The sequence below is a fragment of the Baekduia sp. genome (genome assembly GCF_035318805.1).
Classification (GTDB): domain Bacteria; phylum Actinomycetota; class Thermoleophilia; order Solirubrobacterales; family Solirubrobacteraceae; genus Baekduia.
The window spans coordinates 1-47,038 of record NZ_DATHDY010000058.1 but is presented as its reverse complement, the minus strand read 5'-3'; the positions used below and the strand labels follow the sequence as shown (position 1 = coordinate 47,038).

At 71.8% G+C, this 47,038-nt stretch carries 51 protein-coding genes, 4 pseudogenes and 1 riboswitch; of the genes and pseudogenes, 31 read left to right on the top strand and 24 right to left on the bottom strand.

What is annotated here, in order from left to right; genetic code table 11:
- Window positions 1-234: pseudogene (locus VK501_RS13550) on the top strand (hypothetical protein); the annotation flags it as partial.
- Window positions 221-631 carry a VOC family protein gene (locus tag VK501_RS13545; RefSeq protein WP_324338120.1) on the top strand — a complete coding sequence of 137 codons (411 nt, stop codon included), beginning with the start codon at window positions 221-223 and terminating at the stop codon, window positions 629-631. The pseudogene VK501_RS13550 and the gene VK501_RS13545, both read left to right, overlap by 14 nt.
- A 422-nt stretch (window positions 632-1,053) precedes the next feature.
- Here the strand turns inward: VK501_RS13545 and VK501_RS13540 are convergent, their stop codons facing one another.
- Complete coding sequence (locus VK501_RS13540; protein WP_324338118.1) at window positions 1,054-1,668, bottom strand: hypothetical protein; 615 nt, start codon at window positions 1,666-1,668, stop codon at window positions 1,054-1,056.
- 32 nt (window positions 1,669-1,700) lie between these two features.
- A riboswitch (cyclic di-GMP riboswitch) is annotated at window positions 1,701-1,783 on the bottom strand.
- A 120-nt stretch (window positions 1,784-1,903) separates the two neighbouring features.
- Between VK501_RS13540 and VK501_RS13535 the strand changes: the two genes are divergently transcribed.
- Window positions 1,904-3,211 (top strand): HD-GYP domain-containing protein, encoded by a 1,308-nt coding sequence (locus tag VK501_RS13535; protein WP_324338116.1) that lies wholly within the window; start codon window positions 1,904-1,906, stop codon window positions 3,209-3,211.
- A gap of 46 nt (window positions 3,212-3,257) precedes the next feature.
- On the opposite strand, the pseudogene VK501_RS28760 reads toward VK501_RS13535, so the two are convergent.
- Window positions 3,258-3,395 (bottom strand): annotated as a pseudogene (locus VK501_RS28760) (alpha/beta hydrolase); the annotation flags it as partial.
- 54 nt (window positions 3,396-3,449) lie between these two features.
- Between VK501_RS28760 and VK501_RS13530 the strand changes: the two are divergent.
- Both VK501_RS13530 and VK501_RS13525 read left to right on the top strand, forming a co-directional pair.
- Entirely contained in the window at window positions 3,450-3,803 is a 354-nt protein-coding gene (locus VK501_RS13530) for a metalloregulator ArsR/SmtB family transcription factor (RefSeq protein WP_324338114.1), read from the top strand.
- Window positions 3,800-6,052 carry a cation-translocating P-type ATPase gene (locus tag VK501_RS13525; RefSeq protein WP_324338112.1) on the top strand — a complete coding sequence of 751 codons (2,253 nt, stop codon included), beginning with the start codon at window positions 3,800-3,802 and terminating at the stop codon, window positions 6,050-6,052. Before VK501_RS13530 ends, VK501_RS13525 begins: the two co-directional genes overlap by 4 nt.
- 101 nt (window positions 6,053-6,153) lie before the next feature.
- Here the strand turns inward: VK501_RS13525 and VK501_RS13520 are convergent, their stop codons facing one another.
- The gene (locus VK501_RS13520) at window positions 6,154-6,261 is read right to left on the bottom strand and encodes a TOBE domain-containing protein (RefSeq protein ID WP_324338110.1); all 108 of its coding nucleotides are present in this window, start codon (window positions 6,259-6,261) and stop codon (window positions 6,154-6,156) included.
- A gap of 1 nt (window position 6,262) precedes the next feature.
- Window positions 6,263-6,382: pseudogene (locus VK501_RS28945) on the bottom strand (hypothetical protein); the annotation flags it as partial.
- Between the two features lie 74 nt (window positions 6,383-6,456).
- Here VK501_RS28945 and VK501_RS13515 point away from each other — a divergent pair.
- Complete coding sequence (locus VK501_RS13515; protein ID WP_324338109.1) at window positions 6,457-7,227, top strand: class I SAM-dependent methyltransferase; 771 nt, start codon at window positions 6,457-6,459, stop codon at window positions 7,225-7,227.
- Between the two features lie 255 nt (window positions 7,228-7,482).
- The gene (gene rph / locus VK501_RS13510; protein ID WP_324338107.1) at window positions 7,483-10,065 is read left to right on the top strand and encodes a rifamycin-inactivating phosphotransferase; all 2,583 of its coding nucleotides are present in this window, start codon (window positions 7,483-7,485) and stop codon (window positions 10,063-10,065) included.
- A 171-nt stretch (window positions 10,066-10,236) separates the two neighbouring features.
- Here the strand turns inward: rph and VK501_RS13505 are convergent, their stop codons facing one another.
- Window positions 10,237-11,721 (bottom strand): FAD-dependent monooxygenase, encoded by a 1,485-nt coding sequence (locus VK501_RS13505; RefSeq protein WP_324338106.1) that lies wholly within the window; start codon window positions 11,719-11,721, stop codon window positions 10,237-10,239.
- A 406-nt stretch (window positions 11,722-12,127) separates the two neighbouring features.
- Here VK501_RS13505 and VK501_RS13500 point away from each other — a divergent pair, with 406 nt between their 5' ends.
- Complete coding sequence (locus tag VK501_RS13500; RefSeq protein ID WP_324338105.1) at window positions 12,128-12,331, top strand: hypothetical protein; 204 nt, start codon at window positions 12,128-12,130, stop codon at window positions 12,329-12,331.
- A 496-nt stretch (window positions 12,332-12,827) separates the two neighbouring features.
- Here the strand turns inward: VK501_RS13500 and VK501_RS13495 are convergent, their stop codons facing one another.
- Both VK501_RS13495 and VK501_RS13490 read right to left on the bottom strand, forming a co-directional pair.
- Entirely contained in the window at window positions 12,828-13,079 is a 252-nt protein-coding gene (locus VK501_RS13495; protein ID WP_324338104.1) for a hypothetical protein, read from the bottom strand.
- Between the two features lie 13 nt (window positions 13,080-13,092).
- Window positions 13,093-13,383: a hypothetical protein gene (locus VK501_RS13490; protein WP_324338103.1), complete on the bottom strand. Its 291-nt coding sequence runs from the start codon at window positions 13,381-13,383 to the stop codon at window positions 13,093-13,095.
- Window positions 13,384-13,891: 508 nt separating this feature from the next.
- On the opposite strand from VK501_RS13490, the gene VK501_RS13485 reads away from it, so the two are divergent.
- Window positions 13,892-15,418: a nuclear transport factor 2 family protein gene (locus VK501_RS13485; protein ID WP_324338101.1), complete on the top strand. Its 1,527-nt coding sequence runs from the start codon at window positions 13,892-13,894 to the stop codon at window positions 15,416-15,418.
- Window positions 15,419-15,534: 116 nt separating this feature from the next.
- Here VK501_RS13485 and VK501_RS13480 read toward each other — a convergent pair whose 3' ends face one another.
- The 5 genes from VK501_RS13480 to VK501_RS13460 form a co-directional block, all read right to left on the bottom strand.
- Window positions 15,535-15,753 carry a hypothetical protein gene (locus VK501_RS13480; protein WP_324338100.1) on the bottom strand — a complete coding sequence of 73 codons (219 nt, stop codon included), beginning with the start codon at window positions 15,751-15,753 and terminating at the stop codon, window positions 15,535-15,537.
- Window positions 15,750-16,514, bottom strand: coding sequence for an SDR family oxidoreductase (locus tag VK501_RS13475; RefSeq protein ID WP_324338098.1), 765 nt, complete (start codon window positions 16,512-16,514; stop codon window positions 15,750-15,752). The genes VK501_RS13480 and VK501_RS13475 overlap by 4 nt, the downstream gene beginning before the upstream one ends.
- Complete coding sequence (locus tag VK501_RS13470; protein ID WP_324338097.1) at window positions 16,511-17,770, bottom strand: low temperature requirement protein A; 1,260 nt, start codon at window positions 17,768-17,770, stop codon at window positions 16,511-16,513. The genes VK501_RS13475 and VK501_RS13470 overlap by 4 nt, the downstream gene beginning before the upstream one ends.
- Window positions 17,770-18,066 carry a hypothetical protein gene (locus VK501_RS13465; protein WP_324338095.1) on the bottom strand — a complete coding sequence of 99 codons (297 nt, stop codon included), beginning with the start codon at window positions 18,064-18,066 and terminating at the stop codon, window positions 17,770-17,772. Before VK501_RS13465 ends, VK501_RS13470 begins: the two co-directional genes overlap by 1 nt.
- 127 nt (window positions 18,067-18,193) lie before the next feature.
- Window positions 18,194-20,962, bottom strand: coding sequence for a helix-turn-helix transcriptional regulator (locus tag VK501_RS13460; protein WP_324338094.1), 2,769 nt, complete (start codon window positions 20,960-20,962; stop codon window positions 18,194-18,196).
- A 216-nt stretch (window positions 20,963-21,178) separates the two neighbouring features.
- Here VK501_RS13460 and VK501_RS13455 point away from each other — a divergent pair, with 216 nt between their 5' ends.
- The 6 genes from VK501_RS13455 (at window position 21,179) to VK501_RS13430 (ending at window position 29,420) form a co-directional block, all read left to right on the top strand.
- Entirely contained in the window at window positions 21,179-21,892 is a 714-nt protein-coding gene (locus VK501_RS13455; RefSeq protein ID WP_324338093.1) for an alpha/beta hydrolase, read from the top strand.
- 115 nt (window positions 21,893-22,007) lie between these two features.
- Window positions 22,008-22,211 carry a hypothetical protein gene (locus VK501_RS13450; protein ID WP_324338092.1) on the top strand — a complete coding sequence of 68 codons (204 nt, stop codon included), beginning with the start codon at window positions 22,008-22,010 and terminating at the stop codon, window positions 22,209-22,211.
- 143 nt (window positions 22,212-22,354) lie between these two features.
- Entirely contained in the window at window positions 22,355-22,705 is a 351-nt protein-coding gene (locus VK501_RS13445; protein ID WP_324338091.1) for a hypothetical protein, read from the top strand.
- A 107-nt stretch (window positions 22,706-22,812) separates the two neighbouring features.
- Window positions 22,813-25,623 carry a helix-turn-helix transcriptional regulator gene (locus VK501_RS13440; protein ID WP_324338090.1) on the top strand — a complete coding sequence of 937 codons (2,811 nt, stop codon included), beginning with the start codon at window positions 22,813-22,815 and terminating at the stop codon, window positions 25,621-25,623.
- Window positions 25,624-25,708: 85 nt separating this feature from the next.
- Entirely contained in the window at window positions 25,709-28,468 is a 2,760-nt protein-coding gene (locus tag VK501_RS13435) for a helix-turn-helix transcriptional regulator (protein WP_324338089.1), read from the top strand.
- A gap of 28 nt (window positions 28,469-28,496) precedes the next feature.
- The gene (locus VK501_RS13430; protein ID WP_324338086.1) at window positions 28,497-29,420 is read left to right on the top strand and encodes a polysaccharide deacetylase; all 924 of its coding nucleotides are present in this window, start codon (window positions 28,497-28,499) and stop codon (window positions 29,418-29,420) included.
- On the opposite strand, the gene VK501_RS13425 is transcribed toward VK501_RS13430, so the two are convergent.
- Window positions 29,395-30,165, bottom strand: a complete 771-nt coding sequence (locus tag VK501_RS13425) for an SDR family oxidoreductase (RefSeq protein WP_324338085.1) — start codon at window positions 30,163-30,165, stop codon at window positions 29,395-29,397. The two genes, VK501_RS13430 and VK501_RS13425, sit on opposite strands and share 26 nt — an antisense overlap.
- Window positions 30,162-30,611, bottom strand: coding sequence for a DoxX family protein (locus VK501_RS13420; RefSeq protein WP_324338084.1), 450 nt, complete (start codon window positions 30,609-30,611; stop codon window positions 30,162-30,164). The genes VK501_RS13425 and VK501_RS13420 overlap by 4 nt, the downstream gene beginning before the upstream one ends.
- Window positions 30,612-30,736: 125 nt before the next feature.
- Between VK501_RS13420 and VK501_RS13415 the strand changes: the two genes are divergently transcribed.
- Complete coding sequence (locus tag VK501_RS13415; protein WP_324338083.1) at window positions 30,737-31,405, top strand: sigma-70 family RNA polymerase sigma factor; 669 nt, start codon at window positions 30,737-30,739, stop codon at window positions 31,403-31,405.
- Window positions 31,406-31,433: 28 nt separating this feature from the next.
- Here VK501_RS13415 and VK501_RS13410 read toward each other — a convergent pair whose 3' ends face one another.
- The 4 genes from VK501_RS13410 to VK501_RS13395 form a co-directional block, all read right to left on the bottom strand.
- Entirely contained in the window at window positions 31,434-32,015 is a 582-nt protein-coding gene (locus tag VK501_RS13410) for a dihydrofolate reductase family protein (RefSeq protein WP_324338082.1), read from the bottom strand.
- Window positions 32,016-32,271: 256 nt separating this feature from the next.
- Window positions 32,272-32,442, bottom strand: coding sequence for a hypothetical protein (locus VK501_RS13405; protein WP_324338081.1), 171 nt, complete (start codon window positions 32,440-32,442; stop codon window positions 32,272-32,274).
- A gap of 188 nt (window positions 32,443-32,630) precedes the next feature.
- The gene (locus VK501_RS13400) at window positions 32,631-33,038 is read right to left on the bottom strand and encodes a nitroreductase family deazaflavin-dependent oxidoreductase (protein ID WP_324338080.1); all 408 of its coding nucleotides are present in this window, start codon (window positions 33,036-33,038) and stop codon (window positions 32,631-32,633) included.
- On the bottom strand, window positions 33,038-33,475 hold the full coding sequence (locus VK501_RS13395; protein WP_324338079.1) for a VOC family protein: 438 nt from the start codon (window positions 33,473-33,475) through the stop codon (window positions 33,038-33,040). The genes VK501_RS13400 and VK501_RS13395 overlap by 1 nt, the downstream gene beginning before the upstream one ends.
- Before the next feature lie 307 nt (window positions 33,476-33,782).
- Between VK501_RS13395 and VK501_RS13390 the strand changes: the two genes are divergently transcribed.
- The gene (locus VK501_RS13390) at window positions 33,783-34,961 is read left to right on the top strand and encodes an NAD(P)/FAD-dependent oxidoreductase (RefSeq protein WP_324338077.1); all 1,179 of its coding nucleotides are present in this window, start codon (window positions 33,783-33,785) and stop codon (window positions 34,959-34,961) included.
- A 10-nt stretch (window positions 34,962-34,971) separates the two neighbouring features.
- Here the strand turns inward: VK501_RS13390 and VK501_RS13385 are convergent, their stop codons facing one another.
- Window positions 34,972-35,451, bottom strand: coding sequence for a DUF456 domain-containing protein (locus VK501_RS13385; RefSeq protein WP_324338076.1), 480 nt, complete (start codon window positions 35,449-35,451; stop codon window positions 34,972-34,974).
- Between the two features lie 18 nt (window positions 35,452-35,469).
- Between VK501_RS13385 and VK501_RS13380 the strand changes: the two genes are divergently transcribed.
- The 3 genes from VK501_RS13380 (at window position 35,470) to VK501_RS13370 (ending at window position 36,702) form a co-directional block, all read left to right on the top strand.
- The gene (locus tag VK501_RS13380) at window positions 35,470-35,658 is read left to right on the top strand and encodes a hypothetical protein (RefSeq protein ID WP_324338075.1); all 189 of its coding nucleotides are present in this window, start codon (window positions 35,470-35,472) and stop codon (window positions 35,656-35,658) included.
- Between the two features lie 73 nt (window positions 35,659-35,731).
- Window positions 35,732-35,950 (top strand): hypothetical protein, encoded by a 219-nt coding sequence (locus VK501_RS13375; protein WP_324338074.1) that lies wholly within the window; start codon window positions 35,732-35,734, stop codon window positions 35,948-35,950.
- Window positions 35,944-36,702 (top strand): MBL fold metallo-hydrolase, encoded by a 759-nt coding sequence (locus tag VK501_RS13370; RefSeq protein WP_324338073.1) that lies wholly within the window; start codon window positions 35,944-35,946, stop codon window positions 36,700-36,702. The genes VK501_RS13375 and VK501_RS13370 overlap by 7 nt, the downstream gene beginning before the upstream one ends.
- A gap of 395 nt (window positions 36,703-37,097) precedes the next feature.
- On the opposite strand, the gene VK501_RS13365 is transcribed toward VK501_RS13370, so the two are convergent.
- From VK501_RS13365 to VK501_RS13345, 4 genes and pseudogenes are all read right to left on the bottom strand, one after another.
- Entirely contained in the window at window positions 37,098-37,262 is a 165-nt protein-coding gene (locus VK501_RS13365; protein WP_324338072.1) for a hypothetical protein, read from the bottom strand.
- Window positions 37,263-37,419: 157 nt separating this feature from the next.
- The gene (locus tag VK501_RS13360; protein WP_324338071.1) at window positions 37,420-38,241 is read right to left on the bottom strand and encodes an alpha/beta hydrolase; all 822 of its coding nucleotides are present in this window, start codon (window positions 38,239-38,241) and stop codon (window positions 37,420-37,422) included.
- 89 nt (window positions 38,242-38,330) lie between these two features.
- Window positions 38,331-39,291, bottom strand: a pseudogene (locus VK501_RS13350) (alpha/beta hydrolase).
- Between the two features lie 39 nt (window positions 39,292-39,330).
- On the bottom strand, window positions 39,331-40,044 hold the full coding sequence (locus VK501_RS13345; protein WP_324338067.1) for an alpha/beta hydrolase: 714 nt from the start codon (window positions 40,042-40,044) through the stop codon (window positions 39,331-39,333).
- A 250-nt stretch (window positions 40,045-40,294) separates the two neighbouring features.
- On the opposite strand from VK501_RS13345, the gene VK501_RS13340 reads away from it, so the two are divergent.
- From VK501_RS13340 to VK501_RS13290, 11 genes are read left to right on the top strand one after another with little or no spacing between them, the layout of a single operon-like run.
- Window positions 40,295-40,594, top strand: coding sequence for a hypothetical protein (locus tag VK501_RS13340; protein WP_324338066.1), 300 nt, complete (start codon window positions 40,295-40,297; stop codon window positions 40,592-40,594).
- Window positions 40,591-41,826 (top strand): low temperature requirement protein A, encoded by a 1,236-nt coding sequence (locus tag VK501_RS13335; RefSeq protein WP_324338064.1) that lies wholly within the window; start codon window positions 40,591-40,593, stop codon window positions 41,824-41,826. The genes VK501_RS13340 and VK501_RS13335 overlap by 4 nt, the downstream gene beginning before the upstream one ends.
- Window positions 41,823-42,584 (top strand): SDR family oxidoreductase, encoded by a 762-nt coding sequence (locus tag VK501_RS13330; protein WP_324338062.1) that lies wholly within the window; start codon window positions 41,823-41,825, stop codon window positions 42,582-42,584. The genes VK501_RS13335 and VK501_RS13330 overlap by 4 nt, the downstream gene beginning before the upstream one ends.
- On the top strand, window positions 42,581-42,799 hold the full coding sequence (locus VK501_RS13325; RefSeq protein WP_324338060.1) for a hypothetical protein: 219 nt from the start codon (window positions 42,581-42,583) through the stop codon (window positions 42,797-42,799). Before VK501_RS13330 ends, VK501_RS13325 begins: the two co-directional genes overlap by 4 nt.
- Window positions 42,800-42,811: 12 nt before the next feature.
- Window positions 42,812-42,961, top strand: a complete 150-nt coding sequence (locus tag VK501_RS13320) for a hypothetical protein (protein ID WP_324338058.1) — start codon at window positions 42,812-42,814, stop codon at window positions 42,959-42,961.
- Window positions 42,962-42,966: 5 nt separating this feature from the next.
- Window positions 42,967-43,539 carry a LysR family transcriptional regulator gene (locus VK501_RS13315; protein WP_324338056.1) on the top strand — a complete coding sequence of 191 codons (573 nt, stop codon included), beginning with the start codon at window positions 42,967-42,969 and terminating at the stop codon, window positions 43,537-43,539.
- 5 nt (window positions 43,540-43,544) lie between these two features.
- Window positions 43,545-43,943 (top strand): plastocyanin/azurin family copper-binding protein, encoded by a 399-nt coding sequence (locus VK501_RS13310; RefSeq protein WP_324338054.1) that lies wholly within the window; start codon window positions 43,545-43,547, stop codon window positions 43,941-43,943.
- Window positions 43,940-44,377 (top strand): hypothetical protein, encoded by a 438-nt coding sequence (locus VK501_RS13305; RefSeq protein ID WP_324338053.1) that lies wholly within the window; start codon window positions 43,940-43,942, stop codon window positions 44,375-44,377. The genes VK501_RS13310 and VK501_RS13305 overlap by 4 nt, the downstream gene beginning before the upstream one ends.
- Before the next feature lie 56 nt (window positions 44,378-44,433).
- Window positions 44,434-44,739 (top strand): hypothetical protein, encoded by a 306-nt coding sequence (locus VK501_RS13300; protein ID WP_324338051.1) that lies wholly within the window; start codon window positions 44,434-44,436, stop codon window positions 44,737-44,739.
- A gap of 34 nt (window positions 44,740-44,773) precedes the next feature.
- The gene (locus tag VK501_RS13295; protein ID WP_324338050.1) at window positions 44,774-46,147 is read left to right on the top strand and encodes a peroxidase family protein; all 1,374 of its coding nucleotides are present in this window, start codon (window positions 44,774-44,776) and stop codon (window positions 46,145-46,147) included.
- On the top strand, window positions 46,144-46,602 hold the full coding sequence (locus VK501_RS13290; RefSeq protein WP_324338048.1) for a VOC family protein: 459 nt from the start codon (window positions 46,144-46,146) through the stop codon (window positions 46,600-46,602). The genes VK501_RS13295 and VK501_RS13290 overlap by 4 nt, the downstream gene beginning before the upstream one ends.
- A 328-nt stretch (window positions 46,603-46,930) precedes the next feature.
- Here VK501_RS13290 and VK501_RS28940 read toward each other — a convergent pair.
- Window positions 46,931-47,038: IS3 family transposase (locus VK501_RS28940; protein ID WP_414641175.1), on the bottom strand; the 108-nt coding region annotated here is incomplete at its 5' end.

The window sequence follows — 47,038 nt, the reverse complement described above, 5'->3', positions numbered from 1 at the left end:
GACTACGTGATCAGCCTCTGCGACCGCGTGCGCGAGGTGTGCCCCGAGTTCCCCGGCCACCCGAGCGTCGCGCACTGGAGCATGCCCGACCCAGCGCGCGCGGCCGACGACGACGAGGCCGGCTACGCCGCCTTCCAGCGCATCGCGACCGAAGTCGCGGAGCGCGTCTCGCTCCTGCTCGAGTCCCTCGACCACACCCCGATCGGAACCGGAGCTGAACATGCCCGACGATGATCTCGTCAACGTCCGCTACATCGTCGACGACGTCGACGCCGCGATCGACTTCTACACCAACAAGCTCGGCTTCGCGCTGCTGACCCACCCCGCTCCGCCGTTCGCCGACGTCGTGCGCGGCCGGCTGCGGCTGCTGCTCAGCGGCCCGACCAGCTCCGCCGGACGACCGCTGCCCGACGGCACCACGCCGACCCCAGGCGGATGGAACCGCATCCACCTCATCGTCGAGGACATCGCCGCCGAGGTGGCGCGCCTACGTGCGGCCGGCCTGACGTTCCGCAGCGAGATCATCTCGGGCCCGGGTGGCCAGCAGATCCTCACCGAGGATCCGTCGGGCAACCCGATCGAGCTCTTCCAGCCCGCCGCTCGCGCGGACCCGGCTCAGCGCCGCGGCTGAGCTTGACCGCTCACGCGGCCCTCACTGCGCTCGCGCGTATGCGGCGACACGCGGCTCCGGCACACGGGCGCCTGACGCGCGACGCTGTCGCCGAGCGCAGGCACCGCCGACACCGCGGCCCGACACCGCCCACCGATGCGCGGTCGGTCGCGGCATCTCGCAGGCGGCGGCGCAACCCCGTCGCGCCACGTGCCCGGTACCGTGCCTATCAATCAACGACCTACATCGCCGAGCTCGTCCTGCCGTCCGGCCGGCGCGTGCCGCTGCCGGCGCTTCGTCTCGGCCGAGGGACCCCAAGCGCAGGCCGGACGATCGCCATCGACGCGCGCCTCGTCGCGAGCGTCCGCCTCGTCGGCGCCACGCCCGCATCTGGGACAGCGTCGAGCATCCGCCGGCACGATCCAGATGCGCGGGCCCGAGGATCAGCGCATGCGCGGATCGACGTAGATGTCGTCGATCGCGGTGGTACCGGTGAGCGCAGTGAAGCGCAGGGACAGTTTCGCAGTGCCATTCGACAGCAGGCCGGCGGCAATGGAGCCGGTCAGCATCGGCAGCGTCGGAGACCACGTGCTGTTGAGCGTGATGACGCCGACGGGCAGCGGGACCGACAGGTTCAGCGGCGGCAGCTTGTAGACCGCCTGCACCAGAACGGTGCCGAGGCCCTGGGTGTTCTTCGCGAAGAGGCGGAACGTCGGGTAGCTCGTGTTCACGCAGGTCGAAGGCGTCTGGATGCTCTCGCCGGGCGAGAGCGCCAGCGCATGGCCGGCGCCGCCGGCGCCACCGACGACAGCGGCGCCACGGCTGACCGACCAGCCCGCGAGCGAGCTCTCGAAGTCGCCGCCGGAGATGAGCTTGTAGCTCGCGCTGTCGCCAAAGGACGCGAACGGCTGCGACAGGGTGGCGTTGTCACACGCCCCCGTGGCGACGAGCGCAGCCTGCGCAGAGGCAGACCCGAGCAGGGTGAAGCCGAAGCCGGACAAGACGGCGGCCGCGGCGATCAGCGGCCTCGACGTGTCGACGCGGACGGGCAGATTCAAGCGCAAGGCAGATCCTCCGGGAAACGGTGACCCTTGGCGGCCGAGCCATCTCGCAGCGGTTGCGAGACCTCTAGCTTTGCGCCCCCGCCTCGCGACGGGTTTGCCCTGAGCTGGGATGTCCCGATGGTCGTCGGCGGGAGCTTTGCGCAGCATTCGCGCGCTTCGGATTTCTGGACACCTGTTCGATCAAATCCATCAAGTGGGGCTCCGCAGCGTCGATCACCCCGGGAGATCCATGTCCGACGCGACCCTTGCCACCGAACGCACCCGGGCGTACTTCACGCAGCGCACGCAGCGGTTGGCGGCTCGCGAGCTGCGCGCTGAGCTGCTCATGGGCCTGGCCTTCCTGTCGGCCGGGCTGCTGCTGGCCGTCACGGGCGGCCCGCACGGCACTGGCTCGACGCCGGTCGTCCTGGCCTACGTCGTCAGCCTGGCCGCGGTGAGCCGTGTGCAGTTCGACATCGGCGCCGGCTTCACCGTCCCGACGCAGGTCGTGTTCCTCCCGCTGCTGTTCCTCGTGCGGCCGGGGCTCGTCCCGCTGCTCGTCGCCGGCGCCCTCGTGCTGGCGCAGCTGCCCGAACTCGTGCGCGGCCGCGTGCCCGCGTCGCGCGTGCTCAGCGCGCCCGCCAACGCATGGTTCGCCATCGGCCCCGCGGCCGTCTTCGTCTGGCTCGACCACGGGGACGACGTGTTCTCCCGGCCAGCCGTCCTGCTGGCCGCGATCGCCGCGCAGATCGTGTGCGACTTCGGCGCGAGCGCGACGCGCGAGCAACTCCTCGAGGGTGTCACGCTCCGAGAGCTCGTCGAGGAGTCGCGCGACGTCTGGATGATCGACCTCGCCCTGACGCCCCTCGGGCTCCTCCTCGCGCAGGCGACGGCACAGGAATGGTGGGCGATCCTCCTGGTCGCGCCGCTGTTCGGGTTGTTGAAGCGGTTCTCCGCCGAGCGACGCGTGCGCCTCGAGCAGCTGATCGAGCTCAACGACGCCTACCGCGGCACGGCGCTGGTCCTCGGCGACATCGTCGAGGCCGACGACACCTACACCGGCGAGCACACGCGCGGCGTCGTCCAGCTCGCCCTCGAGGTCGCGCGCGAGCTCGGCCTCGACTCCGTGCGCTGCCGGACCGTCGAATTCGGCGCGCTCCTGCACGACGTCGGCAAGATCGCGGTGCCGAAGGAGATCATCAACAAGGCCGGCCCGCTGGACGACGGCGAGTGGGCGATCATCCGGACGCACACCATCGAGGGCCAGCGGCTGCTGGACCGCGTCGGCGGGATCATGCGCGAGGTCGGCCAAGTGGTGCGCGGCTCGCACGAGCGCTGGGACGGCAATGGCTATCCGGATGGGCTCGTGGGCGAGCAGATCCCGCTGGAGTCGCGGATCGTCTCGACCTGCGACGCGTTCAACGCCATGACGACGACGCGCTCCTACCGCCAAGCGATGCCGACCGCCGAGGCGATCGCCGAACTGCAGCGCTGCAGCGGCGCGCAGTTCGACCCCCAAGTCGTCGACGCCGTCCTGCGCGTCGTCGCGCGCGGCTGACGCACGACGCACCGCGCGCGCTGAGTCCGGGCAGGGCGGTCTGCTAGGAATGGCCGACCAGCAGAGTCGGGCCCCCCATCCATTCGGCCGGCTTCCGGGTGTTTGCGACGTCGTCAGCCAACGACATCAGCGGATTTTGCGCCGCCATCACGCGATGACCCGCTTGGTGCAGCCTCGGGATTATGACCTACCAACCGCGCGCTCCGGCTAACGCCCCAACGCGTGTTAGATTGTCGCGATGGCCGATGATCGCTGTGACCTCCTCTGCCTCGATCTCGAAAAGGCCGAGGCGCTGCGCGCCCAGGTCCTTCCTCTCGAAGCCGCCGAGCGGGCCGCCCGCGACGCCAAGGCCCTGGCCGACCCGACGCGCGTGATGCTCGCCGCCGCCCTGGCCGCCACCGATGAGCTGTGCGTGTGCGATCTCGCGTGGATCTCAGGGCGCGCGGAGAACCTCGTCTCCCACCATGTGCGCGCGCTGCGCACCGCGGGCATGGCCACTTCGCGGCGCGACGGCAAGATGGTCATGTACTCGATGACCGAGCGGGGCAAGGCGTTGCTGGCGACGATCTCCGATGTCGAGATGGCGTCATGACGCCGCCGATCGATCTACCGATGCTCCCGGCCGCCGCCGAGCCCGAGGCCGTCGCGCCGGCGGTGCCGGAGTCCGACGAGGTTCGCCGCTTCCGGGTCGACGGCATGGACTGCGCGGCGTGTGCCAAGACGGTGCAGAAGACCGTCGCAGCCCTCGACGGCGTAGCCACCGCCGAGGTCTCGTTCGGGACGGCGACGATGTTCGTCGCCGGCGACGCGCCCGACGCCGACGTCCTGCGTGCCGTCAGCCGCGCCGGCTACCGCGCGCAGGCCGCCGATCGTGCTACGGCTCACGCCGCGGCGCCGTTCTGGCGCCGCGACGTGCGCGCCCTATCGACCACCGCCTCGGTGGCACTGCTGGTCGCCGCTGTCATCGCGAGCCTGGCCTCGGCCCCACGCGCCGTCGCCGAGCCTTTGTACTTGGTGTCGATGATCGTGGGCGGCCGGCCGATCGCCCGCGCAGCCTGGGCCGCGCTGCTGCGCCGCTCGCTGGACATGAACGTGTTGATGACGCTCGCCGCCGTCGGCGCGGTCGGCATCGGCGCCTACGCCGAGGGCGCGTGGGTCCTGGTCCTCTTCGCGGTCGGGACCGGGCTTGAGGCCATGGCCCTGGAGCGCAGCCGCCGCTCGGTCCGCGCCCTGATGGACCTCGCGCCCGCCCAGGCGCGTGTGCTCGTCGACGGCCGCGAGCAAGTTGTAGGGGTCGACGCGGTCGCGGTCGGCGACGACGTCGTGGTGCGCCCGGGCGAGCGCCTGCCCCTGGACGGCACGGTGGCCGACGGATCATCGAGCGTGGATCAGGCGCCGATCACCGGCGAGTCGGTGCCCGTCGACAAGCAGCCGGGCGACAGCGTCTTCGCCGGCACGCTGAACACCACCGGCGCGCTGACCATCAAAGTCTCGCGCACCTCGGCCGACTCGACGCTCTCGCGCGTCGCCGCACTGGTCGAGGACGCCCAGGGCAGCCGCGCGCCGGCCGAGCGCTTCATCGACCAGTTCGCCCGCATCTACACGCCGCTGGTCTTCCTCGCCGCGCTGCTGCTCGCCAGCGTCCCGCTGGCCTTCGGCGGCGAGCTGGACACCTGGCTCTACCGCGCGCTCGCGCTGCTGATCGTCGCCTGCCCCTGCTCGCTGGTGATCTCGGTTCCTGTCGCGGTCGTCTCGGCGATCGGCGCCGCCGCCCACCGAGGCATCCTCATCAAGGGCGGCGCCGCGCTCGAGGAGCTGGCTCGCGTCGACCTCGTCGTGCTCGACAAGACCGGGACCCTCACCCTCGGGCTGCCGCAGCTGCGCACCATCGCCCCGGCCGGCGCCGTGACCGAGGACGAGGCACTGGCCCTGATGGCCGCCGTCGAGGCCCGCTCCGAGCACCCGCTCGCCGCCGCCATCCGCCGCGCCGCCCGCGAGCGCGACCTGCACGTCGACCCGGTCGAGGACTTCGAGTCACTGCCTGGTCGCGGCGCCCAGGCGCGCGTCGGTGGCCGCGAGCTGTGGGCCGGCGGCCCTCGCTTGGCGACCGAGAGGACCGGTGACGACGTGGCGCAGCTCGCCGAGCTCCACGAGGCCGGACAGACCGCGCTCGCGCTCGGAGAGGGCGACCGGCTGCTCGCGACCTTCGGCCTGGCCGACCAGCAGCGTGCCGAAGCGGTGGAGCTCGTCGCGCAGCTCCGCGAGGCCGGCGTGCCGCGCGTGGTCATGCTCACCGGCGACGCCGAGCCCGTCGCCCGCGCCGTCGCACACGAGGCAGGCGTGGGCGCGTGGCGCGCCGGGCTGCTGCCCGAGGACAAGCTGACCACCGTCACCGAGCTGCAGAACCAAGGCAATGTCGTTGCCATGGTCGGCGACGGCGTCAACGACGCCCCCGCCCTCGCCGCCGCGCGCGTCGGCGTCGCGATGGGGGCCGCCGGCTCCGACGTCGCGTTGCAGAGCGCCGACCTCGCGCTGATGTCCGACCGCCTCGACCGGCTCCCCGAGGCCATCGACCTCGCCCACAAGGCCCGGTCGATCATGCGCGTCAACGTCGTCGCCTCGCTGGCGGTCAAAGGCGCGTTCGTCCTGCTCGCGCCCTTCGGGCTCGTCACCCTCGTGCTCGCCGTCGCCGCGGACATGGGGATGTCGCTCGCGGTAACCCTCAACGCCATGCGGCTCTTGCGCGGCACACGCCGGCCGGTCGCGGTGGCGGAGCCAATCGCCGAGCCTGCCGAGGTCTGCGACGACGCGTGTTGTGCGAAGCCATCAGCCGCCAGCTGATCAGGCCTGCCGCGCCGCGGGTCTGGGACGACGAGGCTGACCGGACAGCGACCCACATCGCCGACGTCGTCGTCCACACCGAGCCGTAGCCGTGCGTCAGCTCACTCCTTGACGCCCAGCAGCACGTCAGACGCCTTGATGATCGCTGTCACCTCCGTGCGCTCCGCGATGCCGAGCTCGGCCGCCGCCTCGGTGGTGATCGAGGCCACCCTAGGCCCCGCAGAAGCCGCGCAGGTCGCGCGTGATCGCGACGACGCCGATCAGCGTGCCCGCGTCGTCGACGACGGGGACCCGGCGGCTGCTGTGCTCGAGCGCGACGTCGCGAGCGTCGTGCGCCGGCGCCTGTCGCCTTGTCCGTCACTCGGCATGCAAGCCCAGCCACCCGCTGTGCTTTGATCGACGACATGAGCGACGTGCGAGAAGCACCGGCGGGCGACTTCGACTACGAGACGCACGGCGGCGGCTATGCCGCGCGTCGCCAACCCGACGCGCGAATCGCTGCGCTCGTCCACTCGGTCCTCGGCGAGGCGCAGACCGTCATCAACGTGGGCGCCGGCGCGGGCTCTTACGAGCCGACCGACCGCCATGTGGTCGCGGTCGAGCCGTCGGCGGCGATGCGCACCCAGCGACCGCTACATCTTGCTCCCGCACTCGACGGGACCGCCGAACGCCTGCCCTTCGACGACGACAGCTTCGACGCGGCGATGGCCACGGTGACCATCCACCAGTGGCGCGACCTCGACGGCGGCCTGCGCGAGCTGCGTCGCGTCAGCCGCGGCCCGGTCGCGATCCTCACCTTCGACGCCGACGCGCTGCTCGGCTTCTGGCTCAACGAGTACGTCCCCGAAGTCATCGCCACCGAGCGCGATCGCTTCCCGGCCATCGACCACGTCGTCACCGTCCTCGGTGGCGACGTCGAGGTCATCGCCGTCCCCGTCCCGAGCGACTGCACCGACGGCTTCGGCGAGGCCTACTACGCCCGACCTGAGGCGTTCCTGGACGACGAGGTCCGTGCAGCGCAATCGGGCTGGGTCCTCACCGACCCGGACGCGGTCGCACGCGGCATCGCCCGTCTCGCCGACGACCTCGCCGCCGGACGCTGGGACGAGCGCCACGGCCACTTGCGCAGCCAGCCTGAGCGGATCGGCGCGGTCCGGCTGATCGTCGCGCGCTGAAGCGCCGGCGCTGAGGCCCGAGCGGCTGCGCCGACCACCCCGTGCTCGCATCAAGCTGACCGACGCCCGGCAGGAGACCGCCCCGCCACATCCATAGTATGGCCACCAGGGGGGCTTGTTTCAAGCCCCCGGGTCTGCTGCATACTCGCTCGCCGCAAACGACGAACGGAGCAGCGCGATGGTACCGACGAGCATGCAGCGGCGATCGCTGGAGGCGGTCCGACGGGGATCGACACCTCCCAGCCCGATCGCTACGTGGTCGGTTTCCCCGAGATCGGCGGGACGCAGGTCTCGGTCGTCGGCGGCAAGGGCGCGCATCTGGCAGAGCTCTCGCACATCGAAGGCATCCGGGTGCCGCCTGGCTTCTGTGTGACGACGAGCGCCTTCCGGCGGATCATGGCGGAGGCCCCGTCGATCGACGATCGGCTCGATCGGCTGTCGCGTCATGACCCCGGCGACCGGGAAGCCATTCGCGGGCTCAGCGCGGAGATCCGCCGGACCCTCGAAGGGATCGCCATCCCCGACGACGTGGCGGCGGCGATCACCCGCGCGCTCGCCCGTCTTGACGAGCAGGCCGCCTACGCCGTCCGATCGAGTGCGACGGCCGAGGACTTGCCGACGGCCTCCTTCGCCGGCCAGCAGGACACGTACCTGAACGTCGTGGGGCCGGCCGCGATCCTCCAGCACGTCAGCCGGTGCTGGGCCTCGCTGTTCACCGAGCGGGCCGTGACCTACCGCCTGCGCAACGGCTTCGACCACCGCAAGGTCCACATGGCCGTCGTCGTGCAGCAGATGGTCTTCCCGCACGCAGCCGGCGTCCTCTTCACGGCCGACCCCGTCACGTCCAACCGGAAGGTCGCCTCAGTGGAGGCCGGCTTCGGCCTCGGCGAGGCCCTGGTCTCCGGCCTGGTGAAGGCGGACCTCCACAAGGTGCGGGACGGCGAAGTCGTCGCCAAGGCGGTCGCCACCAAGCGGCTGGCCATCCACGCCTCGCCGGCCGGCGGGACGCAGGAGCAGGCGATCGAGCCGGAGCGTCAGGAGCAGCCGGCATTGACGGATGCGCAGGTCATCCGGCTTGCGCAGCTCGGCCGGCGGATCGAAGCGCGTCTCGGCCGCCCCCAGGACATCGAGTGGTGCCTGGTCGACGACGGCTTCCAGATCGTCCAGAGCCGGCCGATCACCACGCTGTTCCCCATCCCCGCGGCCGACGACGGAGAGAACCACGTCTACGTCTCCGTCGGCCATCAGCAGATGATGACCGACCCCATGAAGCCGCTGGGGCTCTCCCTCTTCCAGCTGACGGCCCTCCCACGCATGCACGAGGCCGGCGGGAGGCTGTTCGTCGACGTCGCCGAGCGCCTGGCGTCGCCGACGAGCCGCGCCGCCGTCCTGGAGGCCCTGGGGAAGTCCGATCCGCTGATCGGCGACGCGCTGCAGACCATCCTCGACCGCGGCGACTTCATCCCGTCGCTCCCGGACGAGGGTCCCGGCGGGCCGCCGGCGGCCGGCGCGCCGGCCCCGATCGAGACCGATCCGGCCATCGCCGCCGAGCTGATCGAGGCCAACGAAGCTTCCGTCGCCGCGTTGCAGCGTGACATCCGGACGACGTCCGGATCGGCGCTGCTCGACTTCATCCTGGCGGACATCCAGGAGCTGAAGCGGATCCTGTTCGATCCGCGGAGCATGCAGGCGGTCATGGCCGGCATGGAGGCCACGTGGTGGCTCAACGAGCGACTGGAGGCGTGGCTGGGCGAGAAGAACACGGCCGACACGCTGACGCAGTCCGCCCCCAACAACATCACGTCCGAGATGGGGCTGGCGCTCCTGGACGTCGCCGACGTGATCCGCCCGCACCCGGACGTGGTGGCCTTCCTGCACGACTTCAAGGACGAGGACTTCCTGGACGAGCTGGCCGAGCTGCCCGGCGGGCGGGAGGCGCGCGACGCCATCCGGGCCTACCTCGACAAGTACGGCATGCGCTGCGTCGGCGAGATCGACATCACGAGGCCGCGCTGGAGCGAGCGTCCCACCACGCTCGTGCCGTTGATCCTCAGCAACATCAAGAACTTCGAGCCGGGCGCCGGCGAGCGGCGCTTCGAGCAGGGGCGGCAGGAGGCGTGGAACAAGGAGCGGGAGCTGCTGGAGCGCTTGCGCGCCTTGCCGGGCGGAGAGGGGAAGGCCGAAGAGGCCAAGCGGATGATCGACCGCGTCCGGACCTTCGTCGGGTACCGGGAGTATCCGAAGTACGGCATCGTCAGCCGCTACTTCGTGTACAAGCAGGCCTTGCTGGAAGAGGCCGAGCGCCTCGTCCAGGCCGGCGTGCTTCGTGAGCGGGAAGCGATCTTCTCCCTCACGTTCCAGGAGCTCCACGACGTCGTGCGCACGAACCACGTGGATGAGCGCCTCATCGCCCAGCGCAAGGATGCGTTCCGGTCGTATCAAGCGCTCACACCGCCCCGGGTGCTCACGTCGGAAGGCGAGGTCATCGCCGGGGCCTACAAGCGCGACAACTTGCCGAGCGGCGCGCTGATCGGCCTGCCGGTCTCCGCCGGGACCATCGAGGGGCGGGCCCGCGTCATCCTGGACATGGCGGAGGCCGAGCTCGAACCGGGCGACATCCTGGTCACGGCCTACACGGACCCCAGCTGGTCTCCCCTGTTCGTCGCGATCACGGGTCTCGTGACGGAGGTGGGGGGCCTGATGACCCACGGCGCAGTCATCGCACGGGAGTACGGCTTGCCGGCCGTCGTGGGGCTGGAGCATGCCACCCGGCTGATCCGGGATGGGCAGCGGATCCGCGTGCATGGAACGGACGGGTACGTCGAGATCCTGCCCTAGGCACCCCTGCCGCGACTCCGCATCGTGGTCGCTGACGCTGTTCGCCGACAGCGGATGGCTTGGCGGCCCGGGGTCAAAGGACGGCTTGCTTGAGATGCTCGCGCAGGCGGAGTAGGGACGACTGGCCGCCGCGCCGGATGATGTGAAAGGCATCCTGAAGCCAGCGGACTGTCACTGTCGGACTTCCTCGGGATCACCACTAGGCGGTCCGAACCAGGTCATGAGAGCGTCAGGGAGCTCGGCATGGCCGAGGTCCCCCACCCAGGCGACATATCCGTCGGGCCGGATCAACACGGCAGTGGGGGCGGTGACCTCGCCAAGGACCGGGAGTTCCCACCTACCGGTATATGTGGCGTCGATCATCTGAACCCGGTCCGCCCACGGCGTGATGTCGAAGCCGCCGAGCTCACCGAGGTTGAGGAGCACGGGCCGGGCATCGTGGAGCAGGGTGTACACCCGCAGCGGGCCGTCCGCGGTGACCAGGTCGAGATCGGGCATGCGCCGCCCGAGCAGCGGGTGCCCCGCGCCGAGGTCGTAGTGGATGTCCAGTCCGGACAGCCTCGCGGCGACCCGCTTGCGGGCGTCGTCGATGCTCAGCAGGTCGCCGATGACGTCGCGCAAGGCGTCGATACGGGCGTCCTCGCGAGCGAGCGCGGTCAGCGCCATCGTGGTCTTCACCACCCGCGCGCCGACCGGATGCCGCTCGGCGTGGTAGGTGTCAAGCAGGCTTTCCGGTGATGTCCGCTTGACCACCTGGGCGAGCTTCCATCCCAGGTTCACCGCATCCTGCACGCCGGTGCCGAGCCCCTGTCCACCCATAGGCGTATGTACGTGTGCGGCGTCGCCGGCCAGCAGCACTCGTCCTTCCCGATAGGACGCCGCCTGCCGGCTCATATCGGTGAACCTCGAGATCGACGTGGCACTGCGCAGCCCGTAATCGGTCCCCCGCACGGCGACGAGCAGCCGGCTGAGATCACGCAGGGTCGGCTCACCGGTCAGCCCGAGCTGCTCTTCTCTCACCACGACCCCCACGCGTCCGTCGTCGAGCGGGCCGAGGGCATGGATGCCCTCGTCGTCGCGGCGGATGCCCAGCTCCGGTTCTCCGTCCATCTCGACCTCGGCGATCAACGAGCTGGTCGACGGATCCCACCCCGGGAACTCGATGCCGGCCGCCTTGCGGATCAGACTGCGTCCTCCGTCGCACCCGACGAGATACTCGGCCCGCAGCGACTCGCCGTCGGACAGCCCGACGTCGACACCGGTGTCGTCCTGCGCGAACCCCGTCACCTCGCGGCCGCGGTAGATCGTCACCGGCAGCTCGTCGACCCAGCCGGCGAGTATGCGCTCGATGTGGTTCTGCAACAGCGCGAGCACGTAGTTGTGCCGGGTGGGGAAGTCGCTGATCCCCATCTGGACGCCGGCGAACTCCCCCCAGACCTGAACCACCTGCCCCTCCGAGAGGAACCGATCAGCGACTCCACGCTGATCGAGAACCTCGATCGTGCGTGAGAGCAGGCCGCGCGAGCGCGAGGCGGCGAGCTCATGGCCCGCGCGCCGCTCCACGATCGCGACGTCGACCTTCGCCAGCGCCAACTCGGCCCCCAACATCATCCCCGTCGGACCGCCTCCGGCGATCACCACCGCGTGCTCAGTCATCGCCACACTCCGGCCGCATACGTCAACAACAACACACACATCTCGCGCCTCGCATTTCCGTACGTCCTGCCTTGCGGCCGGCGATTATGCAGCACACCCCGGGGCTTGAATCAAGCCCCCCCGTCGGATATAAAGTGGAAGTGGAGAGGAGCGGGAACGTCCTTTCCCATGTCGTCCGGTGCGGACGGATACCCCTCGCGAAGCAGCGTGGCGCTGCTCAACGCTCGCCAGGCTGGAGAGACCGGCCCGCCGACTGCGGGCGCATGAAGTGGCGCACGCCCGTGTGGACAGCCGCCTGTCGTCCGATGTAGTAGCGGATGCGGCAGGGCCAAGACTGCTTCCTGCCGCCAACCTGGCGTCAACGGTGAGATAGCCTGCCCGGACCTTGAGCACGCTTGGGTTTATCGTGGCGGTCTCCACCCTTGTCGCCGTGGCGGCCGTGATCGGCTCGTCGCGTTTCGTCGTGCCGGTGACACTGGCTCTCGTCGCTCTTCTGACCGGCAGTCTCATCGCCGTCGCGTTTGGCGTGGGCCTCGTGGGCTACGTGGCCTTGATCGCCCTCACCCTGATCGCCTTCATCTACTTCCCGTGGTGGCCCGGCGCAGACTAGGCGCGTGCGCCGACCGCATGCACATCGCTGGTGGCGCGTCGCGGCCACGGAGTCCGGCTGCTCCCTTCCACGGGCGGCGAGAACAGACCGCTCGCGCGCTTCGCCCGAAGCGGCAGTGGCGCGGTCGGCCTGACCGCTGGAACTCCGGGTCAAGAGAAGGGACAGACAGACACGCGGGGGCGCCACCCAAATCGAGAAAGCGGGAACGGTTCGCCTGGGGCTCGTTCTGACGGTCTCAAGCGACAGCTAGAGGGTGGGCGCGTGTTCGCGGTCGAGGGTCTGTAGAACGGCTCCCGAGCAGTTGCAGCCGCCTGCCGTAACGGCCGACACACCCGCTCTCTAATCAACACGTTCACGTGCGACCAGCGCCAGTGCGCCCGGCCAGCGCCGGACTTCGCTGGCCGTCCTTCGGTGGAAACCAGCGGCAGGGGAGGCCGCCGAGCGGCGACTTGGCCCGACAGCCTCGCGGGAAGCGCCGGCGTGCGCCGCGGAGCGTCTACACGCGGTAGAGGAACGTGTACACCGCGGACGGACCGCTCTGGGCCCACTCCGCGAGGCAGTAGCGGCACGTGCTGCCGTCGTCGGCCGGCACGTTGACCGTGCTCGGCGGGCGGCCCTCGACCACCTGAACCTCGATACGTGTTCCTCGCAGAGGGCCGTCGTCCAGCGCCGCCGTGATCGTCGGCCAGACCTCTTGGCCCGAGGCGCGCGGCTCGGACATCACGCGGTGGCTGAGGGTGTGCGCCATGGCTATCGGCCGCCTAACCCGTACTGATGTCGCCGGCCCTGACGATGTTCGACCGCTCGGCGGCGATCGTGCCGCGGTTGACGTTCAATCGCTTGGCGATGTCGCCGATCGTGCTGTCCGGGTGGTCCTGCACGTATTCGTCGATGCGCCCCTCGACGTCGTCCTTGCGCTGACGCGCGGTGGCGCGACGGCTGCTGGCGCGACGCGCGGTCGCTCGACGCGCCGAGCGCTGCGGCACCACGGTCGACGTGCCGAACGTCGGATCTAGCATCGACGCTTCATCGACGCTGCGCTGCGTTTGCATTGCGGAAACCTCCCAACCCTCTGGAGGTGCCGCGCGACAGGAGAGGGAACGAGACCCAACGCGTGGATCAGCGGCTCGGCCCCGCGGGTCTCGATCATGCCGCAAGCTCCGCGCCTCAGCGCATCTGCGCATCGGTTGCTTTCGGGTTTGAGGCTGAAGTCCTGCCCGCAGGGTCAGCTCACGTATGACGGTACTCCTTTTCCGGGCCGGTACCAACAACGGACACCGAGACCTCGTAACCCCGCCGGACGGCACCCGGCCGCGATCCTGAACGCGGTCATCGTTGCCACCATGGGCGCGTGCGCGAGGTGCGGATCGCGGCCGAGCTGGTGATGGACCGGGCCGGTGTCGGCGCGTGAGCGAGACGGTGACCGAGCAGCCTGGCGCTCGGCCCCCGGTGGGACTGCCGCTCGTCGCCATGCTCGCGTTCTGGTGGGAAGATTGGTCAGGATCCCGGCTGCGCCCCGGGGTGGTCGGGACTCACCGCCCCCGTGCCGATAGGAACCCGTTGACCGGTCAGCCCGCCGTGAACCTCAGATCGCTCGTCGCCCGCTTCCACAAGAGTCACAACGACCACGACCTCGACGCCTTGAGAGAGGTGTTCGACGAGGACGTCGAGTGCGTGGTGGACGGCGGCGCGCTGCACGGGGTCGCCGCGGTCCTCGGGTACGTCACCGCCGTCTTCCGCGAGTTCCCCCGCCTGCGCATCCAGGAGACGCGCATCGTGGCCGAGAGCGGCGACACGATCGTCGTCGAGCACCAGATCCTCAACGGCGATCCGTCAGGCGGGCCGCTGCGCCCGCAGGGCTCGGTGTGCGCGATCTACCGCGCGCGCGGCGGGCGCATCGTCGCCCACACGTCCTACTACGCGGCCGAGGGCGCGGACCGCGAGGACGTCGTGAACGTGCCCTCGCGGGCCGAGGGCACGAAGATGGCAGAGGAGCAGGCGGCGCTGCGACGCGTGGCGACGCTCGTCGCGCGCGGCGTGTCGCAGGACGAGCTGTTCGCGGCGGTCAACGAGGAGGTCGGCTGGCTCGTCGGCGCGGATCCGACGTCGCTGATGCGGTTCGAGGCCGACGACACGGTGACGCTCCTGGCCGCCTGGAGCGCGGGGGACGCACGCCTTCCGATCGGCGCCCGACGGCCGCTGGACGACGAGCTGCGCTCGATGCGCGACGACGGGCGCGCGGTGCGGTTCGGGCCAATGGAGCTCCCGCATGAGGCACCGTTCGTCGAGGAGGCGCGGCGGCTCGCGATCCGGTCCGCAGTCGGCGTGCCGATCGTGGTCGACGGCCGCGTGTGGGGCGGGGCGTTCGCCGCCTCGACCCGAGACGAGCCGTTCTCGCACGTCACCGAGACGCGCCTGGCCCAGTTCACGGAGCTCATCGCGACGGCGATCGCGAACTCCGAAGCGCGGACGGAGGTCGCGGCATCGCGGGCGCGGATCGTGGCGGCGACCGACGAGGAGCGCCGGCGCGTCGTCCGCGATCTGCACGACGGCGCGCAGCAGCGCCTGGTCCACACGATCGTCACGCTGAAGATGGCACGGCGCGCCATGCAGAACGACGAGGATGATGCCCCGGCCCTGCTGTCCGAGGCGCTCGACAACGCCGAACGCGCCACGGACGAGTTGCGCGAGCTCGCGCACGGCATCCTCCCAGAGGCCCTCACCCACCGCGGGCTGCGGGCGGGAGTCGACGCGCTGGCGTCCCGGATGTCGCTGCCGGTCGAGAACGCCGTGTCCGTGGGCCGGCTCCCTGCACCCATCGCGGCGACCGCGTACTTCGTCGTCGCCGAGGCGCTGACCAACGTCACCAAACACGCCCGCGCCGAACGCGCGACGGTCAGAGCGACCGTCGAGGACCAGACCCTCCGAATCCAGGTGCGCGACGACGGCATCGGCGGCGCCCGGCCCGAGGGCAGCGGGCTGCTCGGGCTCGCGGACCGCGTCGCCGCTCTCGACGGCGAGCTCCAGGTCGAGAGCCCGGCCGACGGCGGCACCCTCGTCACGGCCGCCATCCCCCTCCCGGGATAGCCGTGCAGGAGCAGCGGCGGCCCGGCCCCGCCCAACTTGGCGAGGACCGGACCGCCCGGCGTGGGGATCCGCACCTCCCTGAAGCCGCTGAAGAGCGAACCCATCATGTCGGTGCCTCAGTAGGCCGCGAGCCGCTGCTCGGCCTCGGCCAGGGACTGCGCGAGGCTGGTGGCGTCCGCCAGCCACGGCGCCCCATCGGCCCGCGGGTCGATCCGCAGGTGCAGCCGACCCTCGTGCAAGACGGTCACCGCCATCAGCTCGTTCGCGCACCAGAACTCGGCCTCGTTGTCATAGGCCTCCTCCGGGCCCGTGACGACCACCTTGATCTCGGTCATCGCTGGGTGTCCATGTGCGCGGCCCACCACGTCTCGAAGTCGGTAGCCCCGATCCGCGCGCCCTCGCCGGGCGTCAGCTCGCCGCCCGTCACCTCCGTGCCGAAGTAGCGCGCGCGCGGGTCGCCGACGACCTCGCGCTGATCCCCGGTGGTCTTGAACAGCCGCCGCGCCCACGCGTCGACGCCCAGCGCCTCGGGTCCGCCGAGCTCCACGCGGCCGCCGACCGGCGCGCCGGTCGCCAGCTCGGCCACGGTCGCGGCGACGTCGTCGGCGGCGACCAGCTGCATCAGCCCGGTCGGGAGCCGCACGCGGTCGCCCTCGGCGCCGGCCTCGGTGATCTGGCCGAGGAACTCGAAGAACTGCGTCGCGCGCAGGATCGTGAACGGCACCGGCCCGCCCCCGGCCTCGATCTCGGCCTCCTGGGCGACCTTGGCGCGCAGGTAGCCGCTGTCGGGCAGGCGGTCGGCCCCAACGATCGACACCGCGAGGTGGTGGCCGACGCCGGCCTCGCGCTCGGCCGCCAGGAGGTTACGCGTTGAGGTGGTGAAGAACTCCCGCACCGCGTCGTCGTCCCAGACCGGCGCGTTGGAGACGTCGACGACGACGTCGGCGCCCGCCATCACCTCGGCGAGGCCCTCGCCGGTGATGGTGTCGACGCCCGTGGAGGGGGAGGCCGGCACCGGGTCGTGCCCGTGCGCGACCAGCCGGCGGACGACGTTGGCGCCGACGCGCCCGCTCCCACCGATGACCACGATTTTCATGATGTTGTTCCTTCCTGTTGTTGTTGAAGATGTCGAAGATCGCCGACGGACGCCAGCGGCGCGTCCGTCGGAGACCCCGGTCGCGGCCCTAGCGGGTGCGCGGGCGCCCGCAGCTCCCACAGCGCGAGCGCGGCCAGCAGCGCGGCGACCATCGCGCTGAGCGCCAGCGCGCTGACCTGGGCGCCGACCGGCGCGAGCAGGACGAGCACCCCCGCCACGGCCAGCCGCTTGGGGTTCACGGCACCCGTCACGCGCATCCGGAACAGGCTCTCGCCCACGAGGTAGAGCACCGGCCCGCCGAGCGCCACCGCCAGGCCGACGCCGTGCAGCGCCTGCCGCGGCTCGGCGATGAGCAGGTCGTCCCCCACCGCCGTGGCGATGATGCCGGCCACGATCGGGACGTGCAGGTAGGTGTAGGCGTCGCGCGCCAGCCGGCCCGGGTCCTCGCTGGTGCGCATCACCAGGCGCGAGCGCTCGGCCATCGCGCCGAAGTACAGCCACCACAAGGCGGCGGTCTCGAGGAACGCCACGCCCAGGCACACGACGACCGTGGAGGTCAGGCCAGCGTCCGCCGCCGTCGCGCCCGTCACGACGATCGACTCGCCCAGGGCGATGATGATGAAGCCCTCGCAGCGCTCGGTGAAGTGGCCGCCCTCGATGTCGTAGTCGGTCGTCGCGGCGCGCCCGCGGCGCGGCAGCCAGTAGCCGGCGACCGGGGCGCACAGGTCGAGCGCCACCGCGGGGATCCACAGGAGCAGCCGCCGGTCGCCCTCCAGCGCCGAGCCCGCCAGCCAGAGCACGCCCGACGCGGCGCTCCAGCCCACGAGCCGCTCGAACACGTCGCGCAGCGGCTGGTCGCGCCGCAGCAGGCTCGCCGCCGCGACGTTGCGCCCCACCTGCAGCGTGACGTAGCTGACGGCGAACAGCACGCCGTCGTCGCCGAACGCCCCGGGCAGCGCCGCCGCCATCAGCAGGCTCGCGAGCATCACGCCGGTGAGCACCGAGCGGACCGCCGGCGACGTCGGGTCGAACCAATTGACCATCCACGTCGTGTAGATCCAGGCCCACCACACGATCAGCAGCAGGAACGCCGCACCGGCCACCCCGGCGACCGAGAGGTCGTCGACGATCAGGTGCGAGAGCTGCGTGATAGCGAAGACGTAGACCAGGTCGAAGAACAGCTCGACCGTCGTCGTGGGCTGCTGGACGCCACCGCCCCGCGGGCGCAGACGGCGCGCCTGGGCGCGCTCGGCCATCACCGCCGGAGCCTATGCAGGAACAGCGTGGACCCGTGCGCCCGGTGGTGGGCGCGCACGCGGCGCACCAGCCAGGTCGGCACGGCGACGGCGGCGACGACGGCCGCGACGAGCGCGGAGATGGCGATGATCGGCACGGCGACGACGACCGCGAGGATCAACAGCGGCGGGCACACCAGCAGCCCGAGCAGGACGGCCACCCCCACCTCGATGACGCGCAGGCCGCCGCCGGTCGCCTCGATCAGCTCCTCGCTCACCTCGACGCCGCCCGGATGGATGTTGTTGGTGGTGTTCATGACGGCAAGGCTGGCGGCGCGCGTCGCCGATCTCCTCCGGGTGCGTCCCCAGTCCGATGCCCAGTCCGCAGCGGCGTGGACAGCGCGGCGGCTCGCCCCCGTCGAGTCCTGGGCCCGGCCGCCGGGCTCAGTCGAGCTCGGCGAGCGCCGTCTTGAGCTCCGCGCGCGAGCTGATGCCGAGCTTCACGAAGACCTTGCGCAGGTGGTACTCGGCGGTGCGCGCGCTGATGAACAGGCGCCCGCCGATGTCGCGGTTGGTGAGCCCCTCCCGCGCGAGACGGGCGACGGTGCATTCCTGATCGGTGAGCTGGTCGATGGACTCGGGCGTGCGCACGCGCACGGTCTCGCCGGTCGCGTTCAGTTCACGCGCGGCACGCTCCGCGAAGCCGGCCGCGCCGCAGCGCGACAGCAGCTCATGGGCCTTGCGGAGCTGCGCGCGGGCATCGACGCGCCGGTGCTGCCGGCGCAGCGCCTCCCCGTACAACAACCGGGCGCGCCCCTCCAGCAACGGCATCCGCCCCCGCTCGAAGCGTTCGATGGCCTCGCGGTGCAGCCCCTCGGCCTCGTCGCCGTCGCGCAGCTGCGCCCCGGCGAGCGCGAGGACGCCGAGCGCCCAGTCACCGCCCGCGGGCCGCGTGACGCGCGCGAGGTGCTCGAACGCCTCCTCGGCGAGCGCACGGTCGCCGGTGCGCACGGCCGCCTCCACGAGCTCGGGCAGCGAGCGCATCGCGAAGCTCAGCTCGTGGGTGTACGCCAGCTCCGGGCGCGCGGCGGCCAGGGCCTCGGCGTAGCGCCCGGCGCCGTTGTAGGCGATCGCCGCCGAGGAGTTGATCGCGCTGAGCGCGTTCCCCTCCCCGCGGGCCTCGGCGTCCGCGCGGAGCTGCGGGGCCTGGCGCTCGACTTCCTCCACCCGCCCACGGTACGCCGCGAGGATGATCCGCCCGTACCGCGGCAGCGGGTTGTCGGTGACGTTCTTGATGGCATCGACCTCGTCGCAGGCGGCGGCGAACGCGTCGAGCCGGCCGTCGAGCAGGCGCGCGGCCATGACGAAGGTCAGGGCGATCGGCAGGATGGTCAGGACGCCCTGGGCGCGCGCCAACTCGACCTGCCGGTCGGCGAGCCGCCGCAGCGCGTCATGGTCCCAGAGGTCGATCGCGGCACGGCAGCCGAACCACATCCAGCGCAACTCGAGCGCGTCCGGATCCTGGTCGAGGAACGCGCGCAGCGCCCGGCGCAGGGTCGGGATCGCGGCCACCTGCCCCTCGGCGGCAAGCAGCGCCTGCCCCCGCAGGATCAGGTCCCGCGCGCGCCCGGACTCATCGGCGGCGGTCGCCTGCAGGATCGCGCGCGCGACGACGTCCGCCTCGGCGGCGTCGCCGAGCCGGCCGCCGTAGAACCCGGCCGCCAGCGCCTCCATGTAGGTGTCGCGGGCGAGTGCCGGATCCAGCCCTTCGAGGCGCTGCGCGGCGGCGAGCAGGAGCCGCGGCCCGTTGCGGTCGCGGCGCAGCGCGTATCCGGCGCGGGCGCGCAGCCGGGCGATGAGCGCCTCGTGCAACGCGGTGAGCGGAATGTCCCGCGCGCTGTCGAGCAGCCGCAGCGCTGCCTCGGGCGCGCCCGCGTCGTGCTTGGCCTCGGCGGCGGCGATGAGCCGCTGGGCCCGGCGCACCGGCGCGAGCGTCAGCTCCGCCGAGCGCTCCAGGAACGCGGCCGCGGCCGCGACGCCGCCGCGCGTCCGCGCGCGCGCCGCCGAGCGTTCGAGGTCGGCGGCGACGTTCTCGTCCGGGCGCAGCGTCGCGCTGGCCCGGTGCCAGGCCCGGCGGTCCGGGTCGCGCTCGACGCTGGTGGCTGCGGCCAGCGCGGAGTGGACCCGCCGCCGATCCTCCGGCGACGCCGCCCGGTAGATCGCCGACCGCACCAGCGGATGTCGGAAGCCGACGCGCGTCCCGACGACGAGGGCGTCGGCCTTCTCGGCGATGTCGATGTTCTCGGGCCCCAGGCCCAACACCGCGCAGGCGCGCCAGAGCAGGGCGGGGTCACCGGTCGGGTCGGCGGCGGCCAGCAGCAGCAGCCGGCGCGTCGGCTCGGGCAGGGGCTCGAGCTGCGCGACGAGGCTCCGCTCGATGCGGCTCGCCAGCGGCATCGAGACGACGAGGGCGAAACCACCGGCGATCTCGGCCGGGGTCAGCGCCCGGGGCAGCTCCTGCAAGGCCAAGGGGTTGCCGCGCGACTCCGCGATGAGCTGGTCGCGTACGCGCCGGTCGATGGCGCCGGGGACCGCGAGGCGGAACAGCTCGCGCGCGTCGTCGTCCCCGAGCCCCTCGACCACGAGCTGGGGCAGGTCGGCAAAGTCTCTGTCCACGACACGCGTCGCGAGCACGATCGCGACGCCCTCGGCGTCGAGGCGGCGGGCGACGAGCGCGACAGCTCGCGCGGACGCCTCGTCCAGCCAGTGCGCGTCGTCGACGACGCAGAGCAGCGCGCGGTCGCCGGCGGCCTCCGTGAGCAGCCCGAGCACGGCCAGCCCGACGAGCAACGGGCTGGGCGCGGCGGCCTCACGCAGACCGAACGCCCCCTCGAGCGCCTCGCGTTGCGGGGCCGGCAGCACGTGCCCGACCGAGCCCATCATGTGCCCGCACAACTGCTGCAGCCCGGCATAGGCCAGCTCCATCTCGGACTCCGACGCAACCATGCGCTCGACCCGGAGGCGCGCCGCTGCCCGCGCGGCCGTGCGGTCCAGCAGCGCGGTCTTGCCCACGCCCGCCTCGCCGGACACCACGAGCGCGCCGCTGCGACCCGTACGAGCACGGGCGACCAGCGCGTCCAGCTCGGCCAGCTCTCGCTGGCGTCCCCGCAGCGGCGGGGTCTCGGTCGGGGTAGCGGTAGGGGTCACGGTCACGGTGTCACCTTCACGGGGAGCGGGGCGGGAAGCATCGGTGTCTCGTTGGCGGACCCTCGTGGCGGCGAGTGGGCACCGCGTCCGTCAGTGCCCGAGTGAAGTCCCCAGTCCCGCGTGCCCCAGGGCTCTGCCTGGTGATGACGACCGAGGCGATCCGCGACGGGACGCGCGACGGTGGGCCACCTGGTGATTGCACCCAACCGAAAGGACCGCCCCATGCATCCCACCGTCGTCCTCGTCCACGGCGCCTTCGCCGAGTCCGCGAGCTGGAACGGCGTCGTCGGCCGGCTGCTCGCCGCCGGCCACCCGGCCGTCGCCGCCGCCAACCCCCTGCGCGGCGTCGCCGGCGACGCGGCCGCGATCTCCGACCTCGTCCGCACGATCGAGGGCCCGGTCGTCCTCGTCGGCCACTCGTACGGCGGCGCGGTGATCTCCAACGTCGCGCCCGACGCCGGCGACATCAGCGCGCTGGTCTACGTCGGCGCCTTCGCGCCCGCGGCGGGCGAGAGCTGCATCGAGCTCTCGCTGCGCTTCCCCGGCAGCACGCTCGCCGACGCGCTGCAGCCGGTCCCGCACGGCGACGGGACGGCCGACCTGCTCATCGCCCGCGACCGCTTCCACGCGCAGTTCTGCGCCGACGTCCCCGAGGCCGAGGCCGCGCTGATGGCCGCCGCACAGCGGCCGGTCGCGCAGGCGGCGCTCGAGGAGCAGGCGGGCCCACGGCCGCTCTGGGAGCACGTCCCGTCGTACTTCGTCATCGGCACCGAGGACCGCAACATCCCGGCGGCGCTGCAGCGCTCGCTTGCCGAGCGCTGCAACGCGCGGCGCACGGTCGAGCTCGCCGGCGCGTCCCACGCCGTCGCCGTCTCGTGCCCGGAGGAGACGGCCGGGCTGATCCTCGAGGCCGCCCAGCTCGGCGCGGCCGTCTGACCGAGCCCATCACCGCCCGTGATCCTGTCCGTCGGGGGCCGCGCCGCGCCCTCGTTCCCGGGCGCGGCGCGGCGCGACGGCGCTCCCGTACCCCGTTCCCAAGGAGTTGTTCATCATGTCGCTTGCCCAACTGACGCTCGGCGCCGAGCTCGAGCGCGATCGGCTCGAGGAGCGCGCGGCGCGGCTCGACCGCGTGGTCGCCGCTTTGCGCGCGCGGGCGCGCGCGTACGACGCCGCGACCGTCCCGCGTCCGCTCCGCCACTCGCTGGGGGACTTCCAGCGCGAGCTCGACACGGTGCGTGAGCGCCTCTCGGGCTGATCCGCGCGCGTTCGCCAACCCGGATGGCCCGTATCCTCATTGGGATGTCCGGCGGCGTCGAGTGCCCGTCCACTGCCGACTAGGGGACAGACGCGGCACTGGCCCGGATGTGATCACCCCGGGTTCCCGCCAGGCTCGGGGCCATGCCCGTCACCGAATCGCCCCGCCTCAGCGATGCCCTCGAGCTCGTGCGCCGCGTCCGCATGTGGCCGTTCGTCCGCGTCGATCTGGAGGCCGATGGCGCGGCGCTGCACAGCGGGGTCCGCGACACGTTCATCGCCCGGCTCGACCTCCTGACCGGTGGGCTGACGGCCTTCGTCGCCGCCGACATGGCGCGCTCGGTCGTCGCCACGGAGCCGCTGGTGCGCCTCACGCGCCACGGCGTGCGCATCGACGTCGTCGACGTGGACAGCCGCCAGGCCGGCGAACGGCTGATCCGCTGGCGGATCGACCTCGAGCGCTTCGGCGTCCAGTTCCGCGAAGCGTCGCCGTAGCCGCCCGCCCTCCCGCCCACCCCCCGACGACAGGCGCCGCTGCGCATCGACGAGGGCGGTCGACCCATGACCCGGGGGCGTCGTGCCAGTAGCCTCACGCCTCCGCGATGGTGTCTCACGCTCTCCACGGCCGCACCTCCGAGCTCGCGGCGCTGGACCGGTTGGTCCGCCAGGCGAAGCACGGGCACAGCTCGGTGCAGGTGCTCCGCGGCGAGACGGGCATCGGCAAGACGGCGCTGCTGGAGCACGTGGCCGAGCAGGCGTCCGATTGCCAGCTCATGCGCTTGGCCGGCGTGGAATCCGAGATGGAGCTGGCGTTCGCAGCGCTGCACCAGCTGTGTGCGCCGGTCCTCGGCGCGCTCGACGCGTTGCCAGAACCCCAGGGCGACGCCCTGCGGGTCGCGTTCGGGCTGCGGGCCGGCCCTCCCCCTGATCGCTTCGTCGTTGCGCTGGCGGCCCTGAGCCTGCTGTCCACGATGGCCGAGCGCCGCACGGTGGTGTGCCTGATCGACGATGCGCAGTGGCTGGACCGGTCGTCCGCGCAGGCGCTGGCGTTCGTGGCGCGACGCCTGCAGGTCGAGCGCGTCGCGATGGTGTTCGCCATCAGCGAGCCCAGCAGCGCCACCGAGTTCGCCGGGCTTCCGGAGCTGGTCGTTCGGGGGATCGCCGACGAGGACGCACGTCGCCTGCTCGCGTCCGAGATCCGCGGTGTCCTGGACGAGGGGGTCCGCGATCGCATCGTCGCCGAGACCCGCGGCAATCCGCTGGCCCTGCTGGAGCTGCCCAGAGGCCGGACTCCGGCGGGGCTCGCCGGTGGGTTCGCGCTGCCCGACCCGGGCCGCCGTCAGCCGCCTCGTCGGGCGGGCGCCGGCGCGCACGGATACAGCATCGACCTCCTGCTCATGTCCGACCGCATCGAGCAGCGCTTCCTCCAGCGCATCGCCGCGCTTCCCCGGGAGGCCCAGCAGCTGCTGCTGGTCGCCGCTGCTGAACCGGTCGGCGACGTTCCCCTCATCTGGCGTGCGTTCGCGCAGCTGGGCTTCGGTGCCGAGGCGGCCGAGACGGCCCAAGCCGCCGGGTTCGTCGAGTTCGGCGCGCGCGCCCGCTTCCGCCATCCGCTCGTACGGTCGGCGGTGTACCGAGGAGCCACCCGCCCCGACCGCCATGCAGCGCATCGGGCGCTGGCCGAGGCGACCGATCCCGCGACCGACCCCGACCGACGCGCCTGGCACCGCGCTCATGCGGCAAGCGGCCCGGATGAGGCCGTCGCCAGCGAGCTGGAGCACTCGGCCAGCCGCGCGCAGCGTCGCGGCGGGGCCGCGGCCAGCGCCGCGTTCCTTGAGCGAGCCGCGGCCCTGACGCCGGACCCGTCGCGTCGCGGATCGCGCGCGCTGGCCGCGGCCCAGGCCAAGCTGGAGGCCGGCGCTCCCGACGCCGCGCACGCGCTGCTAACGACGGCCGCCCTGCTGCCGCTCGACGACCTGCAGCTGGCGCGGGTGCAGCGCCTGCGCGCGCAGATCGCCTTCGCCGAGCGGCGCGGGAGCGATGCCGCGCCGCTGCTCATGGACGCGGCCCGGCGCCTCGTCCCGCTCGACGCGCCGCTCGCGCGCGAGACCTGCCTGGAGGCGCTGGCGGCAACGATCTTCTCCGGGCGCGCCGAGGACGCGACCGGCGTGCTCGAGGTGGTTCGCGACGCCCCGGCCGGATCTCCACCGGGGGCCAGTGACCTGCTGCTGGACAGCATGGCCATCCGCGTGACGGACGGCTACCCGGCGTCCGTCCCGGCGTCCCGCGCCGCGCTGGAGGCCTTCCAGCGCGACGGCGGCACCGACCCGCAGAGCAACCGGTGGCTGTGGCTGGCCTGCCGTGTGGCCGCCGACCTGTGGGACGACGCGACGTGGCACGAGCTCGCCGTGCGCGGCGTCCGGCTCGCGCGCGAGGCCGGTGCGCTGGACGTCCTACCGATCGCAGCCAACTACCTCGCCGGGGCGTACATCCACGCCGGCGAGTTCGACGGCGCGCGGACGCTGCTGGAGGAGTCCTCGGCGATCGTCGAGCTGACCGGCACCGCGCCGCTGATCATCGGGTCGGAGATGCTTGCCGCGTGGCAGGGCGACGAGCACGGGGCACGGGAGCTGGTCGCCGCGCGGCGCCAGCTCGCGGACGCGAGCGGGCAGGGCGTGGCGATGAGCATGGCCGAGGGCGCGAGCGCGATCCTCTACAACGGCCTCGGGCGCTACGAGGAGGCCATGGCCGCCGCTGAGCGATCCTGCGCACAGGGGGAGCTGAGTCTCTTCGCCCACGGGCTCGTCGAGCTCGTCGAGGCGGCCACGCGCTGCGATCGCCCCGACCTGGCCGACGCCGCGCTGGACCGACTGAGCGAGCGCACGCGGGCGAGCGGCTCGGACTGGGCCGTCGGCCTGGAGGCGCGGTCGCGCGCGTTGCGGACGCCGGGCCCCGACGCGGAGGCGCTCTACGCCGAGTCCGTGCGACGACTGACCGCCGCGTGTGCCGCGCCGCATCTCGCGCGCGCGCAGCTGATCTACGGCGAGTGGCTGCGCCGTGAGCACCGCCGCCTCGACGCGCGCGTGCAGCTGCGCGCCGCCCACGACACCTTCACGCGCATCGGGGCCGACGGCTTCGCCGAGCGAGCGCGGCGCGAGCTGCTGGCCACCGGTGAGACCACGCGCAAGCGCTCCGCCGCGTCGCGCGACGTGCTCACGCCGCAGGAGGAGCAGATCGCGCGGCTGGCCAGCGAGGGGCACACCAACCCCGAGATCGGCGCCCGGCTGTTCATCAGCCCGCGCACCGTCGAGTACCACCTGCGCAAGGTCTTCCCCAAGCTCGAGATCAGCTCGCGCAAGGAGCTTCGCGCCGCGCTCGGCGTGACGGCGCGCCGCGCCGACGCGCCCGGCTGAGCCGTCGCGCCGCTCGGCGACGGACGCGACCGAGCGCAGCGTGTTCGTTCTTGCCTGCGCGTCCCGGCCCAATATCCTCGACGCCATGGAGCACAGCCCGTGGCGAACGACGGGCTTGTTGGGTCGGCACGGTGAGTGCGAAGCGCTGGACGGCGTGCTGGCGACCGTACGCGCCGACCAGAGCCAGGTGCTCGTCCTGCGCGGCGAAGCAGGCGTCGGCAAGACGGTGCTCTTGGACTACCTCGTCGAGCGGGCGTCGGGTTGTCGCGTCGCGCGCGCGACGGGCGTCGAGTCCGAGATGGAGCTCGCCCACTCCGGCCTGCATCAGCTGTGCGCGCCGATGCTCGACCGCCTGGAGCGACTGCCCGGCCCGCAGCGCGATGCTCTCAGCGCCGCGTTGGGGCGCAGCGCCGGTCCCGCGCCCGATCGCTTCCTTGTGGGCCTCGCCGTGCTCGGGCTGCTGTCCGAGGTCGCCGAGGAGCGCCCGCTCATCTGCGTGATCGACGACGCGCAGTGGCTGGATCGCGCCTCGGCGCAGACGCTGGCGTTCGTCGCCCGCCGACTGCTGGCCGAGCCGGTCGGCATGGTCTTCGCCGTGCGCGAGCCCAGCGACGGGCTCGACGTGACGGGGCTCGCGCACCTGGAGGTCGGCGGGCTGCGCGACGACGACGCTCGCACGCTGCTGGACTCCGCGGCCCGCGGCCGCCTCGACGAGCGGCTGCGCGACCGCATCGTCGCCGAGGCCCGCGGCAACCCACTGGCGTTGCTCGAACTACCCCGAGGCATGACGCCCGCCGAGCTCGCGGGCGGCTACGGGCTGCCCGACGTGATGCCGCTGGCGAGTCGCATCGAGCAGAGCCTCATGCGTCAGCTCGACGCGCTTCCCGACCAGACCCGGCTGCTGCTGCTGACGGCCGCGGCCGACCCGGTCGGCGACGTCGCCCTGCTGCGCCGCACGACCGACCGGCTCGGACTCGCCGCCGACGCGGCGGCCCCGGCCGAGGCGGCCGGCCTGATCGAGATCGACGTCAGCGTCCGGTTCCGCCATCCGCTCATGCGCTCCGCCGCCTACCGAGCTGCCACCGTCGCCGACCACCAGCGCGTCCACCGCGCGCTGGCCGAGGAGACCGATCCCGACGCCGATCCGGACCGTCGCGCGTGGCACCGCGCGCACGCCGCGGTGGCGCCCGACGAGCCCTTGGCGCTCGAGCTCGAGCGCTCCGCCGGCCGAGCGCAGGCCCGCGGCGGCATGGCGGCGGCCGCGGCGTTCCTGACCCGCGCCGCCGAGCTGACCCCCGACCCGGCCCTGCGTGGCAGACGGGTACTGGTCGCCGCACAGGCCAAGCTCGACGTCGGAGCGCCGGAGACAGCACTGGAGCTCCTCGCGAGCGTCGAGCCCGGTGCACTCGATGCGCTGCAGCACGCGCGCATGGCGCGCGTGCGCGCGCAGATCGCGTTCACGGTCAGGCGCGGTAGCGACGCCCCGTCGCTCCTGCTCGACGCCGCCCGGCGCCTGGGCCCGCTTGACGCCGCGGCGGCGCGCGAGAGCCATCTCGAGGCGATGGCCGCTGCGATGTTCGCGGGCCGCCTCGGCGACCGGCCCGACGCGCGCGAGACGGCCGAGGCCGCCCGTGCCGCCCCACCGGCGCCGAATCCGCCAGGCGCGGTCGACCTCCTCCTGGACGGCCTCGCGACACGCTTCACCGAGGGCTACGCGGCCGGCGTCCCGCCGATCCGGCGCGCGCTCGGCGCGTTCATGGCCGGAGACGCGCCCGCGCCGGACGACATGCGGTGGCTCTGGCTGGCGTGCCGGCTCGCGCAGGATGTCTGGGACGACGAGCTGTGGCACGAGCTCGCGACGCGTGGGATCCGCGTCGCACGGGACACCGGCGCGCTGACCCTGCTCCCCATCGCCGACACCTACCGCGCCTCGCTCCACGTCCACGAGGGCGCGTTCGACGCCGCGGAGGCGCTGATCGACGAAGCCAACGCGATCATCGAGGCGACCCACATCGCGCCGCTGAAGTACGCCTCCCTGATGCTCGCCGCATGGCGCGGGAACGAGGCGACGATGCTCGAACTGGTCGAGGACGGGCGCCGCGAGGCGACCGCCAGGGGCGAAGGCATGGGGTTGGGCGTGATCGAATGGGCGACCGCGCTGATGTACAACGGCCGCGGTCGCCACGCCGAGGCGCTGGCGGCCGCGCAGCGAGGCTGCGAGCACGACGACGTGGGCCTGCTCGCCTGGTCGCTGGTGGAGACCGTCGAGGCGGGCGCCCGCGCCGACGCGCCGGACGCGGCCGCGGCGGCCCTCGAGCGCCTCAGCGCACGGACGCGCGCCAGCGGCACCCAATGGGCGCTCGGGATCGAGGCCGGCTCACGCGCGCTGCTGAGCGACGGCCGCTCCGCCGAGCCCCTCCACCGCGAGGCCATCGAGCGGCTTGCCGACAGCCGCGGCGCCGTCCACCTCGCCCGCGCGCAGCTGCGCTACGGCGAGTGGCTGCGTCGTGAGGGTCGCCGGGTGGACGCGCGCGAGCAGCTGCGCGCCGCCCACGCGACGTTCAGCCGGATCGGGGCCGAGGCCTTCGCCGAGCGCGCCGCCGGCGAGCTGCTGGCCACAGGCGAGACCGTGCGCAAGCGCGTGGCCGGGGCTCGCCACGAGCTCACCGCGCAGGAGGCGCAGATCGCCCGGCTCGCGCTGGACGGCAACACGAACCCCGAGATCGGCGCTCAGCTCTTCATCAGCCCACGCACCGTCGAGTACCACCTGCACAACACCTTCGCCAAGCTCGGCATCAGTTCGCGCAAGGAGCTGCGCGACACGCTTCCCGTCGGCGCCGAGTGATGCCACGCCACGCACCGAGGAGCCTCGCATGACCCCACCCACGCATTCCGCGTGCCTGACGTTCGACTTCGACGCGATGTCGTCGTGGATCACGAGCGTCCAGTCCAACAATCCGAGCATGATCTCACGCGGGGAGTTCGCCATCGTCGGCCTTGCGCGCGTGCTCGACATGCTCGGGCGCCACGACGTGCGCGCGACGTTCTTCGTGCCCGGACACACGATCCTGGCGTATCCCGCGCTGGTCGAGCGCATCGCCGCGGAGGGACACGAGCTCGGCCATCACGGTTGGGCACACGAGAACCCCGCGCAGCTCGACCGCGCCCGCGAGGAGCGGGTCCTCGAGCTGGGCCTCGACGCGTTCGACCGCGTGGTCGGCCAGCGCCCCACCGGGTACCGCTCGCCGGCCTGGGACCTCAGCCCGCACTCGATCGGCCTGCTGCTCGCCGCCGGCTTCACCTACGAGTCGAGCTGCATGGCCAACGACTTCAGCCCTTACTACCTGCGCTCCGGCGACCGCTGGAGCAGCGAGGACCCCTACGTCTTCGGCGAAACGACGAGCCTCGTCGAGATGCCGGTCAGCTGGGCACTGGACGACTTCCCGCAGTTCGAGATGGTCCCGGGCCTGTTCACCGGGTTCGGCGACCCGGACAAGGTCTTCGGCGTCTGGCGCGAGGAGTTCGACTACATGATCGCGCACGCGCCGGGCGGGATCCTCAACGTGACGATGCATCCTGAGGTCATCGGGCGCGGGCACCGCATCGCACACCTCGAGCAGCTCATCGGGCACATCGCCGCGAGCGGAGCCACGTTCGAGTCGCTCTCCGACGTGGCGCTGCGGTGGGCGCGGGGCAACCCGCTGGAGGCCTGGAAGCAGGCCAATCCCATGCGGACGGGGCGCGACGCGATCCAGTCGCTGGACGCGGTCCCTACGTCGCGTGCGGCGGCGCCATGAGGCTCGCGCTCAGCCAGGCCTCGAACGTGGTCGCGCCGATCGTCGCGCCGTCGCCGGGCAGCAGGGTGCGCTCGCCCAACTCCGCCCCGAAGTAGCGCGTGTGGGGATCGACGAGCACCGTGCGGGGGTCGCCGTGAGCGCTCAGCCCTCGGCGGATGAGCTCGTCGAGCCGGAACTGCGCCGGCCCGGCGACCTCGAGAATGCCGTTGACCGGCGCGCCGACGGCGACCTTTCCGAGGGCGGCCGCGACGTCGTCGGCCGCGATCGGCTGGATCAGGACGTGCGACAAGCGCACCGTGTCGCCGTCGGTCGCCGCGTCGGCGATGCTCTCGACGAACTCGAAGAACTGGGTCGCGTGCACGATCGAGTACGGGATCGGTGAGTCCTGGATCAGCCGCTCCTGCGCGATCTTGGCTCGCATGTAGCCGCTCTCCGCCAGGCGCTGGGTCCCGACGACCGAGAGCGCGACATGGTGGCCGACGCCGGCCTGCTGCTCGGCGGCGAGCTGGTTGCGGGTCGAGGTCTCGAAGAACTCCAGCGCCGCGGCAGCCTCGAACGAGGGCGAGTTGGACACGTCCACGACGACCGACGCCTCCACGAACGCCTCGGGCAGGCCCTCGCCGGTGATCGTGTCCACGCCGCCGGGCCCGCGCGACGGGGCGATGACCTCGTGTCCGTGTTCTCGCAACTTGGACACCAACTTGGAACCGATGAGCCCGCCGGCTCCGATGACGACGACCTTCATGACGGCTCCCTTCGTGGTTGGTCGCCGAGTGCGGCGTCGATGCTGAAGCGCCCCGCGCCCGCCAGCGCGATCGCGAGGCAGGCCGCGATCAGCAGGAGCTCCAGCTCGTAGCCCCCGTCGGAGGCGAAGAAGCCATGCCCGAGCTTGGCGGTGAGGAGGGCGACGACCATGTTCACCGCCAGCACCGCGCCGACCAGCGGCGTGGCCAGGCCGACGACGAGCAGAGCCCCGCCGACGGTCTCGGTGGCGGCGACGAACGGCGCCATCACGCCGGGCGCGGGGATGTCGAGCGACGCGAAGAACCGCTCCGTGGAGGCGAGGTCACCGAGCTTGTCGAGCCCGTGCAGCAGAAACGTGACGCCGACGACGACCCGTAGCGCGAGCAGCCCGGCGCCCAGGGCGGTGGCCGGGGGTACAGCGATTGGACGTGCGCTGAGCTTGATCATGGTCTCGCAGCGAAGACCGGACAGCGCGGCGCGATGTGACAGTCGGGGCTCGGGGCGAACCCCTAGTGGCGGGACTGGGGTCGCCCACGGAAGCGACAGGCGCCGGCGCGGGCCAAGGTGGGCCCATGCTCCAGCCAACCCCTCAAAGCGAGTTCGACGCCGCGTCGTTCGACGCCCTGCGCCCGAAGCTGTTCGGCATCGCCTACCGCGTGCTCGGCAGCACGACGGACGCCGACGACGTCGTCCAGGACGCGTGGATCCGCTGGGTCCACGCCGACCGCGGCGAGATCCGGGACGTCCCCGCGTTCCTCGCGACGATCACGACCCGGCTGGCGATCAACGTCGTCCAGTCCGCGCGTCGACGCCACGAGATCCCGACCGGCGCGGGACAGCCCGAGCCGGTCGACCACGACGCCGATCCGGCGCTCGCAGCGGAGCGTACCGAAGTGTTGGACCTTGCTGCGCGAATGCTGCTGGAGCACCTGTCCCCCACCGAGCGTGCCGCCTACGTCCTCAGGGAGGCCTTCGGCTACCCCTACCGGCAGATCGCCAAGGTGCTCGCGCTCAGCGAGGCGAACGCCCGTCAGCTCGTGACCCGGGCCCGTGCCCGCGTCGCCGGCGACCAGCGCTACCGCGCCGACGCCTCCGACCGTGCGGAGCTCATCGACGCGATCGCCTCCGCGTCGGACACCGGCAACCTCATGGCGCTCGAGCGCCAGTTGCTCCAGCGGAGCCGGTCATCGACGACGCGGTCTTCCAGAACTCAACGCTTGCCGCTCGCGGCAACCGGATAAACCCCTCAGGATGGGTGCGTAGATGGACTCAGACATGCAGGGTGGGCCGATAGACGAGCTCTTGGATGTCGTCGTCGAGCGTCCGGCTCTCGATCAGCTCGAGGTCGAAGTCGGCCGCGCCCTGGAAGATCGGGTCCGCTCCGGTCTGACCGGTGATCACGGGGAAGAGCGTCACCTGGACGCGGTCGACCAGGCCGGCGGCCATCAGCGCCCGGTTGAGCGACAGGCTGCCGTGTGAGCGCAACGGGACCTTGGACTCCTCCTTGAGCCGGGCGACGATGTCGACGGCGTCGCCGCTGACGACGGTCGCGTCCGGCCATTCGAGAGGGGCTTCCAGCGTGGTCGACACGACCGTTGCCGGCATGTTCCTCATCCGGGTGACCCACGGGTCGCGCACGTCGGACTCCTCGGTGCTCGAGGCCAGCATGCGCACGAACTGCCGGATGGTGTTGGCCCCGAAGACCATCCGCTGCTCTGCGTCGAACGAGGCGAGGCGGTGGTCGAGCAGCTCGGGGCCCTGCTTACCCCAGTAGCCACCCCAGTCGCCACCGTCGACGGAGCCGAAGCCATCGAGGCTGGAGAAGATGTCGAAGGTGTAGGTCGCGGTCATGATGCGCTCCTCGAGTGTCGTTGATCACGTGTGAAGAGACAGACTGGAAACGATGGCGAGAGTCATCGGCTCGGATCTCCAGAGCCGGCCGCCACCGCCTCGTGCCGTGGCGTCAGTTGCGGTCGGCCGCGGCTATCGCAGGCCTTCGGTCCGTTCGCGATCGACTTATGAGCGCCGTCCGAAGTCGCGACGCAATCACTTCTGCGGCAGTTCGCCCCGTTGCGGCCCCCGGATCTGCTGCTCGACGAGCTCTTCCCTACGCGCTGCGCTCCTTCCAGTCCTTCAAGACGTCGACGGCCTCGTCGGCGACCGGAAGTGACCGGCGCGTCGACTCGTCGGACTTGCCCTCGCCCGAGTGCTCGCCGCGGACATAGGCGTTGCGGACGCGGAGGCGCTGAGCGACCCAATCGACATGCCACCACCCCAACCCCTCTGGCCCCTTTCCGTCAATAGCGGCAGTCGGCTGAGCTCGCGCTTCGGCGACATGTCGCCGAAGTGCCGCCGACCGGTCCCGCAAGCGGATCCGCTTACGGCACGGTTCTGGGGCCGTCGAGCCGTGCGGCTTGTCCCGCGTCCGGCGCGTTTGGCGTGGTGGAGTTCAAACGGCCGCTCGGCCTAGCCCGGCTCGAGGACCACCACCGGGATCTCGCGCTCGGCCTTGGCCTGGAACTCGTCGTAGGGCGTCCCAGTCGCGGTCATCATGCGCCACAGCTCGGGCTTCTCCTCGGCCGTGGCGACCCGCGCCCGAGCGGTGTGGTGGTCGGCCTTGACCTGCACGGCCACGATCGGATCGTCTTGAAGGTTGAGCAACCAGCCGGGTGGATCGCCGCCGCCGTTGGAGGCCACCACGAGGTAGTCGTCTCCGTGCCGTTGGTAGATCAGCGGCGTGGTCCGCTTGGCACCCGAGTTGCGCCCGCTGGTGGTGAGCAGCAACACCGTGGTGCCCTGCCAGTCGTGGCCTTCCTCGCCGTCGGTTTCGCGGTATCGGTCGACGTGCCCCTGACCGAACAACGGGACACCCATCAGCCGATCTTCTCCGCCAGCTCGACGATGATCCCCGCCGGGCCGCGCACGTAGCAGAGCCGGTAGCTGTTCTCGTAGTTCACCAGCTCGCCGACCAGCTCGCCGCCATGCGCTCGCAGGCCGGCGAGGGATTCCTCGATGTCGTCGACGACGAAGAGGATGTGGCGGATGCCCGGGGCGTTGGCCGGCGCCGGCCCGTCGTCGCCCTCGTATGACGGCGAGCGGTACTTGGCCAGCTCGACCTTGCCGTTGCCATCCGGGGTCCGCAGCATCACGATGTCCGCCCGCACGCCCTCGAGCCCGTTGATCCGGTCCACCAAGCCGCCCTCGACGGACGCCTCGCCCTCCAACTCGAGCCCGAGTCCGGCGAAGAACGCCGTCGCCGCCGCGAGGTCGTCGACGACGATGCCGATGTGCTCCAGGCGCAGGACGGTCATGAACGGCCTCCGGCCAGCTCTTGCGGCGTGTACTCGTCGTGCAGCAGATACTTCGGCATCGTGGTCTCCTGGTGTCGTGGGCCGCGCCGCTCGCGGCCCTTCACCTGATGAGCGGAGCCGGTCAGCGCTTCTCGACATGGAACGTTCATTCAGCTCCCAGATCGTCGCGTAGGGGGCAAACCCGCCGGGATGCGGGCGCACATTCCCGCCGCTTGCGTAGCGGCGCAGTCGATGGTCGTCAGCGGCACCGCAGCCTACCTTGTGGGCGCGGGATCTACCCCGAAATTGCCGTGCTCGAGGAGGTGTTGTGCGTTCTACCGACGTTGTGATCATCGGCGCAGGTGCCGCCGGCCTGATGTGTGCCCTGACCGCCGCCGCACGCGGCCGCCAGGTGCTGCTCATCGACCACTCCAACAAGGCGGGCAAGAAGATCCTCATGTCCGGTGGTGGCCGCTGCAACTTCACCAACATGTACACGGACCCGGCCAACTTCTTCTCGCAGAACCCGCATTTCTGCAAGTCGGCCCTGGCCCGCTACACCGCGTGGGACTTCATCGCCATGGCCAGCAAGCACGGCGTGCCCTACCACGAGAAGAAACTCGGCCAGTTGTTCTGCGACAACAAGTCCAGAGACATCCTCGAGATGCTCCTGGAAGAATGCCGACAGGCTGGCGTTGAGCTGCACCTGAACACCTCGGTGCAGCAGATCGAGAAGACCGAGGCCGGATACCTGTTGAGCACCGGGCTGGGACCCATCGCCTCGCCGTCGCTGGTGGTCGCCACCGGCGGCCTGTCGATTCCGACGCTGGGCGCCACCGGCTTCGGCTACGAGATCGCTCGCCAGTTCGGCCACACCGTGCTGGCCACCCGCGCCGGCCTGGTGCCGTTCATCATCACCGACCAACTCAAGGACCTGTGCGCCGAGCTGTCCGGCACGTCGGTGGCCTGCCTGGTCAGCTGCAACGACCAGAGTTTCCGCGAGAACCTCCTGTTCACCCACCGCGGCCTCAGCGGCCCGGCGATCCTGCAGATCTCCTCGTTCTGGCACCCCGGCGATGCCGTGGAGATCAACCTGCTGCCCGACCACGACGCCCTGGAGTGGCTGCAGGGCCAGCAGTCCGCGCGCCCCAACAGCGAGCTGAAGACCCTGTTGGGCGAGGTCTTCACCAAGAAGATGGCGACGCTTCTGGCCGATGACTGGTTCGCGTCCAAGCCGATGAAGCAGTACACCCCGGCCGGACTACGCGACATCGCCGACAAACTCGGCGCCTGGCAGGTGGTGCCGGCCGGCACCGAGGGCTACCGCACCGCCGAGCTCACGCTGGGCGGCGTCGACACCCGCGACGTGTCGTCCAAGACCATGGAATCGCTGAAAAGCCCGGGCCTGTACTTCGTCGGCGAGGTACTGGACGTCAGCGGCCACTTGGGCGGTTTCAACTTCCAGTGGGCCTGGGCGTCGGGCTATGCGGCGGCGCAGTTCATATGAAAATCGACCCTCAGGTCAGCACCGCCACCAGCCACGCGCCCGTAGCCACCAGCGTGGCCGCCAGCTCGATGGCGATCGAGAGGCCGATCGCGCGCAGCGCCTCGTGGGTGGATCGCCAGGCCGGTTCGTGTTGGCCCAGCCGCCGGCGCTCCTGGAGGTACACGCCCAGCGGGAACCCGATGAACAGGCCGACGATCGGGATGAGGAAGAAGCCGGCGATGGCGAGCAGCAGGCCGGCCAGGATCGACATGCGCGGGACGCCGGCGTCGCGGAGGCGCCGTCCGGGCACGAGCACCTTCACGACCTGCGCGAGCCCGATCGATAGCGTCGCGATGGCCAGCACCACCCATGCGATCGCCGAGCCGACCGCCAGCGCCCAGACCGCGATTGCCGCCCACGCCAGCAGTGCGCCGGGAAGAACCGGGAGGACGACCCCGACGATGCCCACGGCGATCGCCAGGGCGACGAGGACGAGCCCCGCGTCGCTCATCGCCGTCCCGCCCGCGCCGTGACGCTGCTGGTTGTCCGGTGTCGCACGGTCGTCATCGTCGCGCAGCTTGACGCACTGCGAAAGATGCTTGTCGCGGCGCCGCGCGGCCGTGCGGCCGTCGCCCGTGCGCAGCTCGTCGCGCGTCAGCGGGCGCTGATTGAAGGAACCAGGGCCACGACGCGCCAGCTCAGGGCCCGTGACCGATGATTTTGGCTGGCGATCGCAGTCTCAGCACGTGCGGCCGTGGCTGCACCCGTAAACAACGACCGATTGGAGTCAGATGGCCAAGCTGACATACGCGGCGATCGCCTCACTTGACGGGTACGTCGAGGTCGAGGAGGACAGGTTCGGCTGGGCGACGCCAGACGAGGAGGTGTATGCGTTAGTCAACGACCTCGAGCGGCCGATCGGCACCTCCCTGTACGGGCGCCGGAAGGGTCGTGTACTCCCGGACGCTTCAGACGGCATCCAGCGCGAGGACGTGATGAACCCGTGCTGACTGAGGTGGCCGACGGCGTCTGGGTCCGGCAGAGCGAGTGGGTCTGGACCAATTCCATCGCGGTGCGCGGGGAGGATGGGTTGATCCTGATCGATCCCGGCATCACCGGCTCCGAGCTGCACCAGCTCGCCGATGACGTGGACGGGCTCGGCATCCCGGTGGTCGCCGGGTTCTCCACCCATCCCCACTGGGACCACCTGCTCTGGCACCCCCGGTTCGGCGACGTGCCGCGCTACGCCATCCCCGCCGGCGCCCAAGCTGCCGGCCAAGCCCGAGAGCGGGCGCAGAAGATGGCGGCGGAGAGCGCGTCGGGCATCCCCCTCGAGCTGATCGCGCTCGTCACCCCGCTACCCGCAGACCGCGGACCCGTGCCGGGCGAGATCATCGCGCATCAGGCGCACGCCATCGGCCACGCCGCGATCCTCCTCGCAGACCGTGGCGTCCTGCTCGCCGGCGACATGCTCTCCGACGTCCTGATCCCACTCTTCGACCCTCGCCAGGACGACCAGGTGAGCGCCTACGAGACGGCACTCGACCGGCTGGACGAGGCCGCCAGGCACGTCGACGTCGTGGTCCCCGGCCACGGCGCCGTCGCCGAGGGTCCCGAGGTGGCGGCCCGCCTCGCCGCCGATCACGCCTACATCGACGCGCTGCGGCGTGGAGAGGAACCGGTCGACGCGCGCCTGGGGCCGCATGCGGAGTGGCTCAACGGCCCCCACCGGTCGAACCTGGAGCGGTCCGGAGGGCGGTAGGTCTTCTGACGGCTCGGGGGTTCGAGGACGATCGTTTCCGAGCCGTCAGCGTTCAGGAACTGGGACGCCTGCAGTCCCTGGATCGCTCGGAATCGTCCCGTATCGGCCGGTATCCGAGGCCGACACCGCGAATGGAGTCCCCGGCGAAGGCGCTGCAAACAGGCCACTTCTGGCCTTTCGTGTCGATCGGGGAGACAGGATTTGAACCTGCGACCGCCCGGCCCCAGCCACCACGTACGGGTGTCGCTGAGGGCTGGGCCCAGCATCTATGCGGGTTCGTGGTGGGTCAGTTGCTCTGGGTTGCGCTCAATTTGTTCCGCGAATTGTTCCGCACGCCGCGATGTTCGGAACATCGTCGCGCGGTCGCTGCGCCCGGACTATGCCGCTCGACATCGTCAGGCCGACGGGGAGAGATGTCCGCTGGGCTGGCCGCGTGACGCGGCGAGCAGGGCTCGCACGGCGGCGAGCTCGCCTTGGAAGTCGCTCAGCGAGCGGTTGAGTGGCGCCGGCACGGAGGCGTCGTCGTAGGCGCGGGCCCGTGCGCGCAGCGCGCCGACCACCCGGTCCAGCCGCGCCGCGCGGTCTTCCAGTCGATCTCGCTCGAGGCGTGCGCCGAGCGTCCCCGAGCCGTGACCAGGGACGAACCGGCTCCGTTCACCGCCGACCGCCAGAGCGGGGTCCGACGGGTCCGAAGCGAGCGGATCGCCGGCCGACGGGTCACCCCGCACTGCGCGCCGCCCGGAGGATCAGGGTGGCCACGGCTCCCGGACGGGCGACGTAGGACGCGTGTGACGAATCGATCTCGACCGTGTGCGCGTGCGCGCGCGGGGCCATGAACCGCTGTGCCGCCGGGGTGATCACGCGGTCCTCGCGACCGACCAGGTACCAGGACGGGATCGTCTTCCACGCCGGCGCGGTCGACTTCTCTTGCAGAGCAGCCAGCGTGACCGGACGTTGCGCGGTGGCCATCCGGGCGGCTACGGCGGCGGGCACGTCGGCCGCGAAGACCGAGGGGAAGCTCGCCGGGTCGATGGTGAGCTCGGTGCCGGGTGTGCCGTCGGCCTGCGGGAAGGGACCCGGGCGCAGCGCATCGGCGATCTTGGCGCCGGGAAAGCGCTGGGAGATGTCGAAGTTGCTCTCGCCGGTGTCCAGCGCCAGCGCGTCCAGGTAGACCAGCGCCTTGACGCCGGTCACCTGGCCAGCCGCCTCGGAGATCACCGCGCCGCCGTATGAGTGGCCGACGAGGACGATCGGCGTCTTGATGGTCTTCAGGACGCTCGCGATGTACGCGGCGTCGCGCGCCGGCCCGCGCAGAGGATCGGCCGGGGACAGGACGGTGTAGCCGTGCTGCTGCAGGCGGCTGGTCACCGCGCCGAAGCCGGAGGCGTCGGCGAACGCGCCGTGGACGAAGACGATCGTCGGCTTGACGGCGGCGGGCGTCCGAGCGAGCGCGGCGCCGGGATGCAGCAGGGTGGCCAGGACGAGGGCGCCCTGGACGAGCGCGACCAGGCGGCCGACGGGGAAGCGGCATGAGGGCATGGGGACGTCTCCTTGGAGGTGAAGGTGATGGGGGTGCGTCGTGCCGCGCCGCTCCAGGGAGAGCGGCGCGGCGTTCGGTCGTGGAGGGGTCAGGCGGTGCGCAGCGCCTGACCCAGCGCGGCGATCGCCTGGGCGATCGCGGCCCGCGCCGCGCGGGTGTCGCTCAGCGGGTTGAGCATCATGAAGTCGTGGATGGCGCCTTCGTAGCGGACGGTCGTGACCTCCACGCCTGCCCGGCGCAGGCGGCTCGCGTACGCCTCGCCCTCGTCGCGCAGGACGTCAGCCTCGTCGACGATCACCAGCGTGGGCGGCAGGCCGTCCAGCTGCTCGCCGGAGGCCTGCAGCGGCGAGGCGAACGGCTCAGCGCGCTCGACGGGGTCGGGGGCGTAGCAGTCCCAGAACCAGGCCATCGCCTTGGCGCTGAGGTAGTAGCCCTCCGCGAACTCGCGGTAGGAGTCGGTGTCCATTCGCGGCGTCGGTGACCGGGTAGTACATCGACTGGTGCACGAAGCGGACGTCGCGGCGCTCCTGGGCCATCAGCGCGATCGCCGCGGTCATGCAGCCGCCGACCGACTCGCCGGCGATCGCCAGGCGCTCCGGATCCAGGCCGTTGGCCGCGCCCTCGCGGACGATCCACCGCGCGGTGGCGTAGCCCTGCTCGATCGCGACCGGATAGCGCGCCTCGGGCGAGCGGTCGTACTCGACGAAGACCAGCGCCGCGCCGGCGCCGACCGCCAGCTCGCGGACGAGGCGGTCGTGCGTGCCGGCGTTGCCCAGGACCCAGCCGCCGCCGTGCATGTAGAGGACGACGGGCAGCGCGCCCTCCGCGCCGGACGGGCGCACGATCCGGACGCGCACGTCGCCGAAGTCGCAGGGGACGCTGACCCAGCGCTCATCGACGGGCAGCTTGTCGATCGGCGCAGCCTGCACGTCGTCGAGCACCTTGCGCGCCTCGTCGGGGGTCAGCTCGTACAGGAACGGCGGCTGGGCGGTGGCGTCGGCGAACCGCTGAGCGGCGGCCTCCAGGACGACAGGGGCGTTCACGGACATCTTGTTCTCCTTGTTGATGTCATGGGGTTGATCAGCGGGTCAGGCGGCCGCACGGACGCGGGCCGCCTCGAGGACCAGGTCGGCGGTCTCGTCCGGGTGCGAGAAGGCGACGGCGTGCGACGCGCCGGGGATCTCCACCGTGCGCTGCGCGTTCGCGCGCTCGGCCAACGACCGCTGCAGCGCGGCCGGGATGTTGCGGTCCTCGGTGCCGATGACGAAGTACGTCGGCGCTCGCCTCCACAGTGGGTCCGAACCCGCCTGCTCCTCCAGCGCGGCCTGCGCGACGGGCCGCTGGGTCGCGGCCATGAGCCCGGCCTCGGCCGCGGGCAGGTCGGCGCAGAACTGCTCGTGGAAGCGGTCGTGCGCGATCACGAGGTCGGCCGATCCGTCCTCGTGCGGGATGGGCGCGAGCGCGTCGCCGAGCGTGCTGCCGGGGAAGCGCAGCGACAGCTCGATGCAGCTCTCCCCCGGCTCCGGCGCGAACGCGCCGACGTAGACCAAGGCGATGATGTCGCCGGCGTCGGCGGCGACGTTGGAGATCACCGAGCCGCCGTAGGAATGGCCGACAAGGACGACGGGGCCGTCGATCGTGCGGATGAGATCGCTGATGGCGACGGCGTCCTCGGCGACACCTCGCAGCGGGTTGGCGGCGGCGACGACCGGATGGCCAGCGGCGTGCAGGCGCTGGGCGACGCGGTTCCAGCTGGCCGACTCCGCGAAGGCGCCGTGGACGAGGACGATGGTGGGCGGCATGGTGAGGTGGTTCCTTTCGGGTGGTGCGACTTGTGGGAGCCACGGTCGCCGCTCGGAGGCCCGATCGCCTCGGTCGGCGTGCCCAGTCCGGACCCCGGGAGCGCCGACTGGGGAGCACCCGCGTGCGAGCGGCAGCCCGATCAGTGCCGAGGAGGAGCCGCTGCTCTGGCGCACGCGGTCGCTGCGCTAGGGGCCGGGCTGGGCACCCACCCGGACGAGGCGACGGCGCCGTGGCGGGAGGCTGTTCCTCATGAGCGCGACCAACGACATCCATCCGAGCGGCGTCGAAATCACCGAGGAGGCGATCGAGGTCACCGGCGGCGGCCTGCGCATCGTCGAGATTGGGGCGGCGGCCCTGCTCGGGCTGCTGCTCTGCCCGCCGCTGCTGATCCTGGCGGTCATCGTCGCGGTGCCGGCCATCGCGATCGGCGCGGTGGTCGCGGCGGCCTTCGCCGCGGTCGCCGGGCCGACGTGGCTGCTGCGCCGGGTCCGCGCCCACCACCGCGAGCACGGGTCGACCCTGTTCCTGCACCGCCTGCTTCGCCGGTGACCCGGCACCTGCGCCCGCGGGGCGACGACGTCCGTCAGCCCACGACCACGATCGAGCTGTTCTTCGACCTGGTCTACGTCTTCGCGGTCACGCAGTTGTCGCACTTGATCCTGGAGGACCTGTCGGTGGCCGGCGTCGCCCGCGCGGCGTTCCTGCTGCTGATCGTGTGGTGGGCGTGGATCTACACGACGTGGATGGTCAACTGGTTCGACCCGGGCTCGTCCGCGGTGCGGGCGGTGCTCACCGGCGTGATGCTCGCCAGCCTGCTGATGGCCGCCGCGCTGCCGGGCGCGTTCGGGGGCGACGGGGTGCTGTTCGCGATCAGCTACGTCGCACTGCAGGTCGGGCGCAACGTGGCAGCCGCGCGCCTGCTTGAGCGCGATCAGCCGCTGCGCGACGTCTTCGAGCGCCTGGTCGTCTGGAGCGCGGCCTCCGGCGCGCTGTGGCTGGCGGGGGCCGCGCTTCACGGCGACCAGCGATTGCTGGTGTGGATCCCCGCGGTGGTGCTCGACCTGTGCGCGCCGGTCGTCGGCTACTGGCTGCCGGGTCGCGGGCGGGCGGCGACCACCGATTGGGACATCGAGGGCGCCCACTTCACCGACCGCTGCGAGGGCTTCATCATCATCGCGCTCGGCGAGTCGATCGTCGTCACCGGCGCGACCGCGGCAGCCGCCGGGCTCGACGCGACCGTCGTGCTCTGCCTGGGCGTCGCGTTCCTGGAGACCGCCGCGCTGTGGTGGCTGTACTTCGGCGTGATCGCCGAGCGCTCGCGCGAGGTCATGCGCACTTGCGAGGACCCGGGGCGCCTGGCGCGCGACGCCTACACCTATCTGCACGTCCCGATCATCGCCGGCGTCATCGCCGTGGCCGTCGGCGACGACCTCCTGATCGCCGACCCGGGCCGCCCGCTTCACGGCGTCGGGGTGACGATGGTCCTCGGCGGGCCCGCGCTGTACCTCGTCGGCGAGACGCTGTTCCGCTTGCGCCTGACGGGCTCCGCGAGCCCCGAGCGGCTTCTGATCGCGGCGCTGCTCGTGGCGCTGACCCCGGCCGGCGGCGGGTTGAGCGCCCTGGCACTGAGCGCATTGGCCACGGCACTGCTCGGCGCGCTCGCGCTGTGGGACCTGCGCGGGCCGCTAGGGACCCGACTGGGGCCCGCGACGGACGCGGGCGTGACGCGCGTCGGCGATCTTCGATCTCACCAACACCAACAGGAAGGAACGACATCATGAAGATCGTGGTCATCGGAGGCAGCGGACGGGTCGGCGGCAACGTCGTGCGGCGACTCGTCGCGCAGGGGCACGACCCCGTGCCGGCGTCGCCCTCGACGGGCGTCGACACCATCACCGGTGAGGGGCTGGCCGAGGTGATGACCGGCGCCGACGTGGTCGTCGACGTCTCCAACGCGCCGGTCTGGGAGGACGGCGCCGTACGTGACTTCTTCGTCACCTCGACGCGCAACCTGATGGCCGCCGAGAAGGCGGCCGGGGTCGGACATCACGTGGCCGTGTCGATCGTCGGCTGCGACCGGCTGCCCGACAGCGGCTACCTGCGCGCCAAGGTCGCACAGGAGGCCGAGGTCGAGGGCGGCGGCGTGCCGTTCACGATCCTGCGCGCGACGCAGTTCTTCGAGTTCCTGGCCCAGATCGTCGACTCCGGCGCTGACGGCGACGAGACGGTCCGGCTGTCGACGGGGCTCATGCAGCTCGTGGCGGCCGACGACGTCGCCGCGACCGTGGCCGAGCTGGCGACCGCCGCGCCGCTCGGCGGCCACGTCGAGTTGGGCGGGCCCGAGAAGCTGGGGATCGACGCCTGGGCGCGGCGGTTGTTCGAGACCACCGGCGACGAGCGCACGGTCATCAGCGACCCCCACGCCCGCTACTTCGGCACCGAGCTGCACGGCGGCGAGCTGACGCCGGGCGACGGCGCGCGGATCGGCGCGGTCGAGTTCGAGACCTGGTGGGCCGCGCACATGGACCCGCAGCGATGACCGAGGTCAAGGTCATCGTCACCGGGCCGGAAGAGGCCTATGACAACGAGGCGGAGTTCTGGTGCGCGAACGAGCTGATGGGGGTGACCGTGCTGCACGACGGTCGCCTGCATCTGCGCATCGACCCGCGAGCCGACGGCACTCCATGGCTGGCTGACGCCACGAGCCTGGCGCGCTCCCTGGTCGAGGCCGAGGCGCTGCTCGCGGCCTACTGAGGACGAGACGCGATGCCGCCTCCACTGCTCGCGCCGCGGCTGGCCCGCAAGGTCGCCGGCCCGGTGCGCGCCGTGGAGGGCGACTCCCGCTTCCTGGTCGAGGACGCGCCTAAGCAGGTCGGCGCGGATCTCGAGACGTTCCTGATCGATGAGACGAGGTGATGGTGATGGAAATCCGACAACTGCGCTACTTCGTGGCGGTCGCCGACGACCGGCACTTCCGGAAGGCGGCCGCGCGGCTGCACATAGCGCAGCCCGCCGTGAGCGAGCAGATCCGCAAGCTCGAGGTCGAGGTCGAGGTCGGCGTCAAGCTGCTGGACCGGACGTCACGCAGCGTCGAGGTGACGCCCGCCGGCGCCGCCTTTCTGGAGAACGCCCGGCGGATCCTGCGAGACATCGACGAGGTCGGCCATGCGGCGCGGAGCGAGACGGACCCGGCGTGCCATGACGCCACGCTCGCCGCGTTCCACGGCGCCGGACTGGCGCCGAACGTCCTCGAGAGCACGGCCACGACCATCGAGCAGCTGCTCCTCGAGGTCCTGGCCGGTGGCACGACGATCCTGCCCGCTTCCGCCGCGTCGCGCATCCGCCTGCCGGGCCTGTCCGCGCTGCCGCTCAGCGACGCCGCGGCGACCGTCCCGATGGGCGTCGTCACCCGCGACGAGCCGCCGGGCGCGGTGCTCGCCCGCCTGCTGGACGAGCTGGCCGTGGCCCCCGCGCGCGTTGCCGAGGCTGCGTGATGGGCATGTCCTACCTCCGCGATCGCCGTTGCACGATCCCCACCGCCGTGACCGCGCTGGCGATCGCGGTGGGGTCGTTCCTCGTCATCGTGCTCAGCTCGAGCGCGAGCACGACGTCATCCGCCGGCGCGCCCTCGATGCCGTCGCCGGCCGTGGCCGGCGTCACGCGCGTCGACATCAAGAACTACAAGTACGTCCCGCCGGTGCTCACGGTGCGCGTCGGCGCCAAGGTCGCCTGGACCAACGAGGACGCCGTGCCGCACTCGGCCACCGTCGCAGGCGGGTTCGACACGGGGCTGTTCGCCAAGGGCCGAACGCGGACGATCACCTTCGCGAGGGCGGGCACGTTCCACTACATCTGCTCGATCCACCCGTTCATGCACGGCACGGTGGTGGTCCGATGACCCGCGCCTCGCTGACCCGCGCCGACCTCGTGTGCTACCTGGCGATCGTGCTGCTGTTGGTGACGGGCGGGATCCACCTGCAGCAGTTCGAGGGGCCGCTGCGTCCGGTCCCGACGATCGGGCCGTTGTTCGTGCTCAACGCGATCGGGGCCGCGGTGCTCGCGCTCCTCCTGGCCGGCGTGCGCGGGGACCTCGCCAAGCTGGCCGCGCTGGGCGCCATTGGCATGACGCTTGGCGACCTCGTCGCGCTGGCGATCAGCCGGGTCACCGTGTTGTTCGACTACTCCGAGCCGACGCTGCGCCCGGCGGTCACGCTGGCCGCCGTCGTGGAGGTCGCCGCGGTCGCGGCCCTCGGAGCCTTCGTGCTGATGGACGACGGATCCAGCCCGGGCATCGGGCGGCGACGCGGTCTCGCCCGAGCCCGGACGTCATGAACCCGGCCCTGAGATCCCCGCAGCAACAGAGGGTCGTCGGCGACGCGCTGGCGCTCGTGAGCCGCGTGCGCCTGTGGCCGTTCGCGCGCGTCGAGGCGCAGGGCGCGTGCACGACGATCCACAGCGGCGCAGAGGACGCGTGCATCGCTCGGCTCGACCTCACGACGGGCGCGCTGACGGTCTTCGTCGCCGCCGACCTGGCCCGCCTGCTCGCCCGGTCCGAGCCGCACGCTCGCGCGACCCGCGACGGCGTGCGCCTGGACGTCCGCGACGCCGACAGCGGCGCGGCCGGCGCGCGCATGCTGCGCTGGCGGATCGACCTCGTGCGGTTCGGTCCGCAACTGCGCGACGCATCGCCCTAGCCCCCTTGCCTCTCACCAACCCAGAAGGAACACCATGAACGTCAGCGTCCCCATCGCACGAGACCACTGCCTGGCACCTGAACGCGTCGACGCGCCGCTCTTCGGCGGGCGCTACCGCTCCCTGTTCGCCGAACTGCCCGCGCTCTCGGCCGACGAGGAGGCGCTGCACCGACTCGGCCGGCCCGGCGGACCGTGCGACCTCGACGGCGGCGACCTCGATGGCGGCGGCCTCGACACGCCGGACTCCCACGTCGCGGCGGTCTGGCCGTTCTTCGGGCAGTACGTGGCGCACGACATCACCGCCGATCGCTCCCCGCTCGTGCCCCGCGCCGAGCGCGCGCAGCTCCGCAACGCCCGAGCGCCGAGAACGAACCTCGAGGGCCTCTACGGCACCGGCCCGATCGGCATGCCCTACCTGTACAACAAGGACGATCCCGCCAAGCTGCTGCTCGCCTCCGGCGGCCGCGACGTGCCGCGCAACCCGGAGGGGATCGCCCTGCTCGGCGATCCTCGCAACGATGTCCACCTGTTCACCAGCCAGCTCGCGGTGGCGTTCATCGGCCTGCACAACTCATTGGTCGATCGCCTGCGCGAGGACGGCGTCGCCGAGCTCGACCTCTTCGACGAGGCACGACGCGCCACCACCTGGCATTACCAGCACGTGATCCTGCGCGAGTTCCTGCCCGGGCTCATCGGCGCCGAGCTCGTGGCCGACCTGCTCAGCACCGGCCCGCAGTTGTACCACTTGGATCCCGACCCCTACATTCCCTTCGAGTTCGCCGACGCCGGCTACCGCTACGGCCACGCCCAGATCCGCAGCCGCTACCAGGTCAACGCGGGTTTCGGTCCCGTCCCGGTCTTCCCCGATCTGATGGGCTTCGGCCCCGTCGGCCCTGAGCGGACCGTCGACTGGCCACTGCTGATCGACGTCGACGGCCACCCGCCGGCCCAGCGTGCCAAGCGGATCGACACGCGTCTCCCCTCCCCGCTGATCGCGCTGCCCACCCAGGTCTCGGGAGCGGAGCCCGGCACCGACTACGCGTCGCTGGCCAACCGCGACCTGCAGCGCGGCCAGGCCGTCGGCCTACCCTCAGGCGAGGCGATCGCCGAGGCCCTCGGCGTCCCGGCGCTGAGTCCGCAACAGGTCGGGCTCCGCGATCACGGATGGACCGACGAGACGCCGCTGTGGTTCTACATCCTCAAAGAGGCCGACGTCCTGCACGACGGCGACCAGCTCGGCCCGGTCGGCGGCCGGATCGTCGGCGAGGTCCTGGTCGGGATCATCGACGCCGACCCGGAGTCCTTCCGATCGGTCGACCCCGCGTGGACGCCGACGCTGCCGGCCCGGCGCGCCGGCGCCTTCGGGCTGGCCGACATCCTCGTACCGAGCAGCGAGGAGCGGCGATGAGCGAGCACCGCCCGGCGATCGAGGTCGGGGACCTGCCCGTCCCCACCGACGGCATCCTCGTCACCCACTTCCTCACCGTGCGCGACGTCGCCCGCTCGCGCGCGTTCTACTCCGAGGTCCTCGGCGGCCGCGTCGCGCTTGGCGAGAACCCGTGCATCGTCAAGCTCTCAAACTCCTGGCTCATCATGAACCCAGGCGGCGGCCCGACGGCCGACAAGCCCAACATCTCGCTCGTCGACCACCAGCCCGGACCCACCGTCTCGAGCTTCCTGAACCTGCGCGTCGCCGACATCCAGGCCTGCTACGAGCGGTGGAGCTCCAGAGGCGCCACGTTCCTCACACCGCCCATCGACCGCGGCTCCGAGCTGCGCTGCTACATGCAAGACCCCGACGGCTACCTGATCGAGGTCGGCCAGTCGACGGGACTGCTCGTAGGCAAGCTCGCCGCGACCTGAAGTGCCCTCCAAGGAGGATCTGGGCGCGCAGTCTTCGTGCACCGCGCGCAGGAGGTCATGGACTGCGGTCGCGATAACGGGCGGCGCTGTTTCGAAAGGTGTCCCGGTGACGGCGCGTTGCCGGCTTCTGCACCGTCTGGGCGCACGATTTGTTCGGCAAATTGTTCCGCGAGCGCCTCTTGGGAGATGCGGTCGCGATCACCGCTTGCGGCGCTGAACCCGCGCGTTTTGGCGGTTGTTGGCCGCCGTTCGAGGAACCTGCGACCACCCGGGCAGGCCCTAAGACCCAATGGTTTGGAGTTCCCCCGTTCTCGTAGACAGGGGTTGGTTAGGCGGCTTGGCCTTCTTGTAGGCGGGTGAGGTGGATCTTCTCGAACTGGGCCGGGGAGAGTTGCCCGAGGGTGCTGTGTCGGCGTTCGCGGTTGTAGAAGATCTC

What these genes read in the sequence shown, in the direction of transcription:
- VK501_RS13545 (WP_324338120.1), top strand. Translation starts at nt 221, where the DNA reads ATGCCCGACGATGATCTCGTCAACGTCCGCTACATCGTCGACGACGTC.
- VK501_RS13535 (WP_324338116.1), top strand. Translation starts at nt 1,904, where the DNA reads ATGTCCGACGCGACCCTTGCCACCGAACGCACCCGGGCGTACTTCACG.
- VK501_RS13530 (WP_324338114.1), top strand. Translation starts at nt 3,450, where the DNA reads ATGGCCGATGATCGCTGTGACCTCCTCTGCCTCGATCTCGAAAAGGCC.
- VK501_RS13525 (WP_324338112.1), top strand. Translation starts at nt 3,800, where the DNA reads ATGACGCCGCCGATCGATCTACCGATGCTCCCGGCCGCCGCCGAGCCC.
- VK501_RS13515 (WP_324338109.1), top strand. Translation starts at nt 6,457, where the DNA reads ATGAGCGACGTGCGAGAAGCACCGGCGGGCGACTTCGACTACGAGACG.
- VK501_RS13505 (WP_324338106.1), bottom strand. Translation starts at nt 11,721, where the DNA reads ATGACTGAGCACGCGGTGGTGATCGCCGGAGGCGGTCCGACGGGGATG.
- VK501_RS13495 (WP_324338104.1), bottom strand. Translation starts at nt 13,079, where the DNA reads ATGGCGCACACCCTCAGCCACCGCGTGATGTCCGAGCCGCGCGCCTCG.
- VK501_RS13490 (WP_324338103.1), bottom strand. Translation starts at nt 13,383, where the DNA reads ATGCAAACGCAGCGCAGCGTCGATGAAGCGTCGATGCTAGATCCGACG.
- VK501_RS13480 (WP_324338100.1), bottom strand. Translation starts at nt 15,753, where the DNA reads ATGACCGAGATCAAGGTGGTCGTCACGGGCCCGGAGGAGGCCTATGAC.
- VK501_RS13475 (WP_324338098.1), bottom strand. Translation starts at nt 16,514, where the DNA reads ATGAAAATCGTGGTCATCGGTGGGAGCGGGCGCGTCGGCGCCAACGTC.
- VK501_RS13470 (WP_324338097.1), bottom strand. Translation starts at nt 17,770, where the DNA reads ATGGCCGAGCGCGCCCAGGCGCGCCGTCTGCGCCCGCGGGGCGGTGGC.
- VK501_RS13465 (WP_324338095.1), bottom strand. Translation starts at nt 18,066, where the DNA reads ATGAACACCACCAACAACATCCATCCGGGCGGCGTCGAGGTGAGCGAG.
- VK501_RS13455 (WP_324338093.1), top strand. Translation starts at nt 21,179, where the DNA reads ATGCATCCCACCGTCGTCCTCGTCCACGGCGCCTTCGCCGAGTCCGCG.
- VK501_RS13450 (WP_324338092.1), top strand. Translation starts at nt 22,008, where the DNA reads ATGTCGCTTGCCCAACTGACGCTCGGCGCCGAGCTCGAGCGCGATCGG.
- VK501_RS13445 (WP_324338091.1), top strand. Translation starts at nt 22,355, where the DNA reads ATGCCCGTCACCGAATCGCCCCGCCTCAGCGATGCCCTCGAGCTCGTG.
- VK501_RS13440 (WP_324338090.1), top strand. Translation starts at nt 22,813, where the DNA reads ATGGTGTCTCACGCTCTCCACGGCCGCACCTCCGAGCTCGCGGCGCTG.
- VK501_RS13435 (WP_324338089.1), top strand. Translation starts at nt 25,709, where the DNA reads ATGGAGCACAGCCCGTGGCGAACGACGGGCTTGTTGGGTCGGCACGGT.
- VK501_RS13430 (WP_324338086.1), top strand. Translation starts at nt 28,497, where the DNA reads ATGACCCCACCCACGCATTCCGCGTGCCTGACGTTCGACTTCGACGCG.
- VK501_RS13425 (WP_324338085.1), bottom strand. Translation starts at nt 30,165, where the DNA reads ATGAAGGTCGTCGTCATCGGAGCCGGCGGGCTCATCGGTTCCAAGTTG.
- VK501_RS13420 (WP_324338084.1), bottom strand. Translation starts at nt 30,611, where the DNA reads ATGATCAAGCTCAGCGCACGTCCAATCGCTGTACCCCCGGCCACCGCC.
- VK501_RS13415 (WP_324338083.1), top strand. Translation starts at nt 30,737, where the DNA reads ATGCTCCAGCCAACCCCTCAAAGCGAGTTCGACGCCGCGTCGTTCGAC.
- VK501_RS13410 (WP_324338082.1), bottom strand. Translation starts at nt 32,015, where the DNA reads ATGACCGCGACCTACACCTTCGACATCTTCTCCAGCCTCGATGGCTTC.
- VK501_RS13400 (WP_324338080.1), bottom strand. Translation starts at nt 33,038, where the DNA reads ATGGGTGTCCCGTTGTTCGGTCAGGGGCACGTCGACCGATACCGCGAA.
- VK501_RS13395 (WP_324338079.1), bottom strand. Translation starts at nt 33,475, where the DNA reads ATGACCGTCCTGCGCCTGGAGCACATCGGCATCGTCGTCGACGACCTC.
- VK501_RS13385 (WP_324338076.1), bottom strand. Translation starts at nt 35,451, where the DNA reads ATGAGCGACGCGGGGCTCGTCCTCGTCGCCCTGGCGATCGCCGTGGGC.
- VK501_RS13375 (WP_324338074.1), top strand. Translation starts at nt 35,732, where the DNA reads ATGGCCAAGCTGACATACGCGGCGATCGCCTCACTTGACGGGTACGTC.
- VK501_RS13360 (WP_324338071.1), bottom strand. Translation starts at nt 38,241, where the DNA reads ATGCCCTCATGCCGCTTCCCCGTCGGCCGCCTGGTCGCGCTCGTCCAG.
- VK501_RS13345 (WP_324338067.1), bottom strand. Translation starts at nt 40,044, where the DNA reads ATGCCGCCCACCATCGTCCTCGTCCACGGCGCCTTCGCGGAGTCGGCC.
- VK501_RS13340 (WP_324338066.1), top strand. Translation starts at nt 40,295, where the DNA reads ATGAGCGCGACCAACGACATCCATCCGAGCGGCGTCGAAATCACCGAG.
- VK501_RS13330 (WP_324338062.1), top strand. Translation starts at nt 41,823, where the DNA reads ATGAAGATCGTGGTCATCGGAGGCAGCGGACGGGTCGGCGGCAACGTC.
- VK501_RS13325 (WP_324338060.1), top strand. Translation starts at nt 42,581, where the DNA reads ATGACCGAGGTCAAGGTCATCGTCACCGGGCCGGAAGAGGCCTATGAC.
- VK501_RS13320 (WP_324338058.1), top strand. Translation starts at nt 42,812, where the DNA reads ATGCCGCCTCCACTGCTCGCGCCGCGGCTGGCCCGCAAGGTCGCCGGC.
- VK501_RS13315 (WP_324338056.1), top strand. Translation starts at nt 42,967, where the DNA reads ATGGAAATCCGACAACTGCGCTACTTCGTGGCGGTCGCCGACGACCGG.
- VK501_RS13310 (WP_324338054.1), top strand. Translation starts at nt 43,545, where the DNA reads ATGTCCTACCTCCGCGATCGCCGTTGCACGATCCCCACCGCCGTGACC.
- VK501_RS13305 (WP_324338053.1), top strand. Translation starts at nt 43,940, where the DNA reads ATGACCCGCGCCTCGCTGACCCGCGCCGACCTCGTGTGCTACCTGGCG.
- VK501_RS13295 (WP_324338050.1), top strand. Translation starts at nt 44,774, where the DNA reads ATGAACGTCAGCGTCCCCATCGCACGAGACCACTGCCTGGCACCTGAA.
- VK501_RS13290 (WP_324338048.1), top strand. Translation starts at nt 46,144, where the DNA reads ATGAGCGAGCACCGCCCGGCGATCGAGGTCGGGGACCTGCCCGTCCCC.